Here is a 53,054-nt window from a genome sequence, read left to right as displayed (position 1 = left end):
CATAAATTTTTTCTAAACATCTACAAAAAATGCGTGTTTTACAAAGAAAAAGCAGTAATTTTGGTTTCTAAAAGAAAAATTTTTCAGAAAAAATAAAAAACTTAGCTTTTAGTTGGTATAATATAGACTAACTTTTTAAAGTAAAAAATCCACTCTATAATAAATTTATTGCAAGGAATGTTATGTCAAAATCTGTAGTTGTATATGGAATCAAAACCTGTACTACGGTTAGATTACGTATTAAGCTTCTCAAAGAAGATGGCTATGATGTAACTTTTTATGACTACTTAGCTCAAGGAGTTGACAAGGCTAAATTTACCCAAGCAGTTCAAGAACTAGGCTGGGATCAAGTAGTTAATCTGCGAGCAAGAAACTTTGCTACCTTAGAGCCAGAAGCAAAAGAGTATTTCAAAAATTTAGCAAAAACGCAGAATCATAGTTTTGATGAGCATGGATTTGCTTTAGTATCTGAGCAACCACGCATTATCAAACGTCCTCTATTTGAAATGGATGGACATTTTCATTTGAATATTGTTTAATCACAGCAAAAAATCTCTGATAATTTTCAGAGATTTTTCTTGTAGAGGCAAAGAAGATTTTTTCTTTATTTATGCCCTGCTTGTGTTATAATTAAAAAAGACTAATAACCCTTTAAGGGGGTTATTTTTTTTACTAAAAATTACAGATTTTTATCTTTGAGGCTATTTAAATTAAGTTTTAAATAGGTAACTATTAACACATTTAAGATTATTCTTTTATGGAAACAATTCCTATTACTCCACGTGGAGAAAGACTTCTAAGACAAGAGTTAGATCAGCTTGTTAGAGAACGCCGTCCAGCAATTACTAAAGCTATTGCTGAAGCACGTGAGCACGGTGACTTAAAAGAGAATTCTGAGTATCATGCTGCTCGTGAAGAGCAGTCTTTAATTGAAGCTCGTATCTCTTATATCGAAGGTCTACTAAGCAATGGTCAAGTAATTGACGTTTCTAAACTAGACGTTGAAACTGTAGTATTTGGTTGTAAAGTAAAACTTTACAATATAGATACAGATGAAGAACTTACTTACCGTATTGTAGGTGAAGATGAAGCTGATGTTAAATCAGGTCGTATCTCTTTTAAAACGCCAATTGCTCGTGGCTTAATTGGTAAAGAAGAAGGTGATGAAGTAGCTATTACTACTCCTAGTGGTGTTCTTCACTTTGAAATTTTAGAAATCGATTATAGCAACGAAGACGCTGACGCTTAATAAAAAAGCACAAGTATTTTGAACTTGTGCTTTTTTTGCTAAAAAGAAAACCTTCCAAAAAATTTGGAAGGTTGAATTACTTAACGCGCACGAAATAATTTTAATTTTTCTTCTACTTTTTTGGCCTTTGAAGGCTTGTAGAATACGGCAATATTACCCACAATACGAATTAAAGTAACGCCTTGGGTTTGACGTACAATTTCATCACAAATAGCTTGACGAATTTGTTTGCGTTCTTCAGGAGTATCTCCTTCAAAAGACATTTTCACTTTAATTAATTCGTGGTGATCAATTGAGTTGTTAAATTCTTTGATTACTGCATCAGTTAATAAGTTTTGCCCTATCATAACTACTGGCTTTAAGTCATGAGATAGGCCAAATAATTCTTTTTTAACCGCAGTTGTTAATTTTAAAGCCATGTTAACCTCATATTTACTAAAAATATACGGACACAGTATTATAACACAAAAGCAAATAATTTTTTGCAAAAGTTTTAATATTTAGTTATTTTTTCTCAAGAATTTAAAATTTAGGGTATAATATGGGGTGCGACTAAAAAATTTTATCCTCGCAAATGATTATTTCTAACATTTAACTTTGTGTGATTTTATGTAGTCTTAGTTATGTCGAGAAAGTTCTTTGCTTTAATAAACTTTCTCGACCTAATTAATTTATGCAGAACAATTTTCTCCATATTTGTGACTATGTAATGGCGTTGCCACAAAGGAGGTAACGTACATGCAAATAAATAACATAAGGAGTCAATTTTGGAAAAAACGTTTAATATAGTTGGTTGGATTGCAACTTGTACCTCTATGTTAATGTACATAGCTTATATCCCACAAATCTATAATAGTTTACATGGAATTAAAGGTGACTTTGTTCAACCTTTAGCAGCAGGTATTAACTGTACTCTGTGGGTAATTTATGGTTTATTTAAACCAGACAGAGATTTACCTCTGGCAGTAGCAAATATTCCTGGGGTGTTCTTTGGTTATGCAGCTGCAATCTTAGCTTTAATCTAAATTAAACTATTGACTTAACATATGGCAAAAAAGAATATTTCTGTAAGTTCACGTCGTTGGTTGAACGAACACTTTAAAGATCAATATGTACAAAAAGCTCATGCAAATAAATTAAGATCAAGAGCTTATTTTAAACTGGAAGAAATTCAAAAAGTAGATCGCATTTTTCGTAAGGATATGATCGTGGTTGACCTAGGAGCTGCTCCAGGGGGTTGGTCACAATATGCCTCTACAGTAATTGGGGAAAAAGGTAAGGTTATCGCATGTGATATTTTACCTATGGATCCTTTATTTAATGTAGATTTTCTTCAGGGTGACTTTAGAGAAGCTTCGGTATTAGAAGAACTCATGCAAATGATTGATAATCGCCCTGTAAATGTAATTCTTTCAGATATGGCGCCTAACTTTTCGGGTAACCCGAATGTAGATATTCCGCGAGCTATGTACCTTTGTGAGCTGGCTTTAGAAATGGTAAAAGACTGCTTGGCTAAAGGTGGAAGCTTTGTGATAAAAATCTTCCATGGTGAAGGCTTTGAAGAATATCTCAAAGAAGTGCGTCGCCTCTTTAAAACTGTACGTATTCGTAAACCAGATGCTTCCCGTGACCGTTCGCGTGAAGTATATATAGTTGCTTTAGATTACAAAGGCAATTAAAAAAATACCGTAGGATTTCCTGCGGTATTTTTTTTGTTTCTATTTATCCGAATCTTAGGTACTTGAGCTTGCGTTAATAAGTAAAGATTTATATATGGTAAAAGGAAGACATTGCCTTTTATTTAAGTTATAATAAAAGAATCCGTATTTGCTTTGGTAATTTTTAATTTAGGAGAATAAAGCAGTGTCTGAGACTAATGCTCCTTCGCTTACCCCTTTGTCACATATTGCTGTTGAAGGACAGCAGCAAACGTTACGTGAGGTAAGTAATATTCAATACTGGGGAATGGGTTATTACAACGTAGACGAAAACGGTGAAGTTTTTGTTTGTCCTAATCCAGAAAAACCTCAGAATCGTATTTCTTTAAATAAACTAGCTCAACGTCTGGAAGAATTCCACGGAGCTCGTTTACCTGCATTATTTTGCTTTCCGCAAATTATTAAACACCGTTTACGCTCCATTAATAAAGCTTTTAACACGGTAATTGCGGATTATGAATATAAGGGAGAGTATACTTTAGTTTATCCAATTAAAGTAAATCAACATAGTCGTGTGGTGCAAGCTTTAAAACATTCAGGGCAAAAATATGGTCTTGAAGCTGGTTCTAAAGCTGAGCTTATGGCAGTTATTGCCCATGCGGGGTTAAAAAAACATACTATTGTTTGTAACGGCTATAAAGACCTTGAGTATGTGCGTTATGCCTTAATGGCAGAAAAACTAGGACACAAGGTTTATCTCGTTATTGAAAAATTATCGGAAATTTATTTAGTTCTTGAAGAATCAGAGCGCCTAGGCGTACGCCCTCGTCTTGGGGTACGTGCTCGTTTAGCATCTCAAGGTGCTGGTAAATGGCAATCTTCAGGTGGGGAAAAATCTAAGTTTGGTCTTTCTTCGACGCAAGTATTAAGCTTAGTTGAAACTCTACGCCAAGAAAACAAACTCGATTGTTTACAACTTCTTCACTTCCACTTAGGTTCGCAACTAGGTAGCATTCGTGATATAGCTACAGGGGTGCGTGAGTCAGCACGTTTTTACGTAGAGTTAGCTAAACTAGGCGTAAACATTAAATGCTTTGACGTAGGTGGTGGTCTAGGTGTGGACTATGACGGAAGTCGCTTTGGTTCAGATCGTTCGGTAGACTATGGTTTACGTGAATATGCTGAAACTATTATTTGGGGTATTGGTCAAATTTGTGATGACAATAATTTACCGCACCCAAATATTTTCACCGAATCAGGTCGTGCAACTACTGCCCACCATGCTTTATTAATCTCGAATGTAATCGGGGTTGAACGTTACCATGCCCAAGAGTTAGCTCCACCAAAAGATCAAGATCCAACAGTGTTACACAGTCTGTGGGAAACTTGGGAAAATATTCACAATAACCGTGATAAACGTTCTTTAAGAACGTGGATTCACGAAGGGCAATTTGATCTCGAAGATGTACACCAACAATATAATGTAGGTACTATTTCTTTAGAGCAAAGAGCTTATGGGGAACAACTATACCTCAATATTTGTTCGGAAGTAGCTAAACTCTTTACAAGCCAAAACCGCTCGCACCGTCAAGTAATTGATGAATTACAAGAACGCTTTGCAGATAAAATCTGGGTGAACTTTAGTTTATTCCAATCTTTACCTGATGCTTGGGGGATTGACCAACAGTTTCCAGTAATTCCAATTAGTCAATTAAATGACCAAATTGAGCGTCGTGCGATTTTACTAGATATTACTTGTGACTCAGACGGCTTAGTGGAAAGTTATATTGACGGTGACGGTATAGCAACTACTTTACCTATGCCAGATTTTGAAGTGGACAATCCACCATTAATGGGCTTTTTCATGTTAGGGGCTTACCAAGAAACTCTGGGCAATATGCACAATCTGTTTGGTGATACCACAACCGTAGACATTCGCATTACAGGTCCAGATGAGTATGAGATTATAGATCTCTATCATGGTAATACTGTTTCTGACATGTTAGAGTATGTGTATATAGATCCGAAAAAGATTCTGGAAAGATATCGCGAGCAAATTTACGCTTCTAACTTAAATCAAGCTGACAAAATCAAATTCTTAAAAGAATTAGAAGCAGGTATGTCAGGTTATACTTATCTTGAAGAAGATACTGAGATTGATTACTAACTATGAAAACAAATACTAATACCCTAAATCATCGTGAAGATATTTCTTTAGTTTCTAACAACTTTGGTTTTTTACGTTTACCAATTAATTTTGAACCGCAAGATTCAAATGCCGATTGGGTAATTACGGGAGTTCCTTTTGATAGTGCCGTGTCAGGTCGTTCAGGCACACGTTTTGGTGCCGAAGCTATACGTCGTGCTTCAGTAAACCTAGCATGGGAACACTGTCGCTTCCCATGGAACTTTGATGTACGTGAACGCCTCAATATAGTTGACTGTGGTGATTTAGTATATGCTATGGGTGATAATGCTGACTTTACCGCTCGTTTAGAACAGCACGCAACTAATATGTTAAAAGCAGGTAAACGTTGTTTAACCCTTGGTGGTGACCACTTTATTACTTTACCTTTATTACGTGCTCACGCTAAACACTTTGGTAAATTAGCTTTATTACACTTTGATGCCCATACAGATACCTATGACAATGGTTCTGACTATGATCATGGGACTATGTTCTATCATGCCCCTAAAGAAGGGTTAATTGATCCAAAACACTCTATTCAAGTAGGTATACGTACTGAGTATGATCGTAATCTTGACTATACAGTTTTAGATGCTCCTACCGCTAACGATTTAACTGCCGAGCAAATTGTGGCTCGCATTAAAGAAGTAGTAGGTGACTTACCTGTATATTTAACTTTTGATATTGACTGTTTAGATCCAGCTTATGCTCCTGGGACAGGAACACCTGTAATTGGTGGTCTAACTCCAGATAAAATCCTTAAAGTAATTCGTCAATTAAGTGATTTAAATATTGTGGGCATGGATTTAGTAGAAGTATCTCCAGCTTTTGATCAATCAGATATTACTGCCTTAGCAGGAGCAACTCTAGCTTTAGAAATGCTTTATATGCAAGGTGCTAAAGTAAATTAATAAACAAAAAAAGCCTTTTTACCTAAGTAAAAGGGCTTTTTTTTGCTTTTTCTTGCTATTTACCTGCATTTGGTGGTACACTGAATAAGTAAAAGTATAACTTTTTTCTCAGAAAAATGGCTTTTTAGCTTAAATTAGCCATCTTGATTAGGCGTGTTTATTCATTAGAACTTCTAATGAATAAAATCTTGTCTAAATTACAACATAGGAAAAAGGCTATGTAAATTAAGTAAAATCTTTACAATAAAGAACTTTTATTAAGCTTTTACTTTAGGCAATATTTATCTTTTGCCCTCTAGAGGGCAAATAGTTATATAATATAGCTGAGAACAAGATAAATTATATTTATAAATTTTAAGAATATTCTTTTCCCTACAAAATAGTAGGGTATGTGAACTCTTTACAGACCGAATTTTATATGGAAACCACTTACATTCTAGTAATAGTGTTCTTGCTGTGTGTAGTGATTATTGGGGTACTTGCTTTTCGTTTTTACAAACGCAAACCACACCAAGATGCAATTCGCACTGATGTGCAAAAAAAGGGAACTCTTAAAGTAGGAATTCCCGTTAATCCTATGGTAAGTCAAGACTTACGTACGATGAATATTGCGCAAACTCTACAAAGCAATTTAGCTGCCGTATATGCTAAAGAAACGCCAACGCAAGTAAAAACTACGCCTCAGGTAAAAACAGAAGTTCCTGAGCAAAAAAGTATTAAACAACCTCCTGTTACGGGCACTGCCAATGTAACTGGGAGTAGTGTCAAGGATGTGTCTGCCGAAAACTATTTTGGCAAGTCTTTCTCGGTAGAAGGTAAGGCCAAAGAAAGTACAATTGAGCGGACAAATAAAACTCTTGCCGAAAAAGATTTAAACGTAATTAAAGAAAAAACCTTTACTTCAGATAACATTAATGAAGTACATAAAAAACAAGAGCAAAAGCGTCTAGAAGCAGAACAAAATCCAGAACGCGAATTAACTCTTGCCGAAGAAAGAAGCATCCAAGTAAGCGCACCTGAGGAAAAAGCTAAGGTGCAGGCTAAGCCTCAACCTAAACCTCAGCCTAAGACTCAGCCACAGCCTAAGCCACAAGCTAAGCCAAGCAAGGGTGGTGATGACTTAGTAAGCAAAATTTTACAACTGGCAAAAACTAATCCAGCCTATCGTCAACTCATTATGCAAGAGTTGGCTGCTAATAATGAGAATAAAAAAGCTGTAACTACGGCAGGTGCTCCAGTTGAAAGTGCCGAGCAAGTAGCACAAGCGGTAACAGGTTACCAAAAACAAGACCTAGCTAAACTAGCTCGCGAACGTAATCAACTTAACAATAGCACTCAACCTGAAATAGTTAAAGCACAACCTTATGTTGAGCGCGATCCTACAATTATCAAGCTTAATTCTCTGTTTGAAAATCCAGAGCAATATGTGGTTTTTCGTTTAAAAAACCAACGTGGAGCAGATATTTCTTTACAACGCATTAATAATATTGTTCGTAATATCGACAATGATTATCAAGAAAATAGCATTAGCTATACTACTTTTGTTCCTGATAATAATCGTCTCAGTTATAACAATATTTGGCGTCCAGCCTCTTCGTCTCACAAAGAAGTAGTAATCTATTACCTCTTTAACGAATTTGGGCAATGGGTAAATGAAAACATGCGTTCTGAGTATAAGTACTTATACTTATATGTTTCACGTCGCGTAATTAATCACGATGAAGCCTTATCGATTCTTATTACCCAATTAACTCGAATTTGTAATAAGCTCTCTGCAAACTTAGATTTACGTGGCACTATTTTTAGCACTAGAGACCTATGTGCTTATCCAGTCTCAATTCGTAAACAAATTTACGCAGTTTTACAGCAGGGAGAAACGGTACGTCATAGTTCACGTTTTTCTTGATTTTTCGAGTTTTATTGCTATAACTTTATAAGACCAGCCCTGGGGCTGGTCTTTATATTATTTTTCTCGCTTATTTTGTTATAATATGAGTTTGAGATGAATTTCTAAACAATTCCCATGAAGATAAAATCAGTAATTAAGAAATTATTTTATGCAGGTTTAACTGCAGGTACTATAGGTGCCGCAGGTTTAGTCGGTTTTTACTCTTACCTCGCAACTGACTTACCTGACGTAAGATCATTTACTCCAACCTTCTCGGAGCCTTTACGAGTATATGATCGTAATGGAGATCTTATTGCTTCTTACGGGGCAGAACGTCGTATTACTTTAACTTACGATCAGTTTCCTAAAGTTTTACGTGATGCCGTAGTGGCAATCGAAGACCGCCGTTTCTATGAGCACGGTGGGATAGACCCACGTAGTATTGCCCGTGCTGCTTTTGTTCTTGTTACGACAGGACACAAGTCACAAGGGGCTTCAACTATTACGCAACAATTAGCGCGTAACTTCTTCTTAAGCTCGAAAAAAGAATTTATTCGTAAATTTAAAGAGATGATTCTTGCGGTGCGCATGGAACGTAGCATGACTAAAGAAGAAATCTTAGCTGCTTATATGAATAAAATTTACCTCGGACATAGATCTTATGGTTTTGCCGAAGCAGCACGAACTTATTTTAATAAAAATGTAGATGATCTGACTTTACCAGAAGCAGCTCTTCTAGCGGGGATTCAACAAGCTCCTTCGCAATTAAACCCTATTGCCAGTTTAGAAAGAGCTACAGCACGTCGTAATCAAGTATTAGCCGCTATGCTCAGCACTAATAGTATTACTCAAGCAGAATATGATGAGGCAGTAAAAACTCCAGTAGTTGTTAACCCAGGACGCGTGGACAACCAGGGCGTAGGTTATGTCTCTGAAATGGTACGTCAAGCTCTGTACAACAAATATGGAGAAAAAGCTTATACCCAAGGCTTTAAAGTTTACACCACCGTAGACAACCAACTCCAAAGAGAAGCTACGCTTGCTTTACGTAACAATCTTATTGCTTTTGATCAACGTAAAGGTTGGCGTGAAAAAGACAATGAACGCTTTTTATACTCAGGGAATCAAGAGCTCGTAGAGTATCGTGATGCTCAGCATCTAGTGCTAAAAGTTAAAGAAGCGAACGGAAGAGAAAGCCAAAGAATTATTACTTTAACTGACTTAATTAACCGCTTTAAGCTTTCAGGCTTTGCTACTTCTTACGAACCTTTAGTGCCAGTGGTGGTATTAAGTGTAAGTAAAGAACAAGCCCAAGTAGTTGATATTAACGGTAACATTATGCCGTTACCTTTAAGCAGTATGAGTTGGGCAGGTAAGTATATTAATGCCGACCGTAAAGGGGCTGCTCCTAAGGATGTAAATGAACTCCTTCGTATAGGGCAAGTAGTTTATGTAGAAACTAAATTAGGTAATACAGGCATGGTTGCCGAGTTACGTCAAATTCCTAATGTAAACTCAGGCTTAATTAGCTTAAACTCAACTGACGGTGCTATTGAAGCTATGGTGGGTGGTTTTTCTTACAGTATATCTAAGTTTAACCGTGCGACCCAAGCTACCGTACAAGTAGGTTCTTCATTTAAACCTTTCCTATATGCGGCCGCTTTTGAGAAGTTTTCGCCAATGAGCAACCGTGCTCTCAGCTGGGGTACGGTAATGCGTGATGAGCCTATTGCCATTCGTGATAATGACAAAATCTGGAAACCTAAAAATTCAGGTGATGTTTATAAAGGGGATATTACCTTACGTCAAGCTTTTGCTGAATCACGTAACATTATTGCCGTGAAGTTAATGCAACAAGTTGGTACCTACTATATGTCAAGATTCTTACAACGTCTTGGCTTCCAACAAAATACATTTATGCCAACTTTATCTCTAGCTTTAGGTACGGCTAACTTTACCCCACTAGAAATGGCACGTGCTTATGCTGCTTTTGATAATGGTGGTTTCTTAATTAACCCTTACCTGATTACCAAAATTGAAGATAATGATGGTACGGTAATTTATCAAGCTAACCCATTAGTAGCTTGTACGGCTAATAGCGATGAATGTAATAGCATAGCTCCGTTAGATCCAATTACCGATAATACGGAAATGCAAAGTGCTTCTAACGCTAACCTCATAGATCTTGATCTTAATAACCAAAACTTAGGTGCTTCAGAAGATCTAGATGACTTAATTCGCCAAAATACGCAAACTCGTAGTGTGGATCAAAGTCAAGCTGCTACAGCTACAGACGCAGGTCTAGTAGATGATGCCCAAGCAAGTCAAAATAACCGCTATGCTCCGCGTGTTTTAAGTGCAGATGTAGCTTGGTTAATGTGGTCTGGTTTAAACTCAAATATCTATGGTCGCCCAGGTTTCTACTATGGTACGGGGGCACGAGCTGCACAAGAGCTTAAAGCCAAAGATATTGGCGGTAAAACAGGGACAACCAATGACTCTAAATCGGCATGGTTTGTGGGTTATGCCAATAAATATGTAACAGCAACCTTTGTTGCTTATGACAATGCTACTACTCTAGGACGTCGTGAGTTCGGGGGCGGTTCGGCTCTTTCGAACTGGATTGCTTTTGAAAAACTGCAATTAGCTCAGGTTTCTCAACCATGGATGCGTCCTATGCCAAATTCTCTTCAAGGTTATTTAATCAATGCCCAAGGTTATTCGGTTTCATCTGGAGGTTATACTGAATTCTATCCGATTCCTCTAGTGCCACCAACACAACCGCAAGGGACAGATTTAGACTTAAACTCTGAAGAAAATGGTATTTTCTAAAAGCTATGACCCGAGAAAATTCTCGGGTCTATTTTTTGCTATAATAAGAGACAAAACTTAAGGATATAATGCATGAATAAAAATACCGATTTAGGACCAATTTTTCCTCCTGAGTTTGATCTCAGTCGTGAGGGAGATCAACAAGTCTATCATGATGATTACCGTCAACGTGAACGTGAGGTAGAAGCTTTTGCTTTAGTGCCTTTTAGCAACAATGCCATTACTTTAAAAGCAAGCTTAGAATCACTTGCTCAAGTAATTAAACAAGGAGTTCTACTTTACCCAGAACTTCCTCCGCAAGTTGCCGCTGATCAAAGTATTGCCATAGCTACCGAGTTTGTGGCAAATAATCCAGGTTATAAACTGGTGAAATATCCAACTCCAGTGCTTTTACCTACTAATCCTTGGCTCGAACAAAACTTCTATGCTGGAGGCGTTTCCTTATACTGGCTTTACCATGAGTTTTTAAACTATGGCTTGACCAATTTAAAGTTTCTTTTTGATACGCTTGAAGTAAACGATAAAGCTTGGCTCTTTATTGCTCAACCTGATACTATTTACTTACCTGAGCAACTCCAAGCTCTATTAAGTGAGGCAGGCGAGCAAAATCTAAATTATGATGCCTTTGCTTACCAGACCCAAGCTCTAGTGGTCGATCATCAGAGTCTTTTCCGCAATAAAGGTAAAATTAGAAGCTTTTTAGCTCGCGTAGGTTTAGACGGTAATGAAGAAGTTCATTATCCCGATGTCGTAAGTAAAGCCTCTTTACGCGAACTTACGAGCCCTGGCTTTTTAGCTCCTCTTGCCTATTTAGTGCGTTGGCGTAATTTAAAACACTTTACCTACCAACTAGATAAACAAGAAGATGAGCAAATTAAAGGCAGTCTGGGCATTGAATTTGCTCCACGGAGTCAAGTATACCCAGAGAGCAAAGCGCTAGGCTATAGTTTTCCTTATGAAAGCCAGATAGTTTACCATGGCTATACTAGCAAAGAATTAAATAACTTTTATCAAGACTTAGCTCCAAGTGAGGTAAAACTTGCCGAGCATTTAAGTAAATTTACTTATCCAATTGTTAATCGCCTTCTTAAACATCCGCAACGTCAATTTGACTGGAATAATTGCGATTATCAAGAGTTAAATAAACAAGGGATTTATCGTGTTGAAGAATGGCTTAAAGGCTTTAACTTGCGTTTAGAGCAAGGAGATTTATCTCAAGATGATAAGTACAATTTACGAGCTCAAGCAGATATTTTACAAGCGTTTTTCAATCTGTATAAAGTTTTTCCTACGGGAGCATAATATTTTAGGGGAAGAGAATGGCTAAGTATGTAATCGGCGATATTCACGGTTGTGCTGATGAATTTGCTCAATTATTAGAAAAAATAAACTTTAATCCCGATCGCGATCAATTATATTTAGTTGGCGATCTGGTAGGACGCGGTCCTAAACCTAAAGAAGTTCTAGATTTAGCTATAGCTTCTCAGGCGAAAGCGGTTTTAGGTAATTACGATTTACACTTTTTAAGTTGTTTATATGGGGCTCGCACTGCTAAGCCCGAAGACAACTTTGAGCCATTGCTGAGTTTAAGTGAGCAAGAGAAAGCTTACTATGCTAAATGGCTCCAAGAGCAAGGTTTTGTGCGCGAGGAAGAAGGCTTTTATCTCGTGCATGCCGCTCTAGAACCAAGCTGGACACCCGAACAAATTAGCCTCTATGGACAAAAAGCGCAAGAGTATTTTGCGAGCTGGGATGAGGCAGAGTTTAAGCGCGTGTTTGGTAATAAACGCTTTATCGATACTTTAAGTGAACTTAGCTATACAGATAAAAATGATATAGCTTTACGTCAGTTTTTAGAAAGCATGCTCATGTTTACTATTTGTCGTTATCGCGCTTTTACTTTACCTGAACAAGATTCGATTCTTGTTCCCCCTAATGCCAAAAGCGTGGTCGAGCAAGTGGGCGTAGATAAGTTAAATCGTCTTCAACCTTCACTGTTAATTAAAGACTTTAGTAAACCTTATTATGATCTTAATGTCTCGCTTAAATGTAAGCCTGAGCCTAAGCGTGAAGAAGGTTTATATCCTTGGTTTGATTTTGTCCAAGCGAAAAAGGAATTATTTAAAGACCATAAGCGAGCAATTTATGGTAATGCCAACTTTAATTTTCTTGGCTTTAAAAAGCCAATTTACTTTGGGCATTGGTCATTTTGTAATGGGGTAGAGTTAGTACCAGGAGTAATTTGTACCGATACTTCATGTGTGTATGGCGGACGTTTAAGTGCGTATAAACTGCCAGAATTTGCTGTAAACATGCAAGATGAAGCCTTTTTACTCAAACTAGCTCAACCTTATGCTTGGGTAGAGAAAATTAACTAGTATGACAAAATATCTTATTGGCGATGTGCATGGCTGTGCCCAAGAGATGTATCAGCTTCTTGCGGAAGTAGACTTTAATCCAAGTAAAGATGAACTCTACTTTATTGGCGATTTAGGTTGTCGAGGGACGCAAACTTTAGAAGTTTTAAAGTATGCAGAAAAAAATGCCGCAGGAATAGTCTTAGGCAATAATGACTTGCGCGTCGTTTGTTTGGTGCATCAAGGTTTACCTACAATACCAGGCGATAACCTTGAAGAACTTTTAGCTTTACCTCGTGCCAAACAGCATTTTTATACCGATTGGTTGCTCGAACAACCTTTAATTATTAGTCACGAGGCTTTTCATTTGGTGCATGCTGCCTTGGATCCACGTTGGACCCCCGAGCAAATGCAAAGTCTTAATGCTCAAGCTATGCACTTTTTACAAAGCTTAAATCACCAACAACGAGGCTATTATTTGGGCTATAAATACTTTGCCCATACTTTGGCTGACTTAGGTCGAGCAGCTAAAGAAAACAGACCTCTAACTGGAAGTTGGCAAGAGGATCAAGAGCTCCGAACTTTTGCCGAATTTATGCTAACTACCACCGTAGCAAGGCATCGCCAAATTCGCACCCCTGAGCAAGAAGCAATTATCGCTCCGCAAGGTAGCTTGGCTCTCTGGCAAGATTTAGCAGGGAAAGTGCAATCTTGTTGCTTAAATGATTTTGGGCAAAGCTATGTAGATTTTAATCAAAAGCTAGTGCTCGAGCCTGTTTTAGATAAGCAAGAGAAAATTTTTCCTTGGTATGAATTTGCCCAATTTAAAGATGCTGAGCAGGTTAATTTAAACTTTATTGGCTTTGATCGTCCTGTTTATTTTGGGCATTGGCAACAAGCTTATTTTGCTGGAACTCCCGAAGGTATCATAGCTACAGATACTGGATGTGCCGAAGGCAAGTATTTAAGCATTTTTGCTTTACCTGAAACTAAGGCAAAAGTTAACCCTCAACCTCTAGTTCAAGTCGAGAAAAAGAGCCGTTAACTGGGCTTTTGCCTCAAACTTTACCCTAATAATTTTGTCTAAAAATAAGCATGTTCTTTTTGTCTCTTCTCTTTAATTTAAAGAGAAGAGTCCCTATCTTTATAACTAAATAAGACTCTTTTTTAGTTATCTTTTCTTTTTACGGTTTTAAGTCATTTATGAAATTTTTCCGAATTAATTCTGCTAAACCTTGGCTCACACTGGCAGGAGCTTTAGTGAGTTTACCAAGTTTAGCTGAGGATTATGTTGTTGAACGTGATGGTTTAATCATTACCTACAGCGAGCAAGGAACTAAATTTACTGCAGCTTCGAGTAATTTACCAGCTCCTGTACTCAATAACGGCTTTAATGCAGTTACGGCATTAAGCTTATATATCTCACAAAATGATATTCGCCATATAGGTTTAACGGATTATCCGCAAACTTATAAATTTGTTAACCAGGTTTTTGATGCTCTTAAAGCTTGTCAAGTTAACTATCAAACTGATAGTGAGGTAAACGCAAATAGTTCAAGAGGCGTGCGTAATCTTACTTATGCCCAAGTGCAAGAAGTAGAGCAACAAGCAAGTCAAGGTAATTACAACAACCTCTATCAAGCTTTAAATCTGTTAGGTAATACTCTAGATGTACCACAGCTCAGCAGTTATGTAAATCAACCTTGTGTGATTAAGCAATTAAGCCAAGGTGAGCCTATAGATTATGTTGCTTTTAATGCCGAGCAACAAAAAGCTCCTAATGTTCTGCAAGTATTAAGAGCTTATTATCGTTCTCTTTTTGCGAACTACTATACCCCTGCTCCGCAAAAGCAACAAACTCCGCCATTGATTTTTACTAACAAGGGATCGCAAGCAGTTAATGAGCATGAGTTTAGTAATAAAAGCTTACTTAACTCGCAAAATAGTTTTAGCATAGAAACTGGTGACTTTACTACCCAAGTTTATGGTTTTGGTTCGCAAGCCGAACAAGCTGCTTTAGCCAATAACCTTTATGCTCAAGTAGGGGAAAATGTTGCTAATGCTATACGTACGATTACGCAAGTAAATGCGGATGGTTCTTTACGTCATCTGTTTACGGTAAACAAGCTCGTAACTAGTGCAGTACAAGCTTATGGCTTTTACAATGCTAATGTAGAAGTGCAACCTGAGGGCGAGAAAAAGTTTGTTGTGCGCGTTACTCTAGGTGAACCTGTGCGCTTAACCGATGCTTCGCAAATTATTATTCGTGGGCAAGGCTCGGGCTTATCAACCCTATATACTATTGCCCAAAAAATTACTCCAGCAGGTAGTGTATTTAAATCTAGTGACTATACGCAAGTAAAAGATGATCTTCTGGCAGCAGCCCAAGATGCAGGTTATTTAGATGCTCAATATAAGGTTTCGCAAGTATTAGTTAACCGCGAGGCAAATATTGCCCGTTGGAACTTAGATTTAGAAACAGGAACCCGTTACCATATTAATTCGATTAATATTATTGGCGGTCCATTAGATCCACGTTTAACCTACTATATGACTAATTTAAGCGTAGGTGAAGACTACTCCGAAGAAAAGGTGAGTCGCTCTATTGCTTATTTACAAGCTTCACGTAACTTTGATACGGTGGATTTAAGTAGCCAAGTAAACCGCGAAAATCGTTCTGTAGATCTGACCTATACTTTAACTAATGGTAAACCTAATAGTTTAGAATGGTCAAATGGTTATGATACTACCGAAGGTTTACGTACTTCGGTTTACTATGATCGTTATTATGTTAACCGTTGGGGTGGAAGTATAGGTTCCAATGCTTATCTTTCGCGTTTAACGCAAAGATTTGAGACCTATTACCGTCATCCATATCTCTATAGTCCGCTCACCAAATACTTTACCTTTGGTTTTTATGTTGAACGAGCTTATCAAACGCGTTTACTTTACTATAGCCGTTCGGCAGTTGCTTATATGAACTATGTACGCGTTCCTTTCCAAAACTGGAGCTTTACAGGTACTTTGTATCTGCGTAAAGATTTATGGCAAGAGCTCGGCTATAATCGTAATCAAGGTTTAGCCTATAGTGAGTTTATTTTTGCTCGTTCAGGGACTACGACCGATCTATCGCTTACCCTGCGTACTACTTTTGGTTTAGGTAGACTTTTATCAGGGGGAGTAAGCTATAACGCTTATATTCTCAAAGCCCGTCATACGTTTACCCTGACAGAAAAAAATGACCTCGTAGTAGGCTTAAGATTAGGGAGAATTGATTCGAATCGCTTCCGTGACATAGCTCCGTCCTTACGCTTTTACTCGGGTGGTATGAACTCTATTCGTGGTTATGGCTATCAATCGATTTCTTCTTACAAAGGGGATGCCGATATAGGGGCTAATAAACAAATGGAAGTGACTTTAGAGTTCTTACATTCGCTCGGCAATAACCTCAAAGCAGCTGTGTTTGTTGATGGTGGGGATTCGTCTGACACCGTAAGTATTAAAAACATGAAAGATTGGTACTATGGAGCTGGGGTAGGGGTGAGATATTATCTCCCAGTGGGCTATGCAAGCTTTGATATAGCTTATCCGCTCGAACCTGGTTTCCAATGGAGTAAAATAGCTTTCTATATAAATATTAATGCCTCTTTCTAGTTATGCGACTAAAAAAACTATTTAAATATACGGGCATAGGTCTAGGTGCTCTGGTGGGGGTAGCAACTGTTGCCTTCACCAGCGTGTGGTTTTCCTCAGCTTTAACTGGCAAGGTTTTAAATTTTGTTAGTAGCAAGGTACCTGGACTAAGTTGGGAAAAAGTAGAGGGAAGTTTTTCCTCGGGTGTCCGGATTACAAATTTACATTACATTTCCCAAAACTATAAATATAATCCTGCTGTAACTGCCATGCCAGAACAGCAAGAGGATCAAGAAGTACCTACTCTAGTAGATGTAAAAGTGGGCTATGCCACTTTACATCTTGGTTTAGGTTGTTTAGTGCGTCAGCAATTTTGTTTAGATAATGTAACTCTTGATAATACGCAAGTTACTATAGCCACAGGGGATAAAAATAAACTCGATCCACAAGAGCTTTTATATGGTAACTCGGCATTACAAACTATTGCTAGTGCGGACTTAGTGAACCCAGCTCCCGAAGAAGAGTCAAGTGGCGGTCCGCCTGAGTGGTTAGATGTAGTTTTACAGCAAGCTAAAATTACTAATCTGCAAGTGGTAGTGGGAAAAAACATTGGGATTTACCAATACCAACTTAACCAAAGTTCAGAGGCAAGTAGTTATAAACCTGTTATTGCCAATCTAGGTATAAGCACTTATCCAAGTTCGGTATTTAATCCTTACTTGGCAGATCCTATGCTAATTAACTTGGATAGTTTAACTGCCGATGCCGTACGCTATCGTCCTCATGCCTATGATTTAGGTGATGTTAGCTTAGGTAAACTAAGTTATTTGCAGTATCAAGAGCAAGCCCAAACTCAAGAGGTGCCAACTGATGTAGCTCAGCAACAAGAACCTGCCCAAGCTACGCCAGCAAGACAAAAAAATCTGACCTTAAGAGGCAAGGCTTTACCGCCTGAAGTGCAAGAGTTTATTAAAAAATACTTCAATTTACAAGAAGGTAGCTTTAGTCAGGCTTTTGCTCAAATAGATCAAGCTTTTTCTTTACAGTACAAAGAAGATGATAATAATTTTGCGATAAGCTTACCTGCTTTAGCTAAAGATGAAGAACTCGAGCAAGAAAGTGAAAGTCAAACTTTAGAAACTACAAGTCTAGATCAAGCCCAAAAAGAACAACTTTGGCGTAGTTTAACAGGGTACACAGGCGAGTTTAACTTTGTTGAGGCAAGTGGTGAAGGTAAAGACAGCTCAGCTTCGCAAGTGAGTAAACAAATAACCAAGAGCTTTAACTTCTTCCAAACGCCATTAAGAGATTACTATCTTACTAATACTCAGTTAAATTTACCTCTTGAACTGACAACACAAAATGTAAAAGTTGGACAAGTGGATGTAGGGTTTCAGAGTTATAAAGCAGAAGGTAAAGAAGTTAACTTGTTAACTCCAGATAATTTTGCTCTTAACTCAATTAGTATTGATGGCAATCTTACTCCTGAATCAAGCAACTTTAAAATGCAAGTTGCAGGTGATGTGGAGTTAAATGCTCAAGTAGACTTTTTAGCTCGCACTAGTGACACTAATGTGCAACTAGCAGTTAAAATCCACAAGTTACCCCTAGTAACTCTGCCTCTTGCCGTAGATGCTAAAGTAAGCATTACGGGTAAAGCCTACTCGGCACTTGAAATCCAAGCGACTAACCAGGGAGAAAACGCTAATCTAGCTCTAAACTTAAGTCTAGATACTGGACGAGCTTACTGGCCTTTAACTTTAGATGCTAAACTGCAAGACTTTAAAGTAAATGAGCAAACGCAAATTAATAACTTTAGCTTAACGGCTCAAGGTCGCGTAAATAATCTTGAAGCTAAATTACAAACAGCAGTGCTGTATAACCAGCAAAACTATAACTTTAGTGCTAATTTAGTTAATGTACGCAATAAATTTGCTACCGAGCTCGTTTTTGTTAAAGAAAACAAAACTAAACTCGAGCCTCTAGCTCATGCTTATTTACAGTTTGATTATAAAGATCAATTAGTACTCCAAGGCTTAATTCGAGCGCAAAATCTAAAAGTACAAGATTTTGCCAGCCTAGGCTCAATTAAAGATTTAACCTTCTCAGGAAACTTTAGTCTAGGAGGAGTGTACAACTCGCAACAAGACTGGAGTATTTTCTTTAAGCAAGCTCAGTTCCAAGGTACTTTAGATAAGCAAGCATTTAATGGTAATCTGCTCTTAGGTGTAGACTCAGTACACGGTATAGTGGCACAAAATATTAGTGCCGATTACTTAAAAAATCACCTTAAAATCCAAGGGCAAGTAAACAGTAATTCAAACTTAAACATTGAAGCTTCGTTAGTTAATCTTGCTAAATTAGTTCCTGGCTTACAAATTAATTCTAATCTTGCCTTAAATTTAGGAGGAAATATTCATACTCCTAAAGTCGCAGGAAAAATTAATGTTCCTTACATTAATTATCAAGCTGCGGGGACTAAGGTAAATATTAATAATCTGGTCGCAGATCTAGATTTAGCTATGGATCAAAGCCTCACAGGTAATAGCCAAATTACTTTAGCTAAATCGCAAATTAATGACTTTGTTATTAATCACGCTAAAGTAACCTATGCTGGCGAACCAGATAATTTAATTACTATTGATTTTTCCTCTAATCAGGCTGTGTTAATTTCGGATATAAGTAACTTTACTCTAGATAATACAGGTAACCTTACTGCCCAAATTAACCTCAAACGCTTAGATTTAGTAGCTGCCCAATTAACTGGATTTAAAACCTCAGCAGGAGACATAAATCTAAGATATAACACCAGAGAAAAATCTCTTTATGTGCAACCATTTGAAATAAGTAATAATCAGTTTAACTTAACTAACGAACAAGAGTTAGTTTATACTGCCGAAAAAATTACGGGGCAATTATCTACCAATGTTAATTTAGCTCTGCTTAATCCTATGTTAAGAGAACAAAAAATCTTCTTACGTGGTGATGTTAAAGCTACAGCAAACTTTGCGTTAGATCCGCAAGATCTGGGCGGAGCTAACTCAGTACTTAAGGTTAATCTTGCTTCAGAGCGTGTAGATTATAATCAGCTAATAGATGTAAAACCATTTAGTGTTTCTCTCTATCAGCTAGATTTAACCTCTGAACTACAAAGTGACAAGCTTTTAACTAATGGTAGTTTACAAGTTAACCGTCAAGGTAATGTTGCCCTGAATGTTGTCGTTGACAAGCTCTTTAGTGAGCAAAGACTTTCGGGTTCTTTAACGCTTGACCAGTTAAGTTTAAACGTAATTAAACCTTTACTTGATAATACCCAAAGAGTAACAGGAGTACTTTACTCTAACTTACAATTTGGTGGGACTTTACGTCAACCTCTCCTCTATGGGCAAGCAGGGGCTTCGAGCCTTAATGTTGACATGGTGGACTTACCTTTCCCAATTGTTAATGGTGACCTAGTTCTGAGTTTTGATGGTAAGGGTGTGGACATTCTCGGTAACTTACCAACTGACTCAACGCCAATTAGCATTAACGGTAAAGCAGGTTGGGATACCGTTGACAAGTTAAACTCAAATATTACAATTAATGCCCAAAACCTAAAAGCTAAACTTTTAGACTATGGCGTGGCTTTAATTGACGCTGATATTACCGCTGACTTTGTTAATAATTTCCTAACCGTTGAGGGAACCGCTCGCGTCCACGATGGTAATTTAACTGTGCCTTCTTCTGATAGTGTAAGCTACCAAGGACCTACAGGCGATGTAGTTTTTGTTACTAATGAACAACTTATAGATACGCAAATTGTTGATAATCGTGCCTTACCAAGTAATTTACTTGCTAAGCTTAATGTAACTCTAGGCGATAATTTAGTTTTTGATGCCTATGGAGTTAATGCTCATCTTGTAGGTAATCTCGAAGTTACTTATACAGATACCGCAAGTATTATTGGTAATATCAATATTGAAAATGGTACGTTTCGTCAATATGGACAAAACCTCTTAGTGCAACGTGGGGAAGTGACCTTTAATGGTTTATCCCTAATTCCAAATGTCTATATTCGTGCTATTCGTGATCCAGACTATATGATGGATAATGTAACTGTAGGGGTACAAGTACAAGGTTTAGCAACCAAACCTACGATCACTTTCTTCTCTACGCCTTCTTCGTTAACGCAAAACCAAAAAATTAACTATCTGTTAACAGGATCGGCAAGTGATTCAGATGATGATGGTGTAGGTTTACAATTATTTACCTCGTCTTTAACTTCTTCGATTAGCCTCTTTGAAAAAATTGGTAATGCCTTTGGCATAAAAAATACCCAAGTTTCAACATCGGGCTCGGGAGAAAATTCCAAAGTAACCATTTCTGGTACAGTATTTAATAAAGTACGTCTTAACTATGCATATGGTTTATTTGACGGCTTAAATACAATTAGTGCCTCTTATCGTTTATTCCCGAAAGTATTCTTACGAGTATCGCGAGGAGTAAGCTCGGCTGCCGATGTGGTTTACTCGACAACCTGGTAATTTAGATAAATCCAAGCTCAGGCTTGGATTTATTTTTATAGTCTAAATAATAATTGTTATTTTATATTCTAAATAATAACAATTCTCATTTAGAATAGTGTTATAATAGTTATAGGTTACATAAAACGGCTGGAGTATTTAATAAAGGACAAGGTTATTACTTATTTCCAGATTTTTTCAAACCTTAAACTCAATATAAAATAAAATGAAGATTAAATTTGCTTATATCCTCCTTGCCTTATTTACGGCATTTACTTTTAGTACTCAAGCTTTAGCTCTGCGTGTAGTTACTACTTTTACGGTTTTAGCTGATATTACCAAAAACATAGCTGGTGACTATGCTCAAGTTGAATCTTTAACGCCAATTGGGGCAGAAATTCATGAATATGAACCTACTTCGCGTGATTTAGTAAGATTAAATCGTTCAGATTTAATTATTACTAATGGCTTAGGTTTAGAAAAATGGTTTGCTCGTTTCTATCAAAGAGCAAAAGATATTCCAGTGGTAGTTGCTTCTGAAGGCGTACAACCTTCTTTAATTAATGACGGTCCTTACGCTGGGCTACCTAACCCGCATGGTTGGATGTCATTAACTAATGCTTATATTTATGTAGAGAACATTAAAAACGCTCTGATTAAATATGATCCAGCAAACAAAGCAGGTTACGAAGCTAATGCAGCAGCTTATATTGCAAAACTAAATAAAATGGAAAGTGATGTACGTACTTTTGTGCAACAAAACAATCTTGAAGGCGTATACTTAATCACTTCTGAATCTGCCTTTTCTTATCTTGCAAGGGATATAGGTTTTAAATATGATTCTATTTGGCCTGTAAACGCTGAAGACGTAGGTACGCCAGCACAAATTACGCGTATTATTAATCTAGTGCGTGATAACAACATTAAAGTTGTATTCTCTGGATCAACCATGGATCTCAAACCTATGCAAGTGGTTATGAAAGAAACTGGAGCTCAGTTTGGGGGCTACATTTACGTAGATACTTTAACTGATGTTGATGGTCCAGTACCTACTTATTTAGATATGTTACAAAAAACGGTTTACACTATTGTAGATGGTTATAATAAAACTTTAACTAAATAAACAAACAAAAAAAAAGAGATGTCGATATTTTGACATCTCTTTTTTATTTTATTTGTTTTCAGGAAAAAGATCTTGCGCCGTAGTTTCGAGATCCTCAAGATCATCGGCAGGCGGAGGCTCGGGAGCTGTATAATTGCTTGTTTCTTTAGTTTGTTGGGCAAGAATACGTTCGGCACTTTGTTTAGCTTGAGCTTGATTGAGGTTATCGGTCGCTTGACGCGAAGCTTGAGCTAATTCCTCAAACTCACCCCCTTCTAAAGCAAAAGGTTCGATTGTTAAACCAGAATTACCTTCGCTCAGGCGGTCGTTAATCAGTTGATTTTGTTGAATAAAATCATCTGGTAAAACATAGCTATATAAACAATAAGTGCGACCAAAATAGTTACGTAATTCCCCTTCGAATTTAGCGTTTAATTTAACCGCTACATTACGCGAAGAAGTATTTTCTTTATCTATGTAGATGGCAAATCTTTGCACATTATCATGGGTATAGGTAATGGCACATAAAGCTTGTGCTGACTCATGAATAAAGTTACGTCCTGTTGCCTCTTCAAATAAATAGTAACCTAATTCGGCATTACCTACTTTAACTCCAGGAGCAAATTTTAACTGTAGAGAAATACAACCGACGATGGCATTTTTAAATTTATCTACATTTGCTCGAATAGCATAAACTCGCTCACTACCATTGCGATAGTTAGCCTCGCATTTTTCAATATACTGGCTAAACAATTCCTTATTAGTATTGCGTGCCCAAGGTAAAAATTTGGCAAAGAACTCAAGGTTTTCTTTTACCTTTGGCCACATTTGTTTAGCATGTTCGAGAGTTATAGGTTCGAGAGTTAAAGTTGGACTTACGAGAATCTCGCCATTCTCACGCAATGCAGGATAGGAAATAGAAGAAAGAAATTCTTTCATAGATTAATCCTTAAAAGATCGGCTAACCTTTATACTTGTCAATTACTTTAGTAATGGTGTGGCTAGCCACATTTTTTTCCACATAGGCTTTACCTAGGTGGGCAAAGAGTACTAAAACTATTTGGTTAGCAAGGTTTTTCTTATCGCGAGCCATGTATTTTAAAAAGTGCTCACTGTTCATATTATCAGGAATATGAATAGGTAATTTAGCTCGTTTAAGAAGCATTTTTACTTTTTCAAGGTCACCATGAGTAAAGTTTAACTCAACTGGAGCTTGGTGATTTTGATTAATTAGCTCTAAAGTGGTCAGACCAGCCAGCACCATACCCGTACTTATAGCTTCGCCATGGAGCCAATTACCATAGCCTTGATGAGCTTCAATAGCATGGCCATAAGTGTGACCGAGATTTAACAGAGCTCTTACCCCTGCTTCTTTTTCGTCCTCGGCTACTACCTTAGCTTTAAATTCGCAACAACGACGGATAGTATAAGCTAAAGTATTGAGATCCTTGTCGAGGAGGCGATCGAGGTTTACTTCTAAATAATCAATAAACTCAGAAGAGAAGATAAAACCATACTTAATAACTTCGGCAAGTCCTGCCGAAAGCTCGCGATTAGGCAGAGTTTTTAATACCTCAAGGTCAACTAAAACATTAACAGGTTGGTGAAAAGCACCAATCATGTTTTTGCCTAGTTTATGGTTAATTGCCGTTTTACCCCCAATAGATGAATCTACTTGAGCTAATAGGGTAGTAGGAATTTGGAGAAAATCTACTCCACGTTGGTAAGTAGCAGCGGCATAGCCAGCTAAATCACCAATTACTCCACCCCCTAAGGCAATAATTAGCGAACGACGCGAATAATTATGCTCAAGTAAGCTAGTATAAATTTGTTCAAGGTAAGGAGCTGTTTTAGCTTCTTCACTGTCAATTACTTCAACTACATTGAGCTTAGCACACATTTGTCCTAAGCCAAGTAATAGAGTTTGTAAATGATACTTAGCTACTGTCGGATTAGTAACAATTAACACTTCGCGGTCTTGGCAATAGGGTTCAAGGTACTTACTATCGGAAAGTAAATTACTCCCAATTAAAATATCGTAGGATTTGTTATCAGGTAGGTCTACATGTACCTGATCTAAAAGTCTTGATATGGTCATAATTTTGTTATCTTAAAGCAAATGTATTTAAATATATTTTACTACTTTTATTAGCTTTCTGTATAATTTGTTTTCCTTTCGGTATAATATACGGGAAAAGATTTATCTAGTTAGGAGAAGAGGTATGGGTTTAACAAAACTATTTCGTTTAACTTTAATAGCAGGCTCTTTGTTTGCTACTAGTAGTTGGGCACAAGGTTTAGCTTTTAATCCCGAATCTAACTATGTGATTAAGACTTATCTCTATCAAAACAAACTTGTAGAGGTAAGAGCTTATGAAAACATCCCTTATGTAACTAATCCTGTTAAACAAGAATATCAAGTTTTAAATATTTATATTCCCGTAAGCTATTTTAATGCCAATGAAATTAATGGTTATAGTAAAACGACAGCACCAATTCTACTTTTAAATAGCATGGATGATTTTACTGCCGTAAAACCTCAAGAGCTTCCAGGTAAAGTAAATACTCCCCAGGGTAAACAAATTGCTCCAGCGACTCAAGAGCAAGCAGTAACTACTTCTTCATCTACAGGTGAGGAGCAGGCAAAGCAACCTGAGTTTAAGTTACCTTTAGATAGTCGAGGCTTAATTATTCTCGGCAATCAGTATAATCTTACTTTAGATACAAGTCGAAGTACGCGCCAAGAAGTAGCAACGCAAATTGGTAATCTGGTGCAAACAGCTCGCGATGGTATAGCGGCTATAGGTAGTAAAGTAACTTCGGGGGTAGAAAATGTGCGTCGTAGCCTCAGCCAAAGTGAAGAGCAACTTGGGCAAGTAGTAGAAGGCGAAGACAGCCTGCAAAATACGCCAACTCCTGAGCCTGAAACTAGTTTACCAGAAAATGGTGAGCATTTTATTGCTCAGGCTTTAGATCGAGGCTATATAGTTGTAAGTGTAGGCTTACGAGGCAGTGATAGCCAAAGCCAAGGCGAATATGTGGGCAAAAATTTTGCTCCTTTAATTGATGCCAAGGCTGCGGTGAAATACTTACATTTTAACCAAAAACAAATTCCTGGTGACAAAGAACGCATTATTGCGGTAGCGAGTCATGGGGGTGCAACTATTGCCAGTTTACTGGGCGTAAGTTCGGATGATCAAGCTTACGCTAGTCAATTCGAGCAACTGGGAGCAGCCCAAGCTCCAAGTAGTATTCTGGGCGTAGCCTTATATGCTCCTTATCTGAATTTAGAGCATGCAGATATGGCATATGAATGGGGCTTTAGTAGTGTGCAAGAACAACAAAATCGTCCTCTCCCTGGGCTAATTGGTTTAAGTCGAGCTCAAGAGTTTACCCCTGCTCAACGTCAAGTAAGTAAAGAGTTGCAAGAACAATTTATTGCCTATCTCAACTCTTTAGCTTTACAGGATAGCAAGGGCAAGCCATATCAACTCAACAGTGACGGTAATGGTTCATTCCGCACTCTAGTAGAACAGTATATAGTGCAAGCTGCTAATGAAGCAATTAAGCAAGATCCTGAGTTTGATTTTAGTTGGTATCCATGGTTAGTTGTGCAGCAAAATCAAGCAACGGCAATTCATATTTTTGCTTATCAACAAGAGGTAGGACGTGCAAACTTCCCGCAATCTTTTGATAAGGCAAATTTAAGTTCGCCATATAATCGCTTTTTTGGTGATCACAAGGAAAATGCTCGCCATTTTACCAACTTTGCTCAAGTGGCAAACCAACCCCAACTTAATGCGCCAAGCGAGCTAGTGCAAGGGTTAAATCCAAGCTTTTACCTAGAAAAACAAGCACCAGCGAGCAAGTACTGGTGGATACGTCATGGCACTTTTGATAATTATTTCCCGCTAGCTCTACCAATAATTTTTGCTCAACAGCTCAAACAAAATAAAGCTGAGGTTGACTTTAAACTAGCTTGGAACCAGGCATCTTTTACTTATTATAATGTTCCCGAGCTTTTTGCTTGGATCGAGCAAATTAGTAAGCCTTCGTTCTTAGAACGCACAGGAGCTGCGGTAAAAGATTCGATTAATCGTTTAGGTAATGCTATTTCGCCAGGCAATGCAAATTCGCCAAGCAATGAAAATGCAAATCCTGAACAAGAGAAAGAAAAATAAATATCCAACCTAAAAAAAGCACCCCAGGGGTGCTTTTTTTAACTGGTAAAATGTTCAAATTTAAGACTCGAAGCAGCTTGTTGCGCTAGTTCGGCATTTTGCGTTCTCTCATAGAGATGCTCATAGATATACTCTTCGAGATTAACAGGCTGGTTATTTTGATAATAGGTTATTGGAGCTTGATTTTCTTTGCTCTCAACAATAGTCCCGATTTGCTGAATCATTTCGAGTAAGCCAGCTTGGGTAATTACTTGGGTAAATTCTTCTGCCTTGCTTTCGGGTACGGTAAAGAGAATCTGATAATCTTCGCCTCCTTTAAGTGCCATTATCGAAGCAGGGAAAAGTAAAATTTGCTCTGGATCAGTAAGTTGCTCTAGGGGCTCTAAATAAGGATGAGCAGGAAGAGCATCTAAATCTAATTGAGCATGTACCTGACTGGCATTAAGAATATGGCGTAAATCACTATAAAGACCGTCAGAAAGATCCATAGCCGCATTTACATAGCCATGAAAACGCTGAATAAGTTTTACCCAAGTTTGAGGGTGAAGATTTTTTAAAATTAGCGTTTGCGCTAGATCTTGATAAAATGCTTGCTCGGCAGGGCTAGGATTTTTTTCTTGCATAAAGCAAGTATAGTCAGTATTGCTACTTTGAATAAGAGGAAAACGAGCTGACTGATAAATACTTTGACTACTAATTCCTACTTCTAAAGCAGGCCCAAAAGCGGTTAGCGAGCTTGTATAATTAGCAAAGGCTTTGTTATGCATGGCTTCAAGAAGCTTAAAGCCCGCATAGGCACCTCCAAGAGTACCTGTAACATAGATTCGATCGCCAACCTTAGCTCCCGCTCGGGTAAAGGCTTTACCTTGATCAACCGTACCTTGGGCTGTCATGGTAATTGAGGGCTCAGAGCCTTGCACTGTATCTCCACCAATAAGTTTGACATTATAGGTATTTAGAGCATCAAAAATCCCAGCACTAAAGGCTTCGAGCCAAGTGGGATGAGCTTGAGGTAAAGTTAGTGCCAGACTTAACCAAGTAGGTATGCCCCCACAACTAACTATATCAGAAAGATTAGTAATTACACTTTTATAGCCCAGATCATAGGGGTGAATTTCAGGATAAAAGTGTGAACCTTGTACCATGGTATCGGTGGTTACCAGCAGATCATAGCCAGGTTGAATTTGTAAAACCGCACAGTCATCACCTATAGTAATTACTTCGTTTACTTGCTGGTGAGCGTTAGTTTGCCCTTGGGCAAAATACCTAGTTGGGGTTGCTTGAGCAAAATATTGTTTGATAAGAGCAAATTCACTAAGTGCCATAAATTTTTCTCCAAAAGAAAAGTCCTAGAGGCATGCCTCTAAGACTTTAACGTAAATTAGAATAATAATCTAACTTTTACTGTACCTGGGATATCACGTAGTTCAGAGGCAAGTTCACCTACAGTTTTACTATCTGTGTTTACATCTATAACCACATAACCAATATTTGCGTTAGTACTTAAAAATTGCCCCGCAATGTTAATGTTGTTTTTCACAAACACCTGGTTAATTGCATTAAGTACGCCTGGTTTATTGTGGTGAATATGGAGTAAACGAATTGCATTTGAGTGTTCTGGCAGAGTTACTTCTGGGAAGTTTACTGCAGTAGCGGTTGAACCATTGTCTGAGTATTTAATAAATTTAGAAGCAACTTCAGCACCTATATTAGCTTGGGCTTCGGCAGTTGAGCCCCCCACGTGCGGAGTAAGAATTACATTATCAAACTCGCGGAGCGGAGAAATAAATTCTTGCCCTGCTCCTTTTGGTTCTTCTGGGAACACATCAAAAGCAGCCCCACGTAATAAACCTGAGCGTAAGTGAGTTACCGCAGCGTCTATATCAACTACTCGACCACGAGCAGCATTGATTAAAACCGCACCATGCTTGAATTTACTTAGCAACTGCTCGTTAATCATATTAATGGTTGACTCGTTTTCAGGTACATGCAGGCTGACAATATCTGCTGTTTTAACAAGTTCTTCGAGCGAACCCACTTGGGTTGCATTACCCATAGGCAGTTTATTCTCAATATCGAAGAAAATAACTTTAAGACCTATAGCTTCTGCTAAAACTGAAAGTTGACTTCCTATGTGCCCATAACCAATAATCCCGAGAGTTTTACCTCTAACTTCGTTGGCATTAGAAGCTGATTTATTCCAAACGCCACGGTGCACTTCAGCATTAGCCTGAGCGAGGTTACGGTACAGAAGAAGCATTTCCCCTAATACCATTTCTGCTACCGAACGAGTATTACTAAATGGAGCATTAAAAACTACCACGCCGAGTTCGGCTGCTGCTTCTAAGTCTACTTGGTTAGTACCTATGCAAAAACAACCTATAGCAATAAGTTTTTCGGCATGAGCTAACACCTCACGGGTTAAATGGGTACGCGAGCGAATCCCAATAAAATGAGCATCTTTAATAGCTGCTAAAAGTTCTTCACCTTCAAGAGCTTTTTTATGATAGTCAATATTGTAATAACCCGCATTGTTTAAAGTTTCTAGGGTAAGAGGGTCAACTCCTTCTAGAAGGACAAATTTGATTTTATTTTTATCAAGAGATACTTTGCTCATGGTTTAGACTCCGTTTAGGAAGACATTATTTTAAGTAGGTTACATAATCATCGAGGTATTTGCTCGCTTTTTTATCTTCTTTTTCTTTGCGTTCTTTAGCTGTACCCGATAGTAAAAGAGCAACAATTTGGTCATCTGCTTCACAGTTAAAGTATTGGCGCATTGCTGTACCTTGTACCCATTTAGCAGTAATCCACACATTATCATAGCCCATAGCATTAGCTGCTAACTGGATTGCATAGGTAGCACAGCCTGCAGTTACCACTTGTTCCCACACAGGTACTTTTTTATGGTTTGGGTCTACTTTAGCAACAACTGCAATAACTTGCGGGGCACGTTTAGCAAATTTTTGTGCTTTTTCAACAAATTTTTCTGGTAAATCTAGTTCACGACAGCAGTCTAGCATTAGCTCGGAAAGCTTTTGCATTTGCTCTTCACCTTCGAGAACGTAAAAGTGATAAGGTTTTAAAGTCGCGTGATCTGGCACACGCAATGCCGCCCTAAACATTTGCGTTAATTCTTCTTTATTTGGGGCTGGAGCAACAAGTTTTTTTTCTGAGAATCGATTTTGTAAGAGGCTTAAAGCTTCCATGCAAATTCCTTAAATTATTTTATTAGAGAGGAGAGGATAATTTTCCCTATTCTATTATATTAGAAGCGCGTTAAATTTTTGTGACTTTTACTAATATTCGAGCAAAGTCTCGTGCTTAATGGTAAAATATTTGCCAAGCAAAACTAGCAAAGAAATCAGCTTATGCAAAACATTGAAAGCTATAATCTTTTGGTGGCTGGGGCAATTGCTTTTAAACAGCAACGCCATAAACTTGCTTTAACTTATGATTTAGAAAAAGATTTAACTCTCGAAGAATTAGACAAGACCTTTCCTAATCTCGAGCAAATGTTAAGCTTAGATGTGGAGCAAGATGCCGAACAAGTAGTAGCTACCTATAAAAAAATTATTAATTATCCTTGGCTCGAGGCAAGCCAAGAAAACGTTGAAGCTTATAAACTTGACTTACGTCAAATGGTAAAAATTCGCCGGCAAAAAATGGCAAATCTTACCCAAGTAAGTAATTTAGATTTTTACGTCGATAAGTTTTTTGATTATCTGGTTCAAGGTGACACTATTCTAGCCGATTTACGTCGTCACTTAGTGAGTTATAAACTTGCCGATCAAGATAAAGAGTTAAAAAACTCTTATATTCGTCTTGCTCTTAAGCACAATGGGGTAAGAAAAAAGATTTTAGCCGAGGTAGAAGATTTAGATTTATCTACAGGCTACAGCCCAGCTCAACTAGAACAATTATTTGCTCAAGTGAGCCAAACGCCAGTTATTCAGGAAGTTGGTCCTAATAGTGGACGCATGTTTGAGTTACAAAGTCTAGCTCAAAGTGATCGTCGCTTTTTAGACCAAATTAAACGTGAGGCAGTAAAAGGAAGCGACAATAAAGTCGACTTTGAGTTTGAAATAGGCGGTAAAGACTATTATCTTCTTGATACCGAGCTCCCTTCTTTAATGTATGCCTACCCTAATAGTAGTTATCTTAAAGAAGCTCTAGATCAACTTGAGGAACCTTTAAGTAAAGACGATTATAAAATCGCCAGTACTTGTCTAACTGCCCATACAATTGACTATGTTTACAATAAGCGTAAAAAAGACCACGAGCAAATTCTCAGTTGTGCTAGTCGTTTTGAGCAATATGTAAATCTCACTAATGCTCCGCTGTTAATTCGTGCTTATATTGGTTTACTAAATACCCAAGAGTTTACCGAACTGCGAGCAGTTTTAGATAAGTTCTTCCCTGAGATTAACTTTACTTTTGCCAGCCTCTATCAAGCTATTTATAGTCAATTAAGAGCATTTATTGTCCTAAGTAAAAAAGCTAAAATAAGTGCACGCGTAAGAAGTCAGGTTAAATTAGAAACCGAAGATCCAGTTTTTAATGCGATCAATAAAAGTGTAGCAGTTACGCAAAACTTTCAGCAAAGATATAAAGTAATTTACAATTTACTTTACTCGATTTTTGCTGAACAAAGCCAAGAGTATGATCAACACCTTAAAGATCTAGCTCAAGGCTTACAAGGCAAGGCAAGTCAATATGGGCTTTCGCCTCTAGCCACAAGTTATGCTCAAGTGCTGTATGGAGAAAACTACACAGAACGGGCTGGTTATATAGCTTTATACCTTGCCCAAAAAGGTGAGTATCCTACGCACAATTTAATTAAGCTCCTTATTAGCCAAGGTTATCGCGTTGCTTTACCTGTGATGCGTAAAAACTGGGTAATGGTTTTTGCTCCTGTGCGTTCGCTTGACTATAATGACCCACGTTATTACCAAAAAAATAAGTATGGTTTAATAGAGCCAGTAATTGGTGGGGATAACCCTCTGGTGCATAACTCAGATTTACTCGTTGTAGCTACCCCTGTAGTTGCGTTTGATAAGCAATTTAACCGTATAGGTATGGGCGGTGGTTATTATGACAAGCTTTTTGCTTACTATACCAAAGTTAATCTCAATGTATTACCAGACGGTATTCTTGGCGTTAATAGTCCGATTACGCCTGACTTTGTTGGCTTAGCTCATGCTTGGCAAGAAGTACCTTATTGTTACCCTCATCAAGGAGATTTAGTGCTTAATTCATTAATTATTAATGACTTAAGTCCAATAACAGCAACTGAAGCCTTTAAAATTTCGTTCCAAGATAAGGGCATTCTCAGTGCTTACCTTGATTTAGCTAAACAATATAAGTACTATAAAGAAGCGAGAACTAATAAAGCTCGTATTAAACAAAGTATTGTCGTAGATCCTCAATTGTCTCAAGCTTATCTCGATAACTTTAGAAGCGAAAATGAAGCTTATCAAGAGAATCTTGAACGCCTCAGTCAAGCTTATGCTCAAGAATATGAGCTTGTTGATCCTTATTGTCATAAAGTAAGTGTTCGTCCGCAAACAGCATATCTTGAAAGCGAGGATCAGAGTTAATTAACTAAAATAAAAGTCCGCAACTTGTTAGTTACGGACTTTATTTTTTGTTGTATTTTTATTTTCTTTGCTTTGGCTTTTGCTTTTTTTTGCTTTGGCTTTTGCTTTTTTTTGCTTTGGCTTTTGCTTTTTTTGCTACTTTTTATTTCTTTTTTGCTTTTGCTTTAACTAAGCAAATTTATTGAGTTGACGCACTATTTCAAAGAGGCACACCCCAGTGGCAACCGAAACATTTAAAGAAGAAACTATTCCTGCCATAGGAATTTTTACCAGAGCATCACAGTTTTCGCGCGTAAGACGACGCATACCTTTACCTTCGTTGCCCATTACTAGAGCTAGACCTGTGTTCGGGAATTGATACTGATAAATATTCTCTTGTGCTTCACCTGCTGTACCTACGATCCACACGCCATAGGTTTGCAGACGTTTTAAAGTACGAGCAAGGTTAGTTACTTTAATTACCGGTAAAACTTCTGAAGCCCCTGAAGAGATTTTTCTTGCTACTGCCGTAAGGCTAGCACTTTTATCTTTAGGAATAATTACTGCGTCTACGCCTGCAGCTTCGGCACTACGTAAACAAGCCCCGAGATTGTGCGGATCGGTAATGCCATCAAGAATTAAGAAAAATGGTTTTTCTTTTTGACTCACAATTTCTTCAATGTGATTTTCACCAAACTCTTCGAGCTTACGTACCAGAGCTATTACCCCCTGATGTACGGCATCTTCGGGAACAAATTGTTCAATTTTTTCTTTACTACTTGGCGTAGCTTTAATATGCAGTTTTTCTAATTGAGCTAAGAGATTCTGTAAACGTTGATCTTGACGTTCGGCAACATACACTACTTCAACAATGGCTTTAGGACGTGCCACTACTAAAGCTTCAATGGCATGGAAACCAAAAATAACTGAAGCTGACATAAAATAAATATCCTTGAAAATCTAAAAATTATTTGCTCATTTAGTATACCTTAAAAGCTAAATAAAGTCATTGACGGAAAAAAATTTAAGCGTATAGTAAAAGCAAGAATATGCCTAAAAAAGGCAATTTTTTCCAATAAAAATTGACCAAGGACAGATTTTTTCAACTTTTAGACGTAATTTCTACTAAAATTTGTTATAATATAAGTATTGAGAGATAAAAATTCTCCTACGATTTATCTAAATGAATTTTTAAACAACCACTTAAACCCGAGCACAGTTGTTCGAAAATCATTGCAAAAATAGAGAATTAAAGTTATGACAAAACATATTAATCCATATATCGAACACGGACAAAAAACTTTAAATATTAAAAAAATGACCGTATCTGTGCCAATCGAAATTTACGAAACAATTCAATCAGAACGTAAACGTCGTATTGACAATAAAATGCGTCATGCTACAGCATCTGAACTTCTATGTGAAGCTTTTGCTCATGCTTTTACCGGTCAACCGTTACCTACTGATGAAGAATTATTCCGTTATGTTTCTAAAGCAAAAGCGGAAAAATATGAGTTATTACGCAAAAAAAATCGTGATGACAATATCAATAGTGCAATGATGGTTGCCGAAAGCTATGTTGGTGTACCTGAGTTCCGTGAACATTTACTCAATATCTTAAAACATGAAATGAGCTCTAATGAGAAAATGATTCATATTTATCGTTTAGTAAATCTTTTACTAACCTATGTAATCTCAGATACTATGTCACCTTATTTACTTCGTAAAGAATCACAAAACTATGTTGAATCAATTGAAAAAGCTAATAAGTATAAAGACTTCTTAGACTTTATCGATTACAACGTACAAAGTGCTAATCTTTATGCTAACTCAGCTCGTGAAGTACAAAAAGTATTACATCAACTCGCTGAGAGAAAAAATAAATAAAATAAAAGACCTAGTCAAAAAATGACTGGGTCTTTTTTTTGTTTTTAATCTTGTTGAGCAAGTTTATATTTAAGGTAAGCAAAGGCATCACGACACATTTGCTCGAGGCCATATTGGGCTTTAAAGCCTAAAACCTGCTCCGATTTATCCGTAGCAGCATAGCTAGTTGGTAAGTCACCAGGACGACGCGGACCATAAACTACTTTAATAGGACGATCTGACTGAGTAATAAAAGCTTCTACTACTTGTTTTACCGAGTAAGGATGACCTGTGCCCAGATTAAAAACTTGGTTATTTTCTTCTGGGTGGTTGTCTAGGTAATGTAAAGCTTTAATATGCCCATGCACTAGATCCATAATATGAATATAGTCACGTTCAGCAGTACCGTCGGCAGTTGGATAATCTGTTCCAAAAATAGTTAATTGCTCTTGTTTGCCAAGGTACACATCGTACAGAGCAGGGAAAATATTAAAAGGACGAGCATATTCTTCGCCAATTTTGCCTGATGGATGTGCTCCGACTGGATTGAAGTAGCGTAAACGTATAGCTCTTAATTTAGAGCTGTTTACCGCATCTTCGAGCATATATTCACAAGTGATTTTACTTTGCCCATAAGGGTTAGCAGCTCGAGAAATTAGAGCATCTTCGCGACATGGAATAGGATTATTACCGTACACCGTAGCTGTCGAACTAAAGATTAAGTCATGCACTTGATATTTTTCCATACAAGCAAGGAGTACCTGGAGCCCGCCCACATTATTTTGATAATATTTGAGAGGGAAGGCAACACTTTCACCTACAGCTTTTAAAGCGGCAAAGTGAATTACTTGATCTATTTGGTATTGCTCAAATACTTGTTCGAGATCCCAAGCCTTAGTTACATCCCCAACTACTATATGGAGATTGGCATTTTCTTGCTCGCTAAGAATACTACGAATATTTTTACTAAAAGTTAGTTTGGCATTATAGAGATTATCAAAAATAATAACCTTATAACCGAGTTGAGCCAGGGTAACACTAGTATGCGAGCCGATATAGCCTAAGCCACCAGTTACCAGAATTGTTTTTTGCATAATTAAGTAAATTAGTTAATTTTGTCTTGATTATAACATATAGCCCAGAGCTTAACTAAAAATGCGCTCAAAGTCCTTGAGGCTCAGAATTTCAATGCGTTGATTTTCTTCAATAGCTTCACGCATATACTCTTGGTTTTGGTTTTCAATATCAAAAACAAAAACTACTTGAGCATGATTAGGATTTTGCACATAAGTAACTTCGAGGCTCTCTAAAGAATCAAGGACTTCTTGATAGCTTAAATAAGGATGACGCCCGATAAAAGAAACGCTATAGTTTTTTAGGTTATCACGGTTAATTAAAACAGGCGTACTTTGGGAAAAAATATCATCCATAAGAGCTTCTAAGCTCGTTTGACTATATTCTTGCTCATAGAGTTTTTTCTTAGCCCCATTAAAAGTATCTAAGAACTCTTGGGCTACAGCCACTTTTTGGGCTTGAACCTTAACCCCAAAAGGATCTTCACTTTCGAGTTTTGCTCGTTTTTGGGCAATTTCTTGCTCTAACTCATCAACTACCCCCAGTTGTTGACGTTTACTTAAGGTTTCTTGATCCTTGTCGTTTAAGGTATTTTGAGCAACCCCAGCATCAAGAAGTTGCCATAAAATTTCTTGGTTCCTTTCTTGACTAAAAGTGTGATAAATTTTCCGTGATAAGTCTTCGGGAACCTTATATTTGACAAACTCTTGAGCAAAGTCTACGGCAGTAGCGTAATTCTCGATATATCTGAACATGGTTTGGGCATTTTTGAAAAAGCGACAAATGCGTACAAGCATAGCTGCGTCATCTAACTCTTTAAAGTTACATGCATATACGGCTTGCCCGAGGCTAAGATCAGCAGTTTCTTGCACTTGTTGAGCAAAAATTGGAGCTATATGGCGCAATTGCGGATGCAGAGCTAAATCCTCAGAGCTAAAGTAGAGAATTTGTTGTACATGCACGAGCTTATAAGCTTTTACCAGTTCGACAAAATCAGCAAGGTTAGCTTGGACTATTGGCAGATTTAAACCTAAATTACTTGCTAAGCGGCTAAGCTTGTCTTTAATTGTTTGATCAAGAGTTTTTGCTGTAACCTTTTCTACTTGGCGATAAGGAGTTGGAGCTTGAGAAGCTATGGCTCCTATAGGTGCCGTACGACGCTTATTGTTAAAGCTAAAATTACTTCCTAGCCCTTGTCCTCGGCTTGGCTCGTGGCTCGCAGAGTTTTGTAAAATAGGAGGCAACTGCTCATAAGGCACACTAGCTTTACGAGCCTTGTCTAGACCGCGACTAAAGTCTATCCGTTGATAGTCATTGCCCGCAAAGGTTACTTGCTGATAAAACTCTATATCCTTGCTTAATTCAGGGCAAAGAAAATCATAGGTAAATTCTGAGCGTTCGGCATTTTCGAAATAGCCTGCATAGCCACGATAGATTTCCGGTTTTAAGAGGTATAAGTACTCTTTTGCACGCGTAATTGCCACATAAAAGAGACGACGTTCTTCTTCGAGCTCTTTATCACTTTCAGATAAAGGACTTGGCATGGTTTTATCACAAAAGTCAGGTAAATACACATGCTTCCATTCGAGCCCTTTTGCCCTATGAATGGTCGAAAGAATTACTCCTTTTGGAGTATTAGGATCCTTGCCAAGGTTAACTTGATCTAAAAAGTTTTGTTGAATAAACTGACGCTGAATATAGAGGTTACGTAACTCAAGATCGGTCAGATTCCCGTGTTGTAAACGTAAAAAGTCAAGTTCGGTAGCTTCAGTTTCTTCGTCATCAAGAATTTGCGGCGTATAGTTAGAAGCTAGATCATAGAGAGCTTGAATATTCTCTAAGCGACTTTCGGCATTATCTTTTTTAGCTTTAAACCAGTTTTCTAAATCAAAAATCCGTGCTGTGTGTTTAATTGTATCTTCAATAGTTGCGGTGAAGGAAAAGTGTCTTACTTCTTCAATACGCTCAATAAACTCTTGCAGGTTTTGTCGAGCGACAGTAATGCTTTTCCAAAGCATCGAAATGTAATCACGGGCAGCAAGGTAATTTGGCAGTCCAAGTTGACGTCCCAGTTCATTAATTTGGCTAATTACCTTAGGTCCTACTTTAGCTACCAGATTTTCTACCAAGTAATTAAAAGATTCATTGGCATTAGGATTATTTACTAAAGTAAGAATATGCATAATAATTTTTACTTCCAGACGATTAAAAAACTCGGCTGAAGTTTTAAATTCGTAAGGAATTTTATGCTGAATTAAATATTGCTCAAAGTTTTGTAAGATTTTATTATTTCGCGCCAGAATTGCCGCATCGGTAAACTCACCATGGCGCAGTAAATCTTGGGCAATAAGTTCACCCTGGATATTATCTTGCCCTTGCACTTCGAGATAACGCACAGGAGTATTCTTGCTACTAGCTTTGGTCGCTTGTAGGACTTTAATATTATCTTCTTTATAGAGATTAATAATATGGTTGGCCATATTAAGAATACTTGGCGAAGAACGATAGTTATACTCAAGTTTATAAACTTGTACGTCCTTGATTTCGCGTTCAAAGCGAAGTAATAGCGTTACATTCGAGCCCCTAAAGCCATAAATAGCCTGGTCATCATCACCAATCATGGCAACGCGATTATACTCAGGATTCTGGAGCAATTTTATCAGCTCATATTGCAGATTATTAATATCCTGACACTCATCGACAATCAGATAGGTAAAGCGTTTTTGTAAGCTTTTTAATACTTGCGGATTGTTTTTGAGGAGCTTGTAAGTTTTTATGAGGTAATCGGTAAAGTCAACAAGGTTATTGTCGATTTTATATCTATGATAGAAATCAAAAACTTTTTTGAAGCTATCATACAGAGAGATATCGCCTGCACTTACACTCTCAGGGTTTTCATCATCAAGTTTAATAGAGGCTTTTTGATAGTCTCTAAAAACTTGGTTAAAAATTTGCATGTTAAATTCATTATCAATAATATAGGTTTCGCGAATAGTATTAATAATGTTTAAAATGCTTCCTGGATTGAGTCCTTGTTTTTCAAAAGTTTCGTTGAGTTTATTTTGTTTTAAAAACTCGCGAATTCGACTTTTGGCAGTTGCTTCTTCAAGATTGGTAAAGTTAGGGCGAATATCATCGTTTAATTTGTCGATATTATTGCGTAAAATACGCCCAAAGAGCGAGTGAAAAGTTCCTATATAGCACTGCCGTAATTGACTTTCATTAAAGTTAGGATTATGTTTTTTGAGTTGCCATAATAAGCGATCGCGCATTTCTTTGGCAGCAGCATTAGTAAAGGTTGTAGCAAAAAAGCTATGTAGGGTAATTTGGTTATTAATAATTAAGTGAGCTATCCGGGCAATAAAAGATGAAGTTTTACCCGTACCTGCCCCCGCTAAAACTAATGCGTTTTCAAGGGGAGACAAGACAAACTTAGCTTGTTGTGGGTTGAGCTGATTAAACATAATTATTCTGAGGTAAAAATACTAATTGGGGTTACTTGTCCAGTAAACTTAAGGGTTTGTTTGCATTTAAGGCAAATGTATTGTCTTTTACCCTTTTGAATATTATTGTGACGAATGATTTTTAATTTATGTTCTTTATTAGCACAGGCACAATGATAGTGATAATAATTTCCTTTTTTAGGCTCAAGATTTTTTAAAGTTTGGCGCAAAGAAGCTTGTTGGCTTTGTAAGCGTTGGCTAATTTGCTCTTCTTGACTAATCTGAAAGGTAGCCTTGCCCGTACTGCCGAGCATTTGGGCTAAGATCTGAAAGACTAGATCATGTCCTGAGGCATATTTACGCGGAATTATTTTTTCTCGATAGAGATAATGTTGCACTACATGCGCCATTTCATGGGGTACTACATCATCAAGATATCTTTGTTGTTCAAGAATTATGGTAAAGATATGAAAAGATAAAGTGTGATCCCCTGGGCAAAACCAACCTACCGAACGCGTATGGTGTTTATGGAATTCGATTTTAGGAAAAGTAAATTCTTGCCTAAAGGCAAACAAGTCTAAAGCTAAATTATAGACTTCGAGACATTTTTTAATTACTTTTTGTTGCCAGTGGGCAACATGCACCCCTTGATCTTTGACAGGATATTCTTGTAAAAGCTTAACTAAAACTACCTCTTTATTACGCCAAGGCTTGGTCGGGGGATTAAGCTTGCGTTCACAAGCTTGGCGCACAAAGGTAGCAAACTTTTGACTGACCTTTTGGGCGTTAGTTAGCCATTTTTGCATTTGCGGAGTAAAGTTCTCAGTTGACATTTTCTTTCTAATTGTTAATTGTTCGCAATCAAAGCCATTTTTGTCTCTTTACAACAAAAATCTGCTTGCCAATTGCTTGGCACTGTGTAAATATTGTTATAATGATTTTAAATCATCTTTACATAAAGTAATTGATGAGAAGATAAATTTATTATTAGAGTGGATATAACCTGGGCCTGTGCTTAGGTTATTTTTTTGGTAAAAAATAAAGAGGCCTTAGCCTCTTTATTTTACTTTATTTTGCATGATTTTTTAAATCATTATTAATAGCTTGCAGTGAAGCTTTAGCATCACCAAAACACATAGATGCATTTTCGCGATAGAATAATGGGTTAGGTACGCCAGCATAGCCCGAAGCCATAGAACGTTTAAACACTACTACATGTCCAGCTTCCCAAACTCTTAATACAGGCATGCCTGCAATAGGTGAGTTAGGATCAGTTGCTGCTGCAGGGTTAACTGTATCATTAGCTCCGATTACTAATACTACATCTGTATCGGCAAAATCATCGTTAATTTCATCCATGCCTAGAACTATATCGTAATCTACATTAGCTTCGGCAAGGAGAACGTTCATGTGTCCTGGTAAACGTCCAGCTACTGGGTGAATCGCAAAACGAACATTTTTTCCTTGAGCTTTAAGTATATCTACAAGCTCTGAAACAGGATATTGCGCTTGAGATACAGCCAGACCATAGCCAGGAGCAATAATAATGTTATTCGCGTTTTCGAGCAGAGCTGCTACATCACTTGGTGTAGATTCAACTACAGTACCTTCAGGCTCAGCACTAGCTTCAACCTTAGTAAAGTCACCTGCAAGGATATTAAAGAGGCTACGGTTCATAGCTTTACACATAATGTAAGAAAGAATAGAACCAGAAGCTCCAATTAACGCCCCTGTGATAATAAGGATTTTACTATTGAGTAAGAAACCAGCTGCCGCTGTTGACCAACCTGAGTAAGAGTTAAGTAAAGCAATTACTACTGGCATATCTGCTGCCCCAATTGAACCTACCACATGATAAGCGAGGAATGCAGTTAGCACTAGAAGTAAGAAAATGAAAAACAGGTTGTTAAGTTGGAAGTACCAAATAGAAACAGCTAAAAGAAGAATAATTAAAGCCGCTGTAGCTAAATGTGGACGACTAAAGTGAACACGATAAAGCTTAATACCAGATAATTTAGCATAAGCTACCATAGAACCCACAAAAGTAAAGAGACCTATAATAATACTTAAGGCAACTAAAACCGAGTTAATGTTTTGGAAAACCACTAGCTCGCTTGGATCTACAAGCTCGAGAGGAGCCTTAAATTTATAAGAATTTACAGCAATAATCGTTGCTAGTAATCCTGACAGCGAGTTTAAGAGAGCTACTAATTGTGGAATCTCGGTCATAGCTACAGTTTTTGCTCGCCATAAGCCTACCACAAATGAAGAAGCTAAAGCTAGTAACACTAGCACTAGCCACCAAGACCAACCCCCTTCAATTAAAGCCGTTACCACAACTAAACCTATACCTACAGCCCCAAGGAGATTACCTAAGAAAGCTGTTTTATGCTGCGATAAACGTACAATACTTAAAATAATTAAGAAGGCTGCCAGAATATACATGGCTAAAGGATTAAAGGGCATTAAAAAGCCAATTATTAGAGCAATAGTGGCAATAAAGTAAATAGAAGTCTTTGTCATTTTATTTACCACCTTGATCTTTGTCTTTTTTAATAAACATACTTAGCATACGATGAGTTACAGCAAAGCCTCCAAAAATATTTAAGCCCCCGAGGAATACCCCAATAAGAGCTAGAAGTTTAGCTAATACCCCAAACTCTACACTACTCACTTGATAGATAGCCCCGATTACCACAATTCCCGAAAGGGCGTTAGTAAGCGACATAAGTGGCGTATGGAGAGCACTATGTACATTCCAGATTAGGAAATAACCTAGAACACTTGCTAACATAAAGATATTTAAGTCGGCAACAAAGCTTGCTGGTAAGAAAGAAGTTAAGTAGAGATATACTAAAAATGCCAGAGCTAAGCCTACCGTTTGCCAGATTAGTTTACGAGCTAAAGTTTTTGCATCAACTTGCGGTTTAGCAGGAGCTGCTTTGGCTGTTTCTTTTGGAGCAGCCGAAACACTAATTGGCGGTGGTGGATATAAAAGACTAGCTTGACCTTTTTCACCATCAGTTAAGGTCACAAGCATATTACGTACAATTACATCACTTTGCTCGAGCTGATATTGTCCATTTTTCTCTGGCGTAATTAAGCTAAGAAGGTTCACAAGGTTATTAGCATAAAGCTCAGAAGCTTGATTACCTAATAGCGATTGGTAGTTAGTGTAACCTACTACTTTAACGCCATTATCCGTAGTAACTACTTGCCCTGCTTGGGTATAAGCACAGTTACCACCAGTAGCCGCAGCTATGTCAATAATTACCGAACCAGGTTTCATGCTATCAACCATTTCTTTGGTAATTAGCAATGGAGCCTTGCGTCCAGGAATAGCAGCAGTAGTTATAATGATATCTACTTCTTTTGCCTGAGCAGCATAGAGTTCGGCTGATTTACGATCAAACTCTTCTGAAGTACTACGCGTATAACCGTCATTAGTTTTTTGTTGTTCTATATGGCCTATAGTTAAGAACTGAGCCCCCATAGATTCAACTTGTTCTTTTACTTCAGGACGAGCATCAAAAGCACGTACTATCGCCCCAAGGTTTTTTGCTGTCCCTATGGCAGCTAGACCAGCTACTCCAGCCCCAATTACTAATACTTTGGCAGGAGCAATTTTACCTGCAGCCGTAATTTGTCCATTTAAAAAACGACCAAACTGAGCCGCTGCTTCAACAACCGCTCGGTAACCAGCAATATTAGCTAAAGATGAGAGGGCGTCCATGGCTTGGGCACGAGAAATACGTGGCACCATGTCCATAGCTAAACTTGTAATATTTTTTTCTTGTAGTGCAGTTACAAGCTCAGTGTTTTGCGCTGGATAAAGAAAACTAATTACTGTAGCTCCCTCTTTTAACAGAGCTACTTCATCTCGCTCTAAAGGATTAACCGCTAATAAAATATCAGCTTGATAAACTTGTTCGCGAGGAACTACAGTAGCACCAGCCTCAATGTACATTTGGTCAGGATAAGTAGAAGCTTGACCAGCTTCGCTCTCAATCACTACTTGGTAACCTAATTTTTTTAATTTACTTACACTAGTAGGAGTTAGAGCGACTCTTTTTTCGTTGGCTTGTATTTCTTTACGAACACCAATTTGCATAGAAAAGAATCCTTAAGATCTAACTTAATGAGTAAAGATAAAAAAGTACCTAATATAGGTATTTGATTATTATAAAATGAGCCAGAGAAAAAGTTAAAAATTTTCTTCAGTTTTGTGACTTTTGACCAATTTTAGGCTAGTTTTTTACTTTTGCCCTAAGAGCGAGTAAAAATGTTAGGAAAACTGTCAAATGTTAGTAAATTTTGTAATTTATTGTATTTTAATCTTGCAAATGATAGACTTTGCCAAAGGAATAGGTAGAAAAAGGTAAGGGATTGATTATTTTATTGAAGCAGAGAAGAAGTGAAGCAAGGAGAAGGGAAAAAGCAGGGGGCAAGAGGGAAGTATTTTTTTAAAAAGGCATAAATATGGCAATAAAAAAGGGGATGAAAATCTTTTCATCCCACAGTGGTTACTTATGTTTGATTTGGCTTGTCTTCAATATGAAGAAGGTATTCTTTTCTAAGCTAAACTTAGAAAGGAAAATACGGTTCTTTTATTAGGAGCCAGACCTAATAAGTCGAATTCTGTTTTCTTTTCTAATCTCTATATAAATATAGTACCAAAGAAAAAGCGTTTTGTATAGAGGGAAAACAAATATTTTTTTAGGCAAAAATCGCAAATTTGCTTAAGAGTAAGCGTAAATTTTATTCTCTTGCTTAACTTAAACTGATGATTTTTATTGAGAAAAAAGAAAAGTAAAGGGCTGAAAAAAGGTAAAATTGGCCATAAATAGCCCACAAAAAAAATTTACATTTTTTTAGCCGTAATTGCAAATGTTAGTAAAGTTGATAAATCATACTATCAAATGAAAGGAGAAATATAGCCATTTGCCTATATAGAACTTAATTTTTTAGCAAAATTTTAATAAAAATATTAATAAAAAATTAATTAAGCAAAAAAATAGCCATTAAATAAGCTAAAAATAGAAATTATTAAGTAAAAACAGCAATTAACTCAGTCAAAAATAGCAATTAACTAAGCTAAAAATAGACAATAATTAAGTAAAAAACAGAAATTAATTAAGCAAGAACGGAAATATTTAAGTAAAAAGCACAAATTAACTAAGCAAAAAATCTCCCCCTAAAAAAAATAAGTTAAGCAAAAATTATCCCCCAAAAATATCTAACATTCAATTCTTGGTTAATTAGCTAAATAAGCGATTTTTTGCGTAAAAAAAGAGAGGCCTAGTGCCCCTCTTTTTTATTTGCTTATTCAGCGGTGAAGTACATGTTAAATACACGACGAGTATTATTATCTACTACAAGACCTTGTAAGTTTTTCACTGTAGCATAAGAATCTAACGGTGAGAAAATTGGCACAGCTGGAGCTTCACGAATGAGAATATCGTTCATTTTTTGGTAAATAGCAAATCTTTGTTCTACAGTTTTAGTGTGGAACAGATCTTGCCATAATTTATCATATTCTGGTGAATTGAATTTACTGCGGTTAATTGGGTTGTCACTTGTCCAAATACCGTAGAACGTAGATGGTTCATAGTAGTCTGCACCCCAACCTGAACGATAGAAAGTATAAACATCGCGTTGACGGTTAGATAAGAAAGTAGACCATTCAGCATTGGTTAGCGTAGTTTGTACCGCATTACCAAACGCTTGTCTTAATTGCGCTTGAATTGCAATTGAAGACATTTTATACATTTCATTGGTATTGTACGCTATCTCAAATTTTAATGGGTTTTTTGCATTATAACCAGCTTGAGCTAAGAGTTCTCTTGCTTCTTTTAAGCGTTGTTCATATGGTTGATCAAAATAAGGTGCTTGTTTTAAGTTATCAGCCACCCCAGGTAAAGCTTTTGAAGCATATACTGAAGTTGCTTGCACACTATTACGGAACACTTTATTTTGCAGATCTTGGGTATTAATTGCTAATAAAACAGCCCTTCTTACTCTTAGATCATCAAATGGTGGTCTACTTAAGCTAAAGCCATACCAAATTGTATATGAACCTGGTGCTTCTAAGATTTTATAGTTGTTATCTTTTTCGAGCGAAGTACGAATTGCTGGCGTACTTAGCTTAAAGGCATGTAAATCACCTGCTTGTAAACGTTTATAAGCATCATTAGCATTACGGATGATCATAAAGTTAGCTTCGGTGATCACTGTATTTTTTGCATTCCAGTATTTTTCATTTTTAACGATTACGTATTTTTCATTAGGTACGGCTGTTTTTAATAGGTAAGGTCCATTGGTCACATAGTTATCAAAGTTTGGCCAAGTCCCCGCTTTAACTAAGTGTGTAGGTACTGGAGCTAAGACAATACGCGTGGTCGCGTCTAAGAACCAAGGCACTGGAGTTTCTAAAGTTACTTCAAGAGTATAATCATCTACTGCTCTTACCCCAAGTTGGCTTTTATCTACTTTACCTTCGATAATAGCACGAGCATTTTTAACACCGAGGTCACCTAAGTAAAATGAATACTCAGAAGCAGTTTTTGGGTCTACTAAACGTTGCCATGAGGTAACAAAGTCATGTGCCGTTACCGCTACGCCATCAGACCAGGTTGCATTACGCTGTAATTTAAATGTCCATACTGTAAAGTCATCTGAGTGGCTCCAAGATTGAGCGATACCTGCTGTTAGATTACCATGTTCATCATAGGTAGTGAGAAGATCAAAAAGATTTGAAGTAAGTTGTGAACCGATAGTATCGGTAATTAAGTTTGGGTCGAGTGTTGGTGGGTTATCTGCTAATTCAATATAGAGAACTTGTTTATCGGCAAGTTTAGTGCCTTGCGGTACATTTGCTGCAAATGAATTTTGCGTTGCTAGCATACTAGCTGCCACCAAAGTCAAGCTTAACCCTTTACAAAACCATTTAATCATAAATTGTCCTTTTCTTGATTATTATATTTATCTTTATCACAGCTCTAGAAGTATGATTTAAAACCATATTTTTAAAGCAAAAAAAATAAAGGGTATAAATTTATCTTAGCAGAAAAATTGTCCCGTCAAGAAAAAATTTAACAAAAAATGATCTTTTTTTGTACTTTTTGTGAGCAGTTGAACAAAATTTAGGCAATTTAAAGCAAAAAAAAAGAAGCCGAAGCTTCTTTTTTTTTAATTATTAATCAGCAGTGAAATACATGTTAAATAGACGACGTGTATTATCATCTACCACTAAACCATAAAGATTTTTCACAGTAGCATATGAATCTACTGGTGAGTAGATAGGCACAGCAGCTGCTTGATCAGCAAGAATATCATTCATTTGCTGATAGAGAGCAAATCTTTGTTCGTTAGTTTCAGTACTAAAGAGATCACGCCAGAGTTTATCATATTCTGCCGAATTAAATTTACTATCGTTAAGTGGGTTGTTTGATGTCCAGATACCATAGAACGTAGATGGTTCATAGTAGTCTGCACCCCAACCTGAACGGTAGAAACTATATACACCAGCTTGACGGTTAGATAAGAAAGTAGCCCATTCGGTATTAGTTAAAGTCGTTTGTACGGCACTACCAAATACTTGTCTTAATTGTCCTTGAATAGCAATCGCTGACATTTTATACAGCTCATTGGTATTGTAGGCAATTTCAAATTTTAATGGATTACTTGCTGAATAACCAGCTTCTTCAAGTAATTTTTTCGCTTCGGCAACACGTTGTTCATAAGGTTGCTCAAAGTAAGCTGCTTGTTTTAAGTTTTCTTTAACTCCTGGTAAAGCACTAGAAGCATACACTGAAGTTGCTTGTACGGTATTACGGAATACTTTATTTTGTAAATCTAAAGTATTAACCGCGTACAGAATAGCTTTTCTAGTATTTAGATCATTAAATGGTGGTTTGTGATGGCTAAAAGAGAACCACACGGTATATGAACCTGGAGCTTCAAGTACTTTAAAGTGAGTATTACCTAAGAGAGCTTGACGTAAAGCTGGAGTTGTTAATTTAAAGGCATGAAGGTCACCAGCTTGTAAACGTTTGTAAGCATCATTTGCATTACGGATTACAAGGAAGTTAGCTTCAGTTAATACGGTTTTGTCAGCATTCCAGTAAGCATCATTTTTAACTAGAGTGTATTTTTCATTTGGCACTGATTGTTTTAAGGTATAAGGACCATTTACAACATAATTTGAGAAGTTAGGCCATTTACCTTCTTTAATAAGATGCGTAGGTACTGGAGATAATACAATTAGAGAAGTAGCTTCAAGGAACCATGGTACAGGTGACTCTAAAGTAACTTCTAAAGTATAGTCATCAAGAGCTTTAACCCCTAATTGACTTTTATCTAATTTACCTTCACTGATTTCTTTAGCATTTAAAACGCCTAGGTCACCTAAGTAGTAAGAATACTCAGATGCTGTTTGTGGATCAACTAAACGTTCCCATGAAGTAACAAAGTCTTGTGCTGTAACAGGAGTACCGTCAGACCATTTAGCTTGTGGACGTAATTTAAATGTCCAAACTTTAAAATCAGGAGTATGAGTCCAAGATTCAGCAGCACCTGGGATTAATTTACCATACTCATCATAAGTGGTTAATTGATCGAAAAGGTTCGACGCAATTTGTAAACCAATATTTTCGTTAATTAAGTTTGGATCTAGTGAAGCTGGGTTATCTGAAAGCTCAATATTTAGAACTTGTTTTTCAGCTAGTTTTGTTCCTTGAGGAACATTAGCTGCCATTGAATTATTTGCTACAAGTAAACTGGTAGCAAGCAAGGTTAAACCTAACCCTTTACAAAACCATTTAGCCATAATTAGTTCTCTCTTATTTTGATTTATAACTCAGTGTATTTGTCTATATTAACAGAAAAAAGTTCAAATGGAAATGTAAAAAACTTAAAATTTAGTTCTTCCCTGAGTTATTTTGGCTATTCGGCTGTATAGTAAACGTGCACTAAACGACGCGTTATGTTATCGAGAACTAAGCCTTGCAGATTTTTAACTGTTGCCCAAGAGTCGAGAGATACATATAAAGGTACAGCAGCTGCTTGATCTATAAGCAGATCATTTAAGCGTTGGTAAAGAGCAAATCTTTGTTCAAGATTTTGGCTAGCATAAAGATCTTGCCAAAGTTGGTCATATTCTGGTGAATTAAATTTACTATCGTTTAAAGGATTATATGAAGTCCAGTTAGCATAAAAGGTTGAAGGTTCATAATATGCTGGTGACCAACCCGAACGATAGAAAGCATATTCTCCACTACGACGATTAGCTAAAAAAGTTGCCCATTCGGCATTGGTTAAAGTCGTTTGTATGGTATTACCAAATACTTGTTTTAATTGAGCTTGAATCGCTATGGCAGCTAATTTATGGTTTTCGTTAGTGTTATAAGCTATCTCAAACTTTAATGGATTAGAGCTTGAGTAACCAGCTTGAGCTAAAAGTTGTTTAGCTTCTTCAACTCTTTGGCTATACGGTTGATTAAAATAAGGAGCTTCTTTTAAGTACTCAGTTACCCCAGGAAGAGGTGGAGAAGCAAAAATCGAAGTTGCTTGCACACTATCACGAAAAACTTTAGTTTGTAAATCTTGGGTATTAATTGCTAGTAAAATAGCTCTTCTTGCATCGCGATTATCAAATGGAGCTTGGTTATTACGGAAAGCAAACCAAGTGGTATATGAACCTGGAGCTTCATGCACTTTAAAGTTATCATTTTTCAGCAGAGCTTGACGTAAACTTGGCGTACTTAGACGAAATGCGTCGAGGTCACCAGCTTGTAAACGTTTATAAGCATCATTGGCATTACGAATAATCACAAAGTTTGCTTCAGTAAGGACAGTATTTTTAGCATCCCAATATTGCTCATTTTTACGAAGGGTATATTTTTCATTAGGTACTGCTTGAGCTAAAGTAAATGGTCCATTTACCACGTAGTTAGAGAAATCAGGCCATTTGCCAGCTTGTACTAAATGCGTAGGTACTGGCGATACTATAACTAAGGCTGTTGCCTCTAAAAACCAAGGAGTTGGAGTTGATAGAGTCACCTCAAAGGTTAAATCATCTACTGCTCTCACCCCGAGGAGGTTTTTATCAAGTTTACCTTCGCTAATATCTTTGGCATTTAACACGCCAAGGTTACCTAAGTAAAACGAATATTGCGAAGCTGTTTCAGGATCAACTAATCTTTGCCAAGAGGTTACAAAATCTTGGGCAGTTACAGGAGTACCGTCTGACCACTTTGCATCAGGACGGAGCTTAAATGTCCAAGTTTTAAAATCTTCACTATGACTCCAAGATTGAGCAGCTCCCGCAACTATCTTACCATTTTCATCATAGGTAGTTAATGGATCAAATAAGTTAGTAGCAATTTGGAAACCAATAATTTCGGTAATTTTATTTGGATCTAAAGTACCTGGGTTATCACCAAGCTCAATATTTAATACTTGTTTTTGAGCTAGTATTGTTCCTTCAGGTACATTAGCTGCTTGAGTATAAGTGGTGCTAGTTAAAAGGCTAGTAGCTAAGAGTGTATAGCTTAAACCGCGACAAAATAATTTAATCATAATCTAATCTCTGCTGGGGAATAAAAGGAAATACCTAAGAATATTTTTTATTTTATTTTTCATTAGTGTATTTATTTATATATTAGCATAATTTTCCAAATAGATGCCAATATATAAAAAGAATATTTTTCCTTTTTCCTTTTTTTCTCGATTTGCAGGGATTTTTTTGTTGCGATTTTTTTTGCTCCAAGAGAAAAAGTTACAAATTATATTCTTTGCTTCAAGAGAAAAAACTCCAAATTATATTTTTTGCCATAAAAAAAGACCCTCAGCGAGGATCTTTTTTTACTACTATTTAGCAGTGAGGTACATGTTATATACACGACGCATAGTATCATCGTTAATATAACCGTAGAGGTTGTTAACCGTTAGAGAAACATTTAGCGAACTAAATAATGGTACCCCTGCTGCATCTTGGTTAAGCAGGTTGTTCATTTTTTGGTAGAGAGCTAAACGTTCTTCTGCAGTTTTAGTATTGAATAAGTCTTTAAAGAGTTGATCATACTCAGGAGAGTTATATCCTGCAGTATTCATTGGGCTGTTTGAAGTCCAGATACTATAGAAAGTAGAAGGGTCATAGTAGTCAGCATTCCAACCCATACGGAAGAATGGGTAGTCACCATTTTGGCTTTCCACTAAGAAAGTAGCCCATTCACGGTTGTTAATTGTAGTATTAACTAGATTACCTAACGCACTTTTTAGTTGCGATTGAATCATGATTGCCACAAGTTTGTGGTTATCAGAAGTATTATAGTTAATTGAGAAGGTTAATGGGTTGCTTGCACTATAACCAGCTTCAGCTAATAATTTTTTCGCTTCAGCAACACGATCTGCATAATCTTCATCAAAGTATGCTGATTGCGTTAAAGTATTTGCCCCAGGCATAGCAGGAGACATCCATAATGAAGTAGGAGTTACGTTATTACGGAATACTTTTTCAGCCATTTCTTTGTTATTAATTACTAATAAAATCGCTTTACGAGCACGAATGTCGTTAAATGGCGCTGTTTTGTGGTTAAATTTATAGAAGTTTAAGCTTGCACCAGGTGAAACTAAAACTTTATATTTGCCTGAGTTGTCTTTTTGCAGTTGAGATTTTAATTGCGCATTTTCAACGGCAAAAGCATCTAGATCCCCAGCTTGGAAACGTTTATAAGCATCATTAGCACTACGTACTACGTTAAAAGTAGCTTCAGTAATAATGGTTTTATCCGCGCTGTGATAGTTTTCATTTTTCTTGATTACGTATTTTTCGTTTGGCATAGCAAAGTCTAATACGTATGGACCATTAGATACAAGGTTTTTAAAGTCAGGCCATTTACCTTCTTTAAATAGTTTGGTTGGAATAGGAGCAAGGTTGGCAATTGGAGTTGCTTCTAAGAACCATGGTACAGGCGTAGTTAAAGTAACTTGTAAAGTATAGTCATCTAAAGCTTTTACCCCTAATGAACTTAGTGGAGCTTTACCTGCAGAAATAGCTGCTGCATTTTCTACCCCTAGGTCATCAAGATAGAATGAATATTCTGAAGCTGTTTCTGGATCTACTAAACGTTGCCAAGAAGTTACATAGTCATGAGCAGTAACTGGGGTACCGTCAGACCATTTAGCATCTTGACGTAATTTGAAAGTCCACACTTTATTATCTTCTGAGTGAGTCCATGACTCAGCACCAGCTGCTACTAGTTTACCTTCAGCATTATAAGTAGTGAGACCTTCAAAAAGGTTACTTGAAATATCTGAACCTATAGTTTCACTTAAAAGAGTAGGGTCGATAGATTTTGGGTTATCCCCAATTTGTAATTGTAAAGTTTGTTTTGCTGCAAGTTGGGTTCCTGCTGGAACTTCTGCAGCCATAGCGTTACCTAGCATGGCCATACAACTAGCCACAAGGGTCATTTTTAGTAATTTTTTCATAGGTTATCCTTTTGTATAAAGAAAAAAATCGTCCTCTTTGATCTTAGCAAAGAAAAAGAAAAAAGTGTTGAATATTTTTCTTGCTTTCTAGGTAAGCGTTTGTTTTTTATGTACAAAAAAAAGATACCTATTGCTAGATCTCAAGTAAATTTGTAAGTTATTTCGTTATTGAAGTCCAAATCCTATAGAAAGTAGGGGGGTATAGTCAGCATCCTCCTCCATACGATAGAAACTATGCACCACTTTGACGTTCAGTTAAGAAAGTAGACTATTAACGGTTGTTGATTTTAATATCAATCATGTTGAATTGAGCTTGTAACACAATTGCCACTAACTTATTAGTATCTGAAGTATTGTAGTTAATGGAAAATCTTGCACTAAAAAATGCTCGGCTCTTTATAAAAACGAGGCAAATAAAAAATCTCTAAATTTCAAGCTAAAACGTATAAAGGTCAAGAATTAATTCTTGACCTTTAAATAAACAAATTAGGTATAAATAGTAAATTAACGACGTTTTGGTTTAGTGTCGTTTGTATCAGTGTTACCTTTTCCTTGCCAATTAAAATCTTGTTCAGCTTGGCTACGAATAGAATTCGCTTTTTTCTTATCAGCTGCACAAAGGATGAGCGGAATCGGATAAAGAGCACAAACTAGACTTAAATAAGAGCTTTGAGCAAGGTTAGCTAAAAATCCTTCTTCAGCTAAAGAAGCATTAAAGTAAACCCAGATGCCTAATAAAGAAATTAGGTAAACAACAGCAAGTAAGGAAGAAAAACTTGTTGTATTTAGACGTCTGGCTACAGCAGCTGTACTAGGAAGAACAAATGCTACTAAAAATACGAGGTAAAGGAGATTAAGATAAACTAATGCTCCGAGAGGACTAAACATTTGGCTAGCAAAAGTTACTAGATCACCTTTAACAAGGTTTAAAACAATACTCAGAATAAAAGGCACGAGCATATAACGCCAAAATGGTGTTAAGGTTTCTTTGCCTTTGTAGTTAAAGTAGTAGTTTCTACTATGATGTAGTTTATAGTTTTGCCCAAATGGCAAATTCTCTGGAAAATCTAAATTTGACATAAGCAAGAGATATTAATTTTACTGCGTCTATAATAACAAAAAAAGATAGAATAAGCCGAGTTATTCTATCTTTTTTTAGACTTTTTCTCTTAGTATTTATAAAGAGGTTCAGCGCTATATGGGTTATCTGTGTTACGTGAAGGTTGCGTAAATAACACTAGAGTTAAAACTGTATAACAGATAGCTGCCGAAGCATCAAATATTGGTAAAGCAGAAAGAACTGCTAATGCGACAAAGAGAATAGTAAAGCGTGGGGAAAAGCCTATATCTCTTAAACGACGAGCATATAAACCTAAACTTGCGAGGATCCAAATTATAAAGTCTACTAAGCCAATGAGGTAGTAAATTGAAACTAATAAGTAGTAACCAAAGCCTAATTCTTTTGTTGTGCCAAACACAGAGACATAAGAAGGATAGCTTGCTTCAATAATTACATCTACGACAAATTGCAGTAGGGAAAGAACAATTGAAACTACAAATAAGAAGAGGAGGTAAAACCAAAACTCACGACGTTTTTCAGTAGCGTTAAAAGTAAGGAGATTACAGGTATCTGTTTTAATGATCTCTTTTAACGTAGGCTTGTCCGCAGAGGTATAAGGTTTTGCTTTAGTAAATCCTTCGACCTTGTCTTTGAGGTTATCAACTTGATCTTGAGCCTTGTCTTTTAAGTCTTCTGCCTTATCTTTAAGGTCATCAACTTTATCTTCAGCCTTGTCTTTTAAGTCTGCAGCCTTGTCTTTAAGGTTATCAACTTTATCTTGGGCTTTGTCTTTTAAGTTTTCTGCCTTGTCTTTAAGGTTATCAACTTTATCTTCAGCCTTGTCTTTTAAGTCTTCTACCTTATCTTTAAGGTTATCAACTTTATCTTCAACTTTATCTTTTAAGTCGTCTACCTTGTCTTTAAGGTTGTCAACTTTATCTTCAGCTTTATCTTTTAAGTCTTCAACCTTGTCTTTAAGATTATCAACTTTATCTTCAGCTTTATCTTTTAAGTTTTCTACCTTGTCTTTAAGGTTATC

At 37.0% G+C, this 53,054-nt stretch carries 34 protein-coding genes and 1 pseudogene; 17 read left to right on the top strand and 18 right to left on the bottom strand.

Going from position 1 to position 53,054, the window contains the following annotated elements:
- Window positions 1-182: 182 nt before the first annotated feature.
- Together CJP74_RS03855 and greA are read left to right on the top strand one after the other, a co-directional pair.
- Window positions 183-539: a thioredoxin domain-containing protein gene (locus tag CJP74_RS03855; RefSeq protein WP_119496946.1), complete on the top strand. Its 357-nt coding sequence runs from the start codon at window positions 183-185 to the stop codon at window positions 537-539.
- 218 nt (window positions 540-757) lie between these two features.
- Window positions 758-1,249 (top strand): transcription elongation factor GreA, encoded by a 492-nt coding sequence (gene greA, locus CJP74_RS03850; protein ID WP_119496945.1) that lies wholly within the window; start codon window positions 758-760, stop codon window positions 1,247-1,249.
- 80 nt (window positions 1,250-1,329) lie between these two features.
- Here greA and CJP74_RS03845 read toward each other — a convergent pair whose 3' ends face one another.
- The gene (locus tag CJP74_RS03845) at window positions 1,330-1,668 is read right to left on the bottom strand and encodes a YhbY family RNA-binding protein (RefSeq protein WP_119496944.1); all 339 of its coding nucleotides are present in this window, start codon (window positions 1,666-1,668) and stop codon (window positions 1,330-1,332) included.
- 348 nt (window positions 1,669-2,016) lie between these two features.
- Between CJP74_RS03845 and CJP74_RS03840 the strand changes: the two genes are divergently transcribed.
- From CJP74_RS03840 to CJP74_RS03785, 12 genes are all read left to right on the top strand, one after another.
- On the top strand, window positions 2,017-2,274 hold the full coding sequence (locus CJP74_RS03840; RefSeq protein ID WP_245958038.1) for a SemiSWEET family transporter: 258 nt from the start codon (window positions 2,017-2,019) through the stop codon (window positions 2,272-2,274).
- A gap of 21 nt (window positions 2,275-2,295) precedes the next feature.
- Window positions 2,296-2,928, top strand: coding sequence for a 23S rRNA (uridine(2552)-2'-O)-methyltransferase RlmE (gene rlmE, locus CJP74_RS03835; protein ID WP_119496942.1), 633 nt, complete (start codon window positions 2,296-2,298; stop codon window positions 2,926-2,928).
- A 184-nt stretch (window positions 2,929-3,112) separates the two neighbouring features.
- Entirely contained in the window at window positions 3,113-5,074 is a 1,962-nt protein-coding gene (speA, locus tag CJP74_RS03830; protein ID WP_245958037.1) for a biosynthetic arginine decarboxylase, read from the top strand.
- A gap of 2 nt (window positions 5,075-5,076) precedes the next feature.
- Window positions 5,077-6,006 (top strand): agmatinase, encoded by a 930-nt coding sequence (gene speB, locus CJP74_RS03825; RefSeq protein ID WP_119496941.1) that lies wholly within the window; start codon window positions 5,077-5,079, stop codon window positions 6,004-6,006.
- Between the two features lie 418 nt (window positions 6,007-6,424).
- On the top strand, window positions 6,425-7,912 hold the full coding sequence (locus CJP74_RS03820) for a hypothetical protein (protein ID WP_119496940.1): 1,488 nt from the start codon (window positions 6,425-6,427) through the stop codon (window positions 7,910-7,912).
- A 117-nt stretch (window positions 7,913-8,029) separates the two neighbouring features.
- Complete coding sequence (locus CJP74_RS03815) at window positions 8,030-10,726, top strand: penicillin-binding protein 1A (RefSeq protein ID WP_119496939.1); 2,697 nt, start codon at window positions 8,030-8,032, stop codon at window positions 10,724-10,726.
- Window positions 10,727-10,798: 72 nt separating this feature from the next.
- Window positions 10,799-12,028, top strand: coding sequence for a hypothetical protein (locus CJP74_RS03810; RefSeq protein WP_119496938.1), 1,230 nt, complete (start codon window positions 10,799-10,801; stop codon window positions 12,026-12,028).
- Between the two features lie 17 nt (window positions 12,029-12,045).
- A complete protein-coding gene (locus CJP74_RS03805; RefSeq protein WP_119496937.1) occupies window positions 12,046-13,104 on the top strand; it encodes a metallophosphoesterase in 1,059 nt (352 codons plus the stop codon).
- Window position 13,105: 1 nt separating this feature from the next.
- On the top strand, window positions 13,106-14,128 hold the full coding sequence (locus CJP74_RS03800) for a metallophosphoesterase (protein ID WP_119496936.1): 1,023 nt from the start codon (window positions 13,106-13,108) through the stop codon (window positions 14,126-14,128).
- A 158-nt stretch (window positions 14,129-14,286) separates the two neighbouring features.
- Entirely contained in the window at window positions 14,287-16,737 is a 2,451-nt protein-coding gene (locus CJP74_RS03795; protein ID WP_119496935.1) for an autotransporter assembly complex protein TamA, read from the top strand.
- Window positions 16,738-16,739: 2 nt separating this feature from the next.
- The gene (locus tag CJP74_RS03790) at window positions 16,740-21,239 is read left to right on the top strand and encodes a translocation/assembly module TamB domain-containing protein (RefSeq protein ID WP_119496934.1); all 4,500 of its coding nucleotides are present in this window, start codon (window positions 16,740-16,742) and stop codon (window positions 21,237-21,239) included.
- 205 nt (window positions 21,240-21,444) lie between these two features.
- Window positions 21,445-22,341: a metal ABC transporter solute-binding protein, Zn/Mn family gene (locus CJP74_RS03785; RefSeq protein ID WP_119496933.1), complete on the top strand. Its 897-nt coding sequence runs from the start codon at window positions 21,445-21,447 to the stop codon at window positions 22,339-22,341.
- Window positions 22,342-22,389: 48 nt separating this feature from the next.
- On the opposite strand, the gene CJP74_RS03780 is transcribed toward CJP74_RS03785, so the two are convergent.
- Together CJP74_RS03780 and aroB are read right to left on the bottom strand one after the other, a co-directional pair.
- Window positions 22,390-23,259, bottom strand: coding sequence for a GNAT family N-acetyltransferase (locus CJP74_RS03780; RefSeq protein WP_119496932.1), 870 nt, complete (start codon window positions 23,257-23,259; stop codon window positions 22,390-22,392).
- A 22-nt stretch (window positions 23,260-23,281) separates the two neighbouring features.
- Complete coding sequence (gene aroB, locus CJP74_RS03775; RefSeq protein WP_119496931.1) at window positions 23,282-24,418, bottom strand: 3-dehydroquinate synthase; 1,137 nt, start codon at window positions 24,416-24,418, stop codon at window positions 23,282-23,284.
- A gap of 124 nt (window positions 24,419-24,542) precedes the next feature.
- On the opposite strand from aroB, the gene CJP74_RS03770 reads away from it, so the two are divergent.
- The gene (locus CJP74_RS03770; RefSeq protein WP_119496930.1) at window positions 24,543-26,501 is read left to right on the top strand and encodes a subtype B tannase; all 1,959 of its coding nucleotides are present in this window, start codon (window positions 24,543-24,545) and stop codon (window positions 26,499-26,501) included.
- Window positions 26,502-26,539: 38 nt separating this feature from the next.
- Here the strand turns inward: CJP74_RS03770 and thiL are convergent, their stop codons facing one another.
- From thiL to CJP74_RS03755, 3 genes are read right to left on the bottom strand one after another with little or no spacing between them, the layout of a single operon-like run.
- Window positions 26,540-27,826 (bottom strand): thiamine-phosphate kinase, encoded by a 1,287-nt coding sequence (thiL, locus tag CJP74_RS03765; protein ID WP_119496929.1) that lies wholly within the window; start codon window positions 27,824-27,826, stop codon window positions 26,540-26,542.
- A gap of 56 nt (window positions 27,827-27,882) precedes the next feature.
- Window positions 27,883-29,118 (bottom strand): phosphoglycerate dehydrogenase, encoded by a 1,236-nt coding sequence (gene serA, locus CJP74_RS03760; RefSeq protein ID WP_119496928.1) that lies wholly within the window; start codon window positions 29,116-29,118, stop codon window positions 27,883-27,885.
- A gap of 25 nt (window positions 29,119-29,143) precedes the next feature.
- Window positions 29,144-29,710 carry a nitroreductase family protein gene (locus CJP74_RS03755; RefSeq protein ID WP_119496927.1) on the bottom strand — a complete coding sequence of 189 codons (567 nt, stop codon included), beginning with the start codon at window positions 29,708-29,710 and terminating at the stop codon, window positions 29,144-29,146.
- 162 nt (window positions 29,711-29,872) lie between these two features.
- Between CJP74_RS03755 and CJP74_RS03750 the strand changes: the two genes are divergently transcribed.
- Window positions 29,873-32,101 (top strand): 5-formyltetrahydrofolate cyclo-ligase, encoded by a 2,229-nt coding sequence (locus tag CJP74_RS03750; protein WP_119496926.1) that lies wholly within the window; start codon window positions 29,873-29,875, stop codon window positions 32,099-32,101.
- Between the two features lie 168 nt (window positions 32,102-32,269).
- On the opposite strand, the gene rlmB is transcribed toward CJP74_RS03750, so the two are convergent.
- Window positions 32,270-33,019 (bottom strand): 23S rRNA (guanosine(2251)-2'-O)-methyltransferase RlmB, encoded by a 750-nt coding sequence (rlmB, locus tag CJP74_RS03745; protein WP_119496925.1) that lies wholly within the window; start codon window positions 33,017-33,019, stop codon window positions 32,270-32,272.
- Window positions 33,020-33,337: 318 nt separating this feature from the next.
- On the opposite strand from rlmB, the pseudogene CJP74_RS08230 reads away from it, so the two are divergent.
- Window positions 33,338-33,562 (top strand): annotated as a pseudogene (locus tag CJP74_RS08230) (met regulon transcriptional regulator MetJ); the annotation flags it as partial.
- 449 nt (window positions 33,563-34,011) lie between these two features.
- Here the strand turns inward: CJP74_RS08230 and galE are convergent.
- From galE to CJP74_RS03685, 11 genes are all read right to left on the bottom strand, one after another.
- A complete protein-coding gene (gene galE / locus CJP74_RS03735) occupies window positions 34,012-35,040 on the bottom strand; it encodes a UDP-glucose 4-epimerase GalE (protein WP_119496923.1) in 1,029 nt (342 codons plus the stop codon).
- Between the two features lie 51 nt (window positions 35,041-35,091).
- Entirely contained in the window at window positions 35,092-38,484 is a 3,393-nt protein-coding gene (locus CJP74_RS03730; protein ID WP_119496922.1) for an ATP-dependent helicase, read from the bottom strand.
- A gap of 2 nt (window positions 38,485-38,486) precedes the next feature.
- A complete protein-coding gene (locus tag CJP74_RS03725) occupies window positions 38,487-39,296 on the bottom strand; it encodes a SprT family zinc-dependent metalloprotease (protein WP_119496921.1) in 810 nt (269 codons plus the stop codon).
- 235 nt (window positions 39,297-39,531) lie between these two features.
- The gene (locus CJP74_RS03720; protein ID WP_119496947.1) at window positions 39,532-40,929 is read right to left on the bottom strand and encodes an NAD(P)(+) transhydrogenase (Re/Si-specific) subunit beta; all 1,398 of its coding nucleotides are present in this window, start codon (window positions 40,927-40,929) and stop codon (window positions 39,532-39,534) included.
- Window positions 40,930-40,987: 58 nt separating this feature from the next.
- Entirely contained in the window at window positions 40,988-42,574 is a 1,587-nt protein-coding gene (locus tag CJP74_RS03715; protein WP_119496920.1) for a Re/Si-specific NAD(P)(+) transhydrogenase subunit alpha, read from the bottom strand.
- Between the two features lie 1,211 nt (window positions 42,575-43,785).
- Window positions 43,786-45,417 carry a peptide ABC transporter substrate-binding protein gene (locus CJP74_RS03710; protein WP_119496919.1) on the bottom strand — a complete coding sequence of 544 codons (1,632 nt, stop codon included), beginning with the start codon at window positions 45,415-45,417 and terminating at the stop codon, window positions 43,786-43,788.
- A 241-nt stretch (window positions 45,418-45,658) separates the two neighbouring features.
- Window positions 45,659-47,290 (bottom strand): peptide ABC transporter substrate-binding protein, encoded by a 1,632-nt coding sequence (locus CJP74_RS03705; protein WP_119496918.1) that lies wholly within the window; start codon window positions 47,288-47,290, stop codon window positions 45,659-45,661.
- Window positions 47,291-47,406: 116 nt separating this feature from the next.
- Window positions 47,407-49,041 carry a peptide ABC transporter substrate-binding protein gene (locus CJP74_RS03700; protein ID WP_119496917.1) on the bottom strand — a complete coding sequence of 545 codons (1,635 nt, stop codon included), beginning with the start codon at window positions 49,039-49,041 and terminating at the stop codon, window positions 47,407-47,409.
- Between the two features lie 291 nt (window positions 49,042-49,332).
- Window positions 49,333-50,955, bottom strand: coding sequence for a peptide ABC transporter substrate-binding protein (locus tag CJP74_RS03695; RefSeq protein WP_119496916.1), 1,623 nt, complete (start codon window positions 50,953-50,955; stop codon window positions 49,333-49,335).
- A gap of 504 nt (window positions 50,956-51,459) precedes the next feature.
- A complete protein-coding gene (locus CJP74_RS03690; protein ID WP_119496915.1) occupies window positions 51,460-52,035 on the bottom strand; it encodes a DUF805 domain-containing protein in 576 nt (191 codons plus the stop codon).
- An 89-nt stretch (window positions 52,036-52,124) separates the two neighbouring features.
- A partial coding sequence (locus tag CJP74_RS03685; RefSeq protein WP_119496914.1) for a DUF805 domain-containing protein occupies window positions 52,125-53,054 on the bottom strand: 930 nt, incomplete at its 5' end.

Origin of the sequence: Psittacicella melopsittaci (assembly GCF_003585925.1) — a bacterium.
Classification (GTDB): Bacteria; Pseudomonadota; Gammaproteobacteria; order Enterobacterales; family Psittacicellaceae; genus Psittacicella; species Psittacicella melopsittaci.
This window is presented reverse-complemented; position numbering and strand designations above follow the sequence as displayed.

What these genes read in the sequence shown, in the direction of transcription:
- CJP74_RS03855 (WP_119496946.1), top strand. Translation starts at nt 183, where the DNA reads ATGTCAAAATCTGTAGTTGTATATGGAATCAAAACCTGTACTACGGTT.
- greA (WP_119496945.1), top strand. Translation starts at nt 758, where the DNA reads ATGGAAACAATTCCTATTACTCCACGTGGAGAAAGACTTCTAAGACAA.
- CJP74_RS03845 (WP_119496944.1), bottom strand. Translation starts at nt 1,668, where the DNA reads ATGGCTTTAAAATTAACAACTGCGGTTAAAAAAGAATTATTTGGCCTA.
- rlmE (WP_119496942.1), top strand. Translation starts at nt 2,296, where the DNA reads ATGGCAAAAAAGAATATTTCTGTAAGTTCACGTCGTTGGTTGAACGAA.
- speB (WP_119496941.1), top strand. Translation starts at nt 5,077, where the DNA reads ATGAAAACAAATACTAATACCCTAAATCATCGTGAAGATATTTCTTTA.
- CJP74_RS03820 (WP_119496940.1), top strand. Translation starts at nt 6,425, where the DNA reads ATGGAAACCACTTACATTCTAGTAATAGTGTTCTTGCTGTGTGTAGTG.
- CJP74_RS03815 (WP_119496939.1), top strand. Translation starts at nt 8,030, where the DNA reads ATGAAGATAAAATCAGTAATTAAGAAATTATTTTATGCAGGTTTAACT.
- CJP74_RS03810 (WP_119496938.1), top strand. Translation starts at nt 10,799, where the DNA reads ATGAATAAAAATACCGATTTAGGACCAATTTTTCCTCCTGAGTTTGAT.
- CJP74_RS03805 (WP_119496937.1), top strand. Translation starts at nt 12,046, where the DNA reads ATGGCTAAGTATGTAATCGGCGATATTCACGGTTGTGCTGATGAATTT.
- CJP74_RS03800 (WP_119496936.1), top strand. Translation starts at nt 13,106, where the DNA reads ATGACAAAATATCTTATTGGCGATGTGCATGGCTGTGCCCAAGAGATG.
- CJP74_RS03795 (WP_119496935.1), top strand. Translation starts at nt 14,287, where the DNA reads ATGAAATTTTTCCGAATTAATTCTGCTAAACCTTGGCTCACACTGGCA.
- CJP74_RS03790 (WP_119496934.1), top strand. Translation starts at nt 16,740, where the DNA reads ATGCGACTAAAAAAACTATTTAAATATACGGGCATAGGTCTAGGTGCT.
- CJP74_RS03785 (WP_119496933.1), top strand. Translation starts at nt 21,445, where the DNA reads ATGAAGATTAAATTTGCTTATATCCTCCTTGCCTTATTTACGGCATTT.
- CJP74_RS03780 (WP_119496932.1), bottom strand. Translation starts at nt 23,259, where the DNA reads ATGAAAGAATTTCTTTCTTCTATTTCCTATCCTGCATTGCGTGAGAAT.
- aroB (WP_119496931.1), bottom strand. Translation starts at nt 24,418, where the DNA reads ATGACCATATCAAGACTTTTAGATCAGGTACATGTAGACCTACCTGAT.
- CJP74_RS03770 (WP_119496930.1), top strand. Translation starts at nt 24,543, where the DNA reads ATGGGTTTAACAAAACTATTTCGTTTAACTTTAATAGCAGGCTCTTTG.
- thiL (WP_119496929.1), bottom strand. Translation starts at nt 27,826, where the DNA reads ATGGCACTTAGTGAATTTGCTCTTATCAAACAATATTTTGCTCAAGCA.
- serA (WP_119496928.1), bottom strand. Translation starts at nt 29,118, where the DNA reads ATGAGCAAAGTATCTCTTGATAAAAATAAAATCAAATTTGTCCTTCTA.
- CJP74_RS03755 (WP_119496927.1), bottom strand. Translation starts at nt 29,710, where the DNA reads ATGGAAGCTTTAAGCCTCTTACAAAATCGATTCTCAGAAAAAAAACTT.
- CJP74_RS03750 (WP_119496926.1), top strand. Translation starts at nt 29,873, where the DNA reads ATGCAAAACATTGAAAGCTATAATCTTTTGGTGGCTGGGGCAATTGCT.
- rlmB (WP_119496925.1), bottom strand. Translation starts at nt 33,019, where the DNA reads ATGTCAGCTTCAGTTATTTTTGGTTTCCATGCCATTGAAGCTTTAGTA.
- galE (WP_119496923.1), bottom strand. Translation starts at nt 35,040, where the DNA reads ATGCAAAAAACAATTCTGGTAACTGGTGGCTTAGGCTATATCGGCTCG.
- CJP74_RS03730 (WP_119496922.1), bottom strand. Translation starts at nt 38,484, where the DNA reads ATGTTTAATCAGCTCAACCCACAACAAGCTAAGTTTGTCTTGTCTCCC.
- CJP74_RS03725 (WP_119496921.1), bottom strand. Translation starts at nt 39,296, where the DNA reads ATGTCAACTGAGAACTTTACTCCGCAAATGCAAAAATGGCTAACTAAC.
- CJP74_RS03720 (WP_119496947.1), bottom strand. Translation starts at nt 40,929, where the DNA reads ATGCCCTTTAATCCTTTAGCCATGTATATTCTGGCAGCCTTCTTAATT.
- CJP74_RS03715 (WP_119496920.1), bottom strand. Translation starts at nt 42,574, where the DNA reads ATGCAAATTGGTGTTCGTAAAGAAATACAAGCCAACGAAAAAAGAGTC.
- CJP74_RS03710 (WP_119496919.1), bottom strand. Translation starts at nt 45,417, where the DNA reads ATGATTAAATGGTTTTGTAAAGGGTTAAGCTTGACTTTGGTGGCAGCT.
- CJP74_RS03705 (WP_119496918.1), bottom strand. Translation starts at nt 47,290, where the DNA reads ATGGCTAAATGGTTTTGTAAAGGGTTAGGTTTAACCTTGCTTGCTACC.
- CJP74_RS03700 (WP_119496917.1), bottom strand. Translation starts at nt 49,041, where the DNA reads ATGATTAAATTATTTTGTCGCGGTTTAAGCTATACACTCTTAGCTACT.
- CJP74_RS03695 (WP_119496916.1), bottom strand. Translation starts at nt 50,955, where the DNA reads ATGAAAAAATTACTAAAAATGACCCTTGTGGCTAGTTGTATGGCCATG.
- CJP74_RS03690 (WP_119496915.1), bottom strand. Translation starts at nt 52,035, where the DNA reads ATGTCAAATTTAGATTTTCCAGAGAATTTGCCATTTGGGCAAAACTAT.